We start from the raw sequence: 57,671 nt of genomic DNA on the forward strand, positions 1-57,671 counted from the left end.
AAGTAAAAACCTTATTAGATAAATCGCAATTCTCTATCATAGAGCGGACTACAGCACTTTCTGACTTTTTTTTATTCTCCTGAATTTCTACCTTAATTATTAACTTTGTTTCTTGGCTAAACCAAGATACCACATTTAACATATTCTGGGATTTTTCCTCATAATCAGTCAGAGTGTTTTTTAAACTCTTCCCGTCAATAGCAATCCAATCTTCCTGAGATTTTGGCGAATAATAATTGTTAATTATTGATGTAAGTATTGACTGTATATCTATAATATTTATTCCGAGCATTACTCTTCTTATTGTACTATAAGACGGGAGCGTTTTTGAGGTTATAGACAACATTTCAATCAGCTTTTCCTCTTCAGCTTTGCAAAAAGATGTAATTTGCTTATAACTAACATTTCCTGTTAATAAGGCTAAAATAATAATAGTAAGGACTACCCATAACTCATGCCTTCTTCCTTGAGATTGGCGGAAATCCTTGACTTCTTTGAGTTTTACGATTAAGCTATTTAACATAATTGAAAAATTGAAACATTAGTGATCTCTTTTTGATTTTATCAAGAAAAGATCACTATTCTTTTCTTCTTTACCTCGGAGAATGAAAACCCCCTGCTTAATAAGGGGAGGGTTAGGGAGGGGTCAAAAATATTTGATACATTAATCATGACTTTTCAAACACCCTCCAAGATTAATAATTCCTAATCCTCATGAAGGAGATATTAGCAAAAGCTTACTAGCAAAAATATTAAAACAGGCTCAAATTAGTAGAGATGAATGGGAAGCACTTTAAAAAGTTGTTGCTATTCCATCAATCTGGTAATCTCTCTAAATTCTCCCTCGCAATATTTCCCCAATATTCATCTTTATATTCAATATATATCTCTAAGGCTTTTTGTAAATTTGTTCTAGCTTCTGTATAATCTTCCTGTGCTTCTGCTAGAGTGCCTAAACAGTGGTAAGTTAAGGCTTGAGAATAGCGATCGCCAAATTCGATTTTGATAGCTAAAGCTTTTTGATAAAAGTCCCGTGCTTGGTCATATTCTCGCATTTCTTCGGCTACTCTTCCCAAATTGTGGTAGGTTCTAGCTTGAGAATATCTATCCCCAAATTCGATACAGATAGATAAAGCTTGTTGATAAAAGTCCAGTGCTTGGGCATATTCTCGCATTTCTTGGGCTACCATTCCCAAATTGTGGTAAGTTGAGGCTTGAGAATATCTATCCCCAAATTCGATAAAGATAGATAAAGCTTGTTGATAAAAGTCCCGTGCTTGGGCATATTCCCGCATTTCTTGGACTACTATTCCCAAATTGTGGTAAGTTGAGGCTTGAGAATATCTATCCCCAAATTCGATTTTGATAGCTAAAGCTTGTTGATAAAAGTCCAGTGCTTGGGCATATTCCCGCATTTGTTGGACTACTATTCCCAAATTGTGGTAGGTTCTACCTTGATGATCATGATCATCTAACTCTTGATCAATTTCTAAACACTGTTGATAATATATTCTAGCTTCTAAAAATTGCCGTAAATTCAAATAAGCATTACCTAATTTAAACAAAGCATAACTTTCACCATTACGGTTATTTAATTTCCGCGCAATATCTAAACCCTGTTGATAATAATCAATCGCTGTTTCAAACTTCCTTTCCTCAGCAAAAGCATCACCAATTTTATTCAAAACCTGAAGTTGAAAATTAACATCTGCTAATTTTTCCGCAATTTGTAAAGCTTCTGCTAAATATTCCCTCGCTGTTTTCGGTTGATGTTGACTAATATAAGCTGTTCCCAACTCCAATAAAATATTGCTATACCTGCGTAAATTACCATCATTCGTTTGCTCACCAGTAGGCTTATATTCCATCAATAAACTTTGTAAAATCTCAATTCTTTCTTGCTTTTCCTGTGGTTCTACTCTATCAATTTCTATATTAGATTCTAAAGTTTGAGTAATCGCATTTTCTCTAGTTTTTTCTAAAGTTTTAAATCTAAATACACCAGAACGCCAAGCCCAAAAATCAGGGGCAAATTTAGCTAAACGGTTAATAGCGTAATCTGGTAAAATAAATAATATAGGATAAGGAACGGTTTTTTTATAAGCGTCCCTGACAAAATTCAAATCTTGTAAAAGGGGTGGATATTCACCAAACACACCAATAGATTTTTCTAAACCTTGAATAATTAATACTAACTTTTTATTTGCTTCTTGCTCAATTTTTGCTAATTCCTGAATAATAGCATCACGTAAAAAGCGCAAATTAGGATCAGCAAATTTGAGAATTACAAATTGAATTTCCTCACATGGGGAATTTGTTTTTAATGCCTCAATTAATAACTCTCCATGAGGAGGGAAATTAATCTCAATAAATCCCAAAGTAAACTTTTCCGAAAAATCTATAAATGTCAATAATTCCGCCAAAATATCTTGATTTAGAGCGATAAATTGCCCCAATTCGGCGTTAAAATCATGTTGTAATTTCTGCCAGTGCTTTTCGGAATAATTCATTTTGCATCACCACTGGGTTAGGATAATTCCATCGGTTATCGCCATTGTATTCTAAAACAGAAGTATTAAACAGCATTAACTGTCCATTATCATCTTTACTGACATCTTTATTCAGATAAACTTGCGCTAACAATTGATAATGGTCATTGGGAATAAACCTTTCAAAACTAAATTGTTGTTGTTTTATAGCATAAATCACATCTTCTGCTAAAATTTTAGGATGCTTCTTCGTGCTTGCTGTGAGACAAGCTGACCTCATCATTTGCATTAGTTGACGCACATGACCACCACTGGCTTGAGCTAATTCTAGCAATTCCTGACGGGAATTAAACACAGCATCAACATCTACTCGTTTTTCAATTAAACTTGCTATGGCATCTAATCCAATTTGATTATAGTTTAAATCACGCCCATTCCGATCAAATTGGTATATATTCACCATTGACACAATGTGAGGATTACCATTAAACTGAGCTAGGGGATTTTTCGGCGAACACAAAACAGAAATAGGAACTGTATAAATAATTGTACAATGCAGTTCTTGTAGTTGGGTTGCGTATTCAAAAAATAAATGATCTGCAACTTGAGGAGGAGTGCGATCTAAGTTATCAAAAATAATTAAGAAGCCTTTATAGTTTGGATATTTTTTTCTTAATTTATTAGAAGCGTCATCTAACAATAGGTTGATATCTGCCTTGAGTCGAGAAATATCTTTTTCTAAAGTTTGGCGAATTGTCGTTTTTTGTGTATAAGAACCTTTGATTTGTGCCAATAACTTGACCATTAATTTTGCAATAAATGGCGCACCACCTTCTAAACTGGCTTCTGCTTCTACACTGACAGATTTTTCTACACTTTCTTCATTTTCTTTGATAATTTCCTTAAACCAATTCTCAAAACTATTTAATAATTTTTTATCAAACTTTAACCCTAATTTTCGCAAAGTAAATTCAACTTGTTTAATGACAATTAAATATAAATCTGTATAGTTAGCATCATTAATATCTGTTTCTTCATTTACTTCTAAATAAATTACATGATAGTTTTGTTCCCATTGACTTTGAATCTTTTTTAATTCTGTACTTTTGCCTGAACCTTGATGTCCAGTAAATAAAATAGTGGTATAATCTCCAGATTCTTGAAAGTCTAAAATTGTGCTTACACCCTCAACGGCTGAAGATTTACGTACTGCTGATAAATCAACATAGTATTGTTCTATTTGTTCACCGTCTAATGGTCCTAAAGTGCAAGCATTATAAGCAGATTTTAGAGTATTAGCACGTGGAAAGTTAGATTGATTCATAGATAAAGTAATATATTTAGGAATCTCAAGGAGTCAAGTTTAATTTTAGTTGATTCCTTGCCATTTTCGTGATCCTGATTAAGAAAAAGAAAGTTACACCACTTAAAGTAATAACTACCTAACCACAATTATAGCGGGCAGGATGCCCGCACCACAAGATTTAGCCACGTCAGGATTGTAGAATTTAGCTGGGTAACAGCTTATTTACTTTGATTTGGCTTCTAGATTTTCCAAACGGCTTTTCAATTCCTGATTTTGCTGTTTGATTTGATCTAGTTCCTCACGTAATTGCTTCAGGGTTTTGTCTGTGCCAATATTCTTTTGTACTTTGGCTATTTCTTCTTCAGCGTAGCGACGGACGCGCCCATCTGCGGTTTGATTCGCTAAAGATTGCAAAATTGCGATCGCTTTTGGGGTTTCCATTTGTCCCAAAGCTGTTAAAACTGCTACCTGAGTTAAAAAGAATGTTTCCCTGGCGATTTCCGATAATCGATCTAAAATCCTGTCTATATTAGCAGGAGTTTGGCCAGTGGAAATTTTCCCGACAGCGCGAATTGCGGAGAGCCGTAAGGGTTGTGGTACACCTATTTTTGTGTATTCTAGTATTAAATTTAAAGCTGCTTCCGAGGCTTTAAATTCAGCTAAACCAGCTATAGCTCCACTACGAACTACTTCATTCCAACCCGCTCTTTCCTCTAATACAGATTTTAGCAGTTTAATTACTTTATCTTCATGGGGTTTATCTTCTAAATGCGCCGCTGCTATAGCCCCAACAGTTCTACAAGCGGCAGCTTCTACATAATAGCTTTCATCCCCATTCTGGACAAAACCCTTTACAGCCTTATAGCTATTATGAGTTTTTATTTGTGATAAAGCACTAATCACGGCTCGACGCACAAAAGGACTAGGATCATTTAAGCCAACTACCAAACCATCAAAGGCTTGATCTAATTGAATTTCTGCTAATTGTTTAGCAGCTTCAACACGCACACCCCAGAATGGATCATTTTTCAAAGCAGAGGATAGGGCTTGAGTTGCTTCCAATCCGCCTTTTTTCGCTAAAGCTTCTGCTGCATAAATGCGAGAAATGGGGTGGGGATCAAATTCTAACTGAGCTTTCAATTCAGAAATCGGGTATTCTAAAGTAACGGTTTTTAAGTAATTATTCCCCACATCAAAACTAATAAAATCGGGTTTTTCTGTTAAAGGAAAGTAAAAACTTTGTTCTTTGTCATGTACCCGCACGGTAAAAGTTGTTAGCTGTGGATTTTCCTTATATCCAAAACCAATGGGAATTTTGAGATTAAATAAATCCTTACTTTCGGCTTTAGCTTGGGTTTGGGTGACTGTCACCTTCGCCAAATTTGCATCACTATCCCAAGAATAAGCTAGTTTAAAGTCAGGATGACCACCACGAAAGACATATTGATCAAAAAGGAAAGCCAAATTCCTTCCAGTGGCTTTTTCAATGGCTCTTAATAAATCTATAGTTTCCACAGTGCGGTGAGCATTGTCCTGGACAAAAGTTTGGATAGCTGGCCAAAATAACTCATCTCCCAATTCTGCCCGAATCATGTGATAAACACAAGATCCTTTTTCATAAATATGGCGGTCATAAAGTTCGATCGCTTCTCGGTAAACATGAGTTACCATTGGCCTACGGTAGCGACTGCTATCCTCATTAAGATAACTTCGCGCTTCCGATAAGCGGTAATATGCGGCTTCTTGAGAACCATATTCCTGTTCTGTCCACATTACCTCAGAATAAGAAGCCATACCTTCCTTAATCCAAGCGTGAGACCAATGTTTAATGACTACCAAATCTCCAAACCATTGGTGTGCGAGTTCGTGAACGACTAAAGTTTCAGTATTGCGGTTGTCTAATATAGCTCGTTCGTCTAGTAAGCATCTGTCAGTTAATAGAGTGGTGGAAGTATTTTCCATTCCTCCAAAAATAAAGTCATCTACACAAACTTGAGCATATTTGGGGAAAGGGTAAGGATAACCATACTTTTCGCTTAAAAACTCAATCATTTGGGGAGTTTTACCCATGCTGCGTCGAGCGTCTACAACTCGTCCCTTTTCGACGTAATAGGTAACTGGTTTATTATGCCACTCATCCCGGATTTCCGCAAAGTCACCAACAGCTAAAGTCATTAAGTAAGTAGGATGAACTTGTTGTTGTGACCAATGGTAGCTGTTATGTTTTCCTTCTTCTACCGTGTCAATTAGTTCCCCGTTGGAGATAGCAACCAAGGGTTTAGGAACACAAACGCGAATTTCCGAAGTTGATAACTGTCCTGGGTAGTCGAAACAAGGAAACCAGTAGCGAGAGTCTTCGTCTTCTCCTTGAGTCCAGACTTGGGTGGGTTTGTCGGGGTAGTGTTTGTCTGGTTGAATAAAGTAAATTCCCCGCTGGGGTTTTTCAGCACAGTAATTAATCGCAATTAACAGACGAAAACCGATTTTTGTGGGTTGTGATAGGTAAATACAGAGCTTTTCCCCATCATATTCAAAATTTTGCTCAACTTCATCTACTTGTACCGATTTAATCTGGAGATTGACAGCATCCAAAGTTAATCTATCAATACCATTACGGACTGGTAATAAGCGGATACTACAAGTTCCGTAGCATCTTTGGTTGGGGATATCCAAACTTAGATCCAAAAAAATATGTTCTACCTGTCCGGGTCGGTCAGGGTTATAGTGTGGTTTTGCTCCTGGTAACTCAAACCGTTTGTGTCCGGTTTTTTCGATATCAAAATGAAACTGCGACATTGATTATTACTAGCCTTATAGTCCTGAACCGTCTAGAGGAATGTGAGTTGTTGCTAAAGCAATAAGATATCATTTGCGGATTCAATTCTAACCATAGAGGAGTATTATTTAAAGCTAATTGCAATTTATTGGTGAGCATAAACTCCAGATTTTATCAGTAAATACAGTTAAATTAACGGAAATTAGGGATAAAAAATGGTCAAAGCTGGAACAACCATAAGTTAAAGTTTTTCTACCACTTGATTGTAAACTGTGTTTATAATCGGAGTGTATTTAACTCTTTTATACTCAATATCCCATATCTGCTGATATTCACTCAACCGACAAAAATCTGAAAATATATTTGATTTCCATCTGTTCTGGATTAGAGGAATCTCCACCCACCGATTAGTATTTCATATCATCTGTCACCAATTTCACTAAAATCAGGATAGTTCACCAATGTCTGACAAGAAATCATCGTTTTTAATTCCTGTAATTGGTACTGCTGTAATCTTAGCAGGGGGTATAGCAGCTTATATATATCTAAAGGGTAATACAGATAGCTCTATTCCTTTAGGCAGTGCTAAATTAGTACCCAAAACCGCATTAATGGCAACTTATATTGACACTAATCCTGAATCGTGGCATAAGTTGCAGCAATTTGGTACACCTGAAGCACAGAAATTAGTGACAAAAGGGTTACAGGATTTTAACCAACAAATATTGAATGATAGTAATATCTCTTACGAAGCAGATATCAAACCTTGGGTTGGTGGAGTAATGATTGCGGTACTACCACCAGATGAGAAAAAGACACCCTCTACTAACTTAGGCTTACCCGAACCAAATATTTTATTAGTAGTAGGTATTAAGGACAAAATAGCTGCGCTGAAGTTTGCTAATAAGTTAAAAGTAGCACAAAACATCACAGCTAAGGAATCAGACTATAAAGGTGAAAAAATTATCGAAAGCAAAGGTCAAGGTCAATCACAATATATAACCGTTTTGAATAACAACCACTTGCTGTTAACAGCAAATAAACAAACTGTAGAAAAAGCTATTGATACCTATAAAGGTGAACCTTCCTTTGCAAACAAAGAAGGTGCATCCGATCTTCTCAGTAAAGGTGTAGATGTTAAAAATAGTCTGGCTCAAATTTATGTCCCCGATTATGCCAACATGGTACAAAAATTAAATTCCCAGTCTAAACAATTACCGCCCCAAGCTCTGACACAAATTAAGCAAGTGAAATCATTAGTAGCAGGTGTGGGAGTAGATGATGCAGGACTGAGATTAAAAACAACTGTGAATTTAGATCCCCAACTGAATAAATTTGAATATCAAACTACTTCAGCAAAAATTGTGGGACAATTTCCTAGTGAAACCTTTGCTTTAGTTAGTGGAAAAGGTATTAGTAAAACTTGGCAAACTTTTGTGCAACAATCTCAAGATTATCCTGAATTAAATCAAGTAATTCACCAAGCTCGGACACAACTAAAAACCACACAAATTGATTTAGATAAAGATATTTTTGGGTGGATGAATGGAGAATTTGGCTTAGGTGCTGTAAAATCTAATCAAGGTTTATTAGCTCGTGTCGGTTTTGGAGGTGCATTAGTCTTAGATACAAGCGATCGCAAAACTGCTGAAGCCACCCTCACTAAACTTGATAATCTTGCTAAACAACAATCTCTCAATATTGCCCAAAAAAATATTGGTGGTAAAAACATTACAGAATGGCAAATTCCCCTACAAGGCGCTCTTGTTTCCCATGGTTGGTTAGATAATGATACCGTATTTATAGCTCTTGGCGAACCCATTGCAGAAACCCTAGCAAATCGTCAAGGTACAGCACTTGATCAGAGTGATACCTTCAAAACTGTCACAGGTTCTTTGCAAACACCCAATGGCGGTTATTTCTATTTAGATATGGACAAAACCACCGACATAATTAAGCATTTATCCGCCCAAAGTCAACTCCTAACTCCAGATACTACTGCTATCTTAACTTCTATTCGTGGCGTTGGTGTGACTGTGAATAGCCCTAGTAAATCAATCACTCAAATGGAGATGTTATTTTCTCTCAAACCTGGTAAAGGGAAGTAAAAATACCTTTTAAAAGGATCACAAAGGACAAATAAGCCTGAAAAACCTAACTCCCCACTCCCTGACACAGGGAAGGGAGATTTTAAAGTCCGGCTTCACTGGTCAGAGGATTGGCAGAAACTACCATTATTGGCAAGAGTTAGATTATGAACTCATTTGAACGGATAACTATTGAAGGATATCGTCGCTTGTTTAATGTACAAGTTGATATGCGTGATCGTCCTCTGACAGTCATGATTGGTGCTAATGGTGTGGGTAAAACTTCTTTGTTAGAAATTTTTTCACTTTTAGCAGCATCAGCAAATGCTCAATTAGCAAACAAAATTTCTGAATTGGGTGGACTAGCTGATATTGTTACCCGTGATAGAGCAAATAGTATAGCTATTTCTTTATCCATGAGCGTACCTGGGTATGCACCACTTGATTACCAACTGGAAGTTGCACTAAAAGGTTTGACCTATGAAATTGCACTAGAAACACTAACTCAACAAAATAACCGTCATGCTTTAGAGCCATTTAAACACATTGATTCTCGTGGGCTGGATGTAAAATATTTTAATACAGAAGATAGAGCATTATTACGTCCAAATTGGGATCATAATCCCTTGGAAACTTCTCTTGCTCAAGTTCCCAAAATGTATCAAGAACCTGAGAATCTACGTAAAAGATTAGCATCATGTACATTTTACGGTGCATTGAATGTTGCTCCTAAAAGTCCAGTTCGTTTACCACAATCAATGCGTCCAGCCACATTACCTGGTGCTAATGGAGAAGATTTAGTTTCCTGTCTTTATTATTTACGAGAAACTGACCCAGAACGATTTGAAATTATTGAAGATACTCTAACTGCTGCTTTTCCAGATTTTGAAAGATTGGGTTTTCCTCCCGTAGCAGCGGGAACTATCACAATGACATGGAAAGATAAGAATTTTTCTAAACCTATTTATATGCACCAATTATCAGAGGGAACTTTGCGGTTTATTTGGTTAATAACATTATTGCAAAGTCCAGGTTTAACTGCTGTTACTCTTATAGATGAACCAGAAGTTAGTTTACACCCAGAATTATTAAGATTACTGGCTGATATGATGCGGGAAGCATCACAAAAAACTCAGCTAATTGTGGCCACTCATTCCGATAGATTAATTAGATTTTTGAACCCTGAAGAAGTGTTAGTTTGTGATGCTGAAGATGGTCTAACTACTATGAGATGGGGTGATAGTTTTAATTTAGAACATTGGCTAGAAGAATATAGTTTAGATCAAGTTTGGGCAATGAATTTAATGGGAGGTCGTCCATGAAAATAGCAATTTTAGTTGAGGGTGCAACGGAAACAGCATTTAAGCAAGTTTTATTAGGTTTTCTCATATTACGGTTACAAAAAATACCCAAACTCAAGTTTATTCCCCATGATGGACGCATTCCCAAAGGAGATAAACTCAAGCGTATTGTAGAAAACTTGTTGGTTAAAGATGATTTTGATGCGGTAATTGCTTTAACTGATGTTTATACAGGAACTAATGATTTTCAAGATGGGGCAGATGCTAAAGCAAAAATGAGAGAATGGGTAGGGAATAATCCTAATTTTTATCCTCATGTAGCCCAGTATGATTTTGAAGCTTGGTTATTACCTTATTGGTCAAGAATTAAGGATTTAGCAAAATCTAACAAGTCATCACCAGCAGGTTTACCAGAAAAGGTAAATCATGGAAATCCACCATCTTATAGAATTAAAGAAATATTTGAAACAGGTAAATGCAAACGCAGTTACAATAAAATTCGTGATGCTGCGAGAATTTTAAAAGGGCAAGATTTGATGGTTTCCATTAATCAATGTCCTGAATTAAAGGCGTTTATTAATACTATTCTTGAGTTATGTAAGGTTGATTTAATTCCATAAATCAGAAAATAATATTATTAAATAAACAAGACCAACAAGTTTTTATTGAACCATGACTTAACCCACATCAACCCAATTTAAAATTAAGAAATGCTGCTAAAATCTATCAGTAATTTTATTCTGATTAAATCAACATTCCCGCAATTCCAGCAGTAATAAAACCTGCCAATAATCCGCCAATCATTGTTTTTACACCCATACGTGCTAAATCTTTTTGACGGTTTGGTGCGATTCCTGTCATCCCACCAATGGTAATTCCTATTGAGCCAATATTAGCAAAATTACATAAGGCATAAGTAGCAATAATTATTGAACGTTGAGAAATTTCCTGTTTTTTAATCAGTTCTCCCAAATCCAAATAGGCGATAAATTCATTTAAAATCGTCTTTTTACCTAATAATACCCCAACTTGTCCACAGTCAGCCCAAGTTATCCCCATTAACCAGGCTACAGGAAACATAATAAAAGACAACATCCATTCTAGTGATAATTGCGGATAACCAGATAATTGTCCCAACCAACCTAAACCAGCATTAATAGCGGCCAATAGACTTAAAAAAGCAATAATTATTACTCCCACATTCACCGCTAATTTTATGCCGTCAATTGCTCCAGAAGTCGCTGCGTCAATCACATTAACATAATTACTTTTGATATCTATATTAACTTTTCCAGTAGTGTCCGAAACTTCTGTTTCTGGATACATAATTTTTGATACTATCATAGAAACAGGAGAAGTCATAAAAAAAGCTGCAATTAAATGTTCTGGGGGAATGCCAAAAGATAAATAAGCACCTAGTACCCCACCAGCAATAGTAGCAAAACCACCAGTCATAACGGCGTGCAATTCGGATTGAGTCATATTTGCTACATAAGGTTTAACCATAAGTGCCGCTTCTGTAGGTCCTAAAAAAATATTTCCCGCACAAGACAAAGATTCAGAACCCGATGTTTTCATGGTTTTCATCATTACCCATGCTAAACTGTTAACAACTCTTTGCAAAATACCATAGTGGTAAAGAACACTAATAAATGATGAGAAAAAGATGATTGTTGGCAGAATTTGAAAAGCAAAAAAATGATCTTTGAAATTTTCACCAAAGACAAATTTTGCCCCAACATCAGAAAAAGCTAAAAAATTAGCAACCATATTTCCTAAAGATTTAAATAAATTCAAACCCCAAGGAGTTTTGAGAATTACTAAAGCTAAAACAAATTCTAATCCTAACCCCCAAACAACTGTCCGCCAACGCACAGCATTACGGTTAACAGAAAGGGCATAGGATATGGCAATAAAAATGCAGATTCCCAGGGCTGAAATAACACGCTCCATATTCGGTATTTTAATATTTTCGTGGACAAAATGTGGACAAGATTCAGATTGTTTACCAACGGTAGGAGAACCTAATTTAGTTTCTATATTTAAACCTTTTGCACCTCCTAAAAATGCCATTTCTATAGCTTGACGAGGTGTAATTTAGTTTTGATAATCTGGTTCTGTAATATTATACAAAATCGTACCAAAAATGCGAAGCGTTTCCTAGTCTAATGAGGTACAAAATTATCTGTGTTCATCTGTGTTTATCTGAGTTTAATTCTAATAGGACTTACGCACAAGTCACGGAATAATGAACCACGTTCGCGGAGCGTCCCGTCAGGGATAGGAACGAAGAGAACGAAGAAAAGAGGGTTTGAGAGATATTTTGCGTAAGTCCTGTCTAACTTCTTGTACATCACTTGCCTTGTAATTGCTTTGATGTGTGTATAAATATTTATACATGAATCATCTACATATATTTATGGTAAAGAATAAATATAGTATACGTATACTATATTTATAGCTGTAGCCACTTCAATTTATTAAAATACTTAACATTAATTTACATTCATTTATTAGGAATTTTTTTATTAGTTGTGCTAGGCTGAACAACAGCAATTATTGCTAATAATTCTTAAATAGGAGAAGAGCTTTCTAGGAAATTAATTTTTAACTAGCCTTCTCCATTAGGTTTTTCACCCTACTGATCTTTGCCGTTTCAGCTAGGGTGTTAGGTTTTGCGGCATAGAGTTGTAAACTTAATTGATTATTTATATCAATTAAGTTATGGCTATTTGGCTTAAATTTACTGAATGTAATTCTCATTAATAGCAAACAAAAGGAGCTAATTAACGCTATGAGTTTTAATTTGAACTTAAACCCTGTAAGTGACTATGGCTTAATGCCAAATACCAATGAGTTGATGTTTTACGGTAATGGTAATGATTTAATTACTAGTTTCAGTAATACTCAAGCAACAATTTATGCTGGAGAAGGGAACAATATCATTAATAGTGCAGCAGGTAACGATATCATCTATGCTGGAGCGGGTCAAGACTTCATCAACGCCGGCAATGGTAATAACACCATTTTTACTGGTGGAGGTGTTAACAATGTTCTTACTGGTAATGGTAATGATACCATTTATGCTAGTGATAATAATGATATCATTTATACAGGTAATGGTAATGATATCATTTATACAGGTAATGGTAAGAACATTATTAATGCAGGTACGGGCAATGATCGGATTGTCCTGGGCAGTGGTCAAGATAAAATCATTCTTGAAGGTGGTAACGGCTCTGTCACGGTGTTTGGGTTTAATATCAACAGCGATAAGGTGAGTTTGGGAGAAAGCTTACTGGGCAAGTCATTACAATTTGTTACTCAAGGTTCAGATACCTTAGTCAAAACTGGTACTGATCTACTGGCGACTCTTAAGGGTGTAGCGACGAGTTCCCAAGCCTTGTTAGATAAAAGACCTCTCTATAGGTATAATGTTACTGATTTGGGTTCTTTAAGTACAAATACTAACGGTACAGTGGTAGCCGCCTCCATTAACGACTTTGGGCAAATTGCTGGGCGATATGATACTGGTGCAACGTTTATCAACCAGAACGCCACAACAAATGTTACTCAAACAAATAATGTCCGCCAAGGATTCATTTGGGAAAATGGCTCTCAAACTGCCTTGACTAATACAGGTATAAAAAACGGACAGTCTGATTTTGGTGCTGCTAATGGCGCAACTGTCACTTTGCTGACAACCAATGTTAATACAATTGGCAATTCTGGAATCATTTTGGGAACGGCAGACGAAGTGCGTCAACCCATACCTAAAGCAACAGATCGAGCATTAGTTTGGCAAAAGAATGGTAATAATTACAACTTAACTATCAATGACTTTGGTGGTCTTGAAAGTTACTTATTCGATGCGAACAACTTAAACCAGGTTGTGGGGCGTAATATCCTGTCCTCAGGTCAGGATAAAGCTATTTACTCAGAAAATGGACTGATCCAAGAACTGACAACTTTAGGAGGTGATGGTGGTACTGCACGCGGTATTAATAATAAGGGGCAGATAGTTGGCTACGTAGACAGCGATGGCACTCTCAATGATCAGTTTGTGAATACGGCCGTGATTTGGCAAAAAAATACTAGTGGTACTTATACAATGCAAAACCTGGGAACTTTTGGCGCAGAAAAAGCCACTTTACGGGATATCAATGATGCGGGTCATATCATTGGCTCAACCAGTAATGGTTCGGGAGCAACTGCAACGAGTGACGCATTTTTACTGAGAGACGGAAATTTCACAGACCTGGGTAGCCTTGGTGGTAACACTGGTTCAGCTAACGGAATCAATGAATTTGGACAAGTGATTGGAGCTTCCCAACTAGCTTCAGGTATAAACCATGCTTATGTTTGGAATGGCGGCGTGATGAGCGATTTGAATAATTTAATCACTACACCATTAACCTATAACGGTGCAACTGTCACCCTGAATAATGCTGTTAGCATTAATAATTTTGGGGATATTGTTGCAACTGGTACTTATACTTATACTAATAGTACGGGGCAAGCTCAAACGGGAACTCGTTCCTATTTACTGAAGGCGACTTGGTAAAGGATAGGTCATAATTGATTCAGTGAGGTCATAAAATACCTCACTGACCACTTCCTGAAACTTGTGATATTTTTATATTTAGGGCTTGCTGATAGCCTGCGTGGCGTAGCCATAAAAGTTGTCTGTGAGAGCAGGGAACAGGGAACAGGGAACAGGGAACAGTTTTAACTGCTGGATATCCTCAGTTTTCCAAATCCGACAAAGAAAAATGCACCTATTTTAAGACACCATTAGCCAAAACCTGGCACTTTTTTGTGGTAAAAATCCGTAAAACGCTTACTAATAAATGGTTTGAGCTTTATTCAGCCAGCCCTATTTATAATTTTTTTCTGTAGGTTTACCCGCCAGACGCAAGATATGAGTTAACCTAATTTGCTATAAATTAAACAACAATAAGAACTGGCATTTATGAATCTACCCCTGCGGAAACTAGGATTTTTACCAAATGCTTGGCAAGTAAATCAAACATTTGCAGATATTACCCGTCCCGAAAAGACCCCACAACCAGTTATTTTAGCAACAGAAACTAAAACTCTGCGCTGCGATTTATCCAAAGCTGCTATTATTGTCATTGATATGCAGAACGATTTTTGTCATCGTGATGGTTGGTTAGCACACATTGGTGTAGATGTCAGCCCTGCCCGGAAACCGATTGCACCTCTGCAACAATTATTACCACAAATTCGGGCTGCTGGTGTACCTGTAATTTGGTTAAATTGGGGAAATCGTCACGATTTATTGAATATCAGCGCCGGGTTACTGCACGTATACAACCCCACGGGGGAGGGTGTAGGATTAGGTGATGCTTTGCCCAGCAATGGTGCTAAGGTACTAATGAAGGGAAGTTGGTCTGCTGCGGTGGTGGCCGAATTGGAACAACTACCAGAAGATATCCAGGTTGATAAATATCGCATGAGTGGATTTTGGGATACTCCTTTAGATAGTATTTTACGAAATTTGGGTATAACTACAATATTGTTTGCTGGTGTAAATGCTGATCAATGTGTTTTATCAACTTTGTCTGATGCCAATTTTTTAGGATATGACTGTATTTTAGTTAAAGATTGTACTGCAACAACTTCACCGGAATATTGTTGGTTAGCAACTTTATATAATGTTCAACAATGTTTCGGTTTTGTCACTGATTCTTCGGCAATTTTGACAGCAATTAATAATTAATTCAACTGAGTGTAAAACACCAATTACCAATTACCAATTAAGAATATGTACACTACTCGTTGTGTAATTCCAGTCATTAAATCTCCTCAAGATTATCAAGCATATCGTATTAGTCCCCATGACTCTAACCGATTAGCAATTATCTTTGATTCCACAAGCGCTAATACTTCTTTAACTTGTTGTGTGGAAATTTTTGACGTGGGTGGAAAAACACCACCAAACCGTCATGAATGGGCGGTAGAAATGTTTTTTATTCTCAAAGGAGAAGGAATTGTAATTTGTGATGGTAAAAAGGTAAATATCAAGGCTGGGGATAGTTTGTTAGTTCCACCTACAGGGACTCATTTGATTAGAAATACTGGTAAAAATCGTCTTTACGCATTAACAATTATGGTTCCTAATGAGAATTTTTCAGAACTAATTCGCAGTGGGATTCCTGTAGAATTAGATGCTGAAGATATGACTGTTTTAGGAAGATTGGATTCTTTCAAATTTTTCTAGTATTTTTATAGTTTTGGGCGATTTGAGGGTGTAACAACAAAGGTTTTTGCTGATGTTTTGTTACACTCTCAAGTTTAATTTTTTAGATGAGAAGGACTACCCGCAATTGCTAAAATATAAGCCATCTGACAAAAACTTCTTGATTTAATTAATTTTTAACTAATCTACAGTTGCTACTGTTGTTTCTCTAAGTTGTTCTTGAAGCTGTTGAGGAAATTCCCGGTTAGCAACAATTTCACCGAAAGGACTTAATAATTGTGGTTCTACTGTTGGCAAATTATCTAAAGGTAATCGCGGGAAAAGCAATTCTGCTACTCGATAAGCTTCCTCTAAATGGGGATAACCGGAAAAGATAAAAGTATCAATTCCTAAATCTACATATTCCTGCATTCTTCTAGCAACAGTATCGGGATCACCTACTAATGCAGTTCCCGCACCACCCCGAACTAAACCAATTCCTGCCCATAAATTCGGGCTAATTTCTAATGCCTCCCGGCTACCATTATGTAATTCCTTCATGCGGTTTTGTCCAACTGAATCCATGCGCGAATAAGCTTGTTGGGATTTCTTAATAGCCTCATCATCTACATAACGAATCAAATCATTAGCCGCATCCCACGCTTGACTCTCAGTTTCTCTAACAATCACATGAAGACGAATCCCAAAGCTTAATGTTCTTCCTTGTGCTTCTGCTAAACGTTTTACAGAGGCAATTTTTTCTGCTACCTGTTGAGGTGGTTCACCCCAAGTTAAATAAACATCAACGTGCTTGGCAGCAATTACTTGAGCAATCGGAGAAGAACCACCAAACCACAAAGGTGGATAAGGTTTCTGGACATTAGGAAATAGGATTTTTCCATCTTTAATATTGAGATAATCACCTTCAAAGTTAGAAATTTCACCCCCAGCAATTTCTCGCCAAACTGTTAAAAATTCATCGGTTAATTGATAGCGATCATCATGATTAAGATGCAAACCATCACCAGCTAATTCAACAGGATCACCACCGGTCACGACATTAATTAATAATCGTCCGCCAGAAATTCTATCAAAAGTTGCTGCCATTCTTGCCGCTACTCCTGGTGACATCAAACCCGGACGGATTGCTACTAAAAATCGCATTTTTTTGGTGTACGTTACCAAAGTAGAAGCTAAAATCCAGGCATCTTCACAAGAACGACCTGTGGGTAATAAAGCCCCTGCAAACCCTAATTGATCAACCCCTTGGGCAATTTGTCGCCAATAATCAAAGTTAACTGACCTTCCACCTATAGCAGTACCTAGATAACGTCCATCACCATGTGTGGGAATAAACCAAAGAACTTGCATAATTCTTATTTAAGGGTAAAATTTTTAACCAAATTTTTCAAACAAAGATTACACTAAATCTATCGGAAAACCGTATTATTTAGGCAACACTTTAGAGCATTACACAAATGATTGGAAAAAAGCAATACTTTCACAAAAAATACTGTAACTCTATCGAGTATGAATAGATTAACCCTTCAAATAACTGGGATTCCATTGCAACCAATAATTTTCCAAAGCTCTAGCTACAACATCAGCTAACTTACCAAACATAGCATAGATTACAATGCTCAAAACCACAACATCAGTTTGCATAAATTCTCTTGCATTTGTTGCCATATAACCAATTCCAGAATCCGCAGCAATTGTTTCTGCCACAATCAGTGTTAACCACATAATCCCTAAAGAGAACCGCACACCCACTAAAATCGAAGACATTGCTCCTGGAAGAATAATTCGCCAGAATAAACCCCAAGTATTTAAACCGTAAATTTTACCCATTTCAATCAATCCGTGATCAACACTGCGAATCCCATGAAAAGTGTTTAAATAAATCGGAAACATTACACCCAAAGATACTAAAAATAATCTCGCTTCATCACCAATACCAAACCATAAAATTACCAGAGGAATTAATGCTAGGTTAGGAATATTTCGCAACATTTGCAGTGATGTATCTAGTAACTTTTCAGCAATGGGAGAAACACCATTAAGTAGACCTAAACTAAAACCAATACTTCCCCCAACTAAAAACCCAGATATTGCCCTGATGGCACTAATACCAATATTTCTGAAAAGTTCACCTGTCTGAGTTAATTTAACAGCAGCACTAACAACTGCTAAAGGTGCTGGTAATATTCTAATGGGAATAACCCCAACAGAAGACAAGAATTGCCAGAATATAATTATTGTTATGGGTACAAGCCAAGGTATGAATGATTGAAAATAGGGATTTTTGATAAACTTCAAATGGAACTTATTTTTTCTCATTGTATACTTTGATGAAAAATCAGGAGATGAAAAACCAGAAGAAGAAAGTTTCATAATGATTAACTGGTGATCAGGATGATTAGGGGCAAAGTTTAGCCGCCGAGGTAAGAATCAGAATAACTACAGGCTATTTCTTACTAATTCTTTGGGGTGTAATAGCTGCATACTGTTGAGAACTTAAAACCGACTCTTTAATGGCAACTTGTTTAGGAATAACTCCTTCCTTATAAAACAAATCCGCAATACGTTGTTGTTCAGCAACAAGAGATGAGTTAATTGGACGTAACCGGAAGGTACGTCTACGAACTACCACAGTTAAAAGTGCGGGATCAAGTTTTAGTTCAGGGGCAAGAATTTTCACAACTTCGTCAGGATTAGATTCTGCCCATTCTCCTAATTTATCTACCTCTTCTAAAACTATCCGCACAACTTCTGGATTTTCCACAGCAAAACTCCGTCTAGCCATATAAAATCCGCCTTGAGTAGCAATTCTGGAGGCATTTCTCAAAATACGAGCATTAGCAGTTTTTTGGACTACAGCAATAAAGGGGTCCCAAGCTACCCAAGCATCAATTTTCTTTTGAATAAAAGCATCACGGGCTTCTGCTGGAGTTAAACTAACTGCTTGAATATCACTATATTTCAAACCTGCTTCAGCCAAAGCCCTTAGTAGTAAATAATGTGATGCCGATCCTTTTTGGAAAACAACTTTTTTACCTTTAAGATCCTTAACAGTCTTAATAGGAGAATCTTTCTGGACAACAATAGCACTACCTTCACCACTACTAGGTTTACGTCCAGCAATATAAGCTAATTGAGCGCCAGCAGCTTGAGCAAAAATTGGTGGAGTTTCCCCCACAGAACCAATATCAACTTTGTTAGCATTCATGGCTTCCATTAGTTGTGGACCAGCAGGAAATGGAGACCATTCTACTTTGACACCTAAAGGCTCAAGACGCTTATCTACCACTCCTTTGATTTTGACAATATCTCCAGAAGTTTGATAAGCAAGTCTGACTACTTTTGTTTTAATTCCTGCTTTATTAGTTGTATTTTGGGCTTCAACTATATTAGTAGTAATGGGAGTAGAAATCAAAATCAAAGCCAGTGCTGATGTTGAATATTGAACTAATTTCTGTAAAACTGTGCGTCGTGGTAAGTTAAACTTCATGATTATGTCTCTTCACTAAATTTGAGTTCAAAATGTCTTACTACAAGACCTAAAATGGGCGACTACCCGCTAAACTAATTCGTTTTAAAACTCGACGTTGATGAGGATCAAAAGCTTGACGATAATGTAAGGTAGACTGATTATCCCAGTAAACAATATCCCCCACAGACCATTTATGTTGATAATAAAATTGAGGCTGATGCAGATGATTTCTTAACTGTTCAATTAACTCTTTACCCTCTTGGGGTTCTAAACCAACAACTTCAACCTCTGTAGCGTAGTCTAAATATAAAATCTTCTTGCCACTTTCTGGATGTGTTCTCACCAATGGATGAGGAAATACTGGACTAATCAGAGGAATAGTCTTATCTTCACGGTATTTTCTACGAGGTTCTCCTGGTTTATTTAAAAATGGGTTATAGGTAATTAACTGCAAGTTTGCAATTCGTTGTTTGGTGAATTTATCTAAACTTTCATAAGCTAAATTGAGATTTAACCAAGAAGTATCCCCACCAGCAGATGGTACTTCTAAAGCATAAAGTAGAGAACCGCTAGAAGGATAGGGAGTCCACTTATGATCAGAATGAAAAGATAATTCTCCCGTACCTGTGTAACCACCATCAACATTAGAAACAGGAATTATAACTGGTGTAACTCCTGGTTGAGAAGCCAAAACAGGAACATCATCTGGTGGGACAAATAATGAACCAAAGTTAAAACTAAAGTTTAAAAATTGCTCATCACTAAGATTTTGATTTTTGAAGATGAGAATATGATAATCTCTGAGAGCTTGTTTTAATTGCAAAATAACTTCAGGTATCACTTTCTGACTAGCATCTAGTCCAGTAATAACTGCTCCTAATGGAGCATCAAGAGGAGTAATTTGGAAGTTGGTTAAAGTAAGTGTGGGCATAGTTAAAAATCAAATCCGTTCCGGTTCAATAGTTTTTTAAAAATTAAAACTAATTTAAGTTTTATGCTCTTTTTTGTTAACGAAGCTACTTTTTAGTAAGCACCTCTTTGGGAGTAATTGCAGCATACTGTTGAGGGGTTAAAAATCCGTCTCTAACATTTACTTTTCTAGGTATAAGCCCTAAACTATACCATTTATCTGCAACTTGTTGTTGTTTCTTGATAACTTTTTCATTGATTGGTACTAATGCAAAATCATATTTGTTGTGCATTTTTTCTAGAGTTGGTGCATCAAGCTGAGTTGCACTAGTTAGTAACTGAGCAATTTGTTTGGGATGGTTTTTAGACCAGACTTGTGCTTTTTGTAATTCCTCTAGAAAAATTTTAATTACTTGAGGATTTTCTTGATAGAATTTGCGATTTGTAGAATAAAAGTTGTTAGTATCTCTTAGGCCATTACCACCATCTAATAGAACGCGACCCACTTTATTTTGTACATTTCTGGTGACAAATGGCTCCCAAATAAACCAAGCATCTACTTTACCTTGGCTAAAAGCAGCGTTAGCATCTGGAGGTGCTAAAAAAACTGAAGTTACATCAGTGAGTTTTAAGCGTTCTCTTTCTGCGGCTCTAACTGTAAGATAATGTCCGATAGATGCTTTTTGAAAGGCGATTTTTTTGCCTTTCAAATCCTTGAAACGTTTAGCTGGTGAATTGGGAGGAACTAAAAGTGAAACTGCTCTACCATCAGAGGAGTTAGCTGCTAAATATACAAGAGGAACTCCGGCCGCTTGAGAAAAAACTGGAGGTGATTCGGCTGTAGATGCAATATCAAGCCCACCTGCATTTAAAGCCTCTAATTGTTGGGGTCCAGCTGCAAATTCAGGCCATTCAACTTTATAGCCTAAAGCTCCTAGTCTTTTTTCTAAAGTACCTTGTTTTTCTAAAACGGCAAGGGCTGTAAGTTGTTTGGAACGAACTATTCTGACTACCTTTTTGCCTGAATTATTAGCAATCAGCTTACTACCTGTGTTAGTAGATGAAATTGCTTGCTGATGAATGGTATTTTGGGGTGTATTCCAAGTAAATACTGTGGCAGATAAGACTAAGCTGGAGCTAAAAGCGGAGAAAACAGAACGACGACTGATTCGTTGGTTTTTCCATGATTTCAATTTACTTTCCCAATTCAGCATTGTTAAATTTCTCTTCGGAATATTTTCTAGTTTTGTTAAATACTTAAGAAAGTGAGGTAGGAAAAATAATCTACCTCAACAGGGTGTGAAAAAATCTCAAATAACTGACAGCAAAGCTTGTTCACTCATGTAGAGAATATCAGTTATCAACCAGATACCAAGATTGTTTAAATCCTAAGATTAGGAAAGAGAAGTTGAGAAAAAAATGGGCATAGTGGAGCAGCCTGTAAGAATCGCTATTTAAGATAACATAATTACTTTTCTCAATTTTCATTTTCAACTAATGATCGACAATCATCTGTATCACCTACTCATTCTAAATAACCTCAGCAGGCGCATAGAGATTTCTGGGTATAAAATTCGTTGTTGATGATAGGATAAACGAGATGATAGGAATGGCTGACTAATTGCATACCTATCTGTACAGATTCGGCTTTTTTTGCACTTTCTATGCCGATAGTCATAATTCTTGCTCCAAATAGTTTCTAGTAATGGCATTTATGCAGATAGAGAACTCAACAAATAAGAAGATGAGGGACCAGATAAAAATTCTGTTGAGGGTGATTCTTGTTTACCCATTACTCTATCTAGGATTCCTTCTACAGTCTTGGCAAACTTTGCATCTCCTCTAGCCCGTGGACGTGGGAGATCAATTTCCACATTCATACTAATTTGACCATTTTCAATCAAAATTACTCTGTCTGCTAATACGACTGCCTCTTCTACGTCATGGGTAATTAACAATGCTGTAAATCCTTGCTCCTGCCACAAACTTTCTAGTAATTGCTGCATTTCAATCCTAGTCAGGGCATCTAATGCCCCCAAAGGTTCATCTAGTAGTAATAAGGAAGGTTTACTAGCCAAGGCTCTGGCTAAAGCTACCCGTTGCCGTTGTCCACCGGAAAGAACCGAAGGCCATTCATAAGCGCGGTCTTCTAATCCTACTGCACGCAGCACCTGTAAAGCCGTTTGCTTGGCATAAACTTTGGAATTAGCACCTATTAAACCTAACTCTACATTTGCTAAAACTCGTTGCCAAGGTAACAAACGGGCATCTTGAAACATCATGCGGACTGCTGGATTAATAGGTTTATCACTATATGTGCCGTTTAACAAAACATTACCATCACTAGGAGCATCCAGCCCAGCTACTAGACGCAACATTGTACTTTTACCACAGCCACTACGACCAACAATAGCCACAAATTCTCCCGGCTGAATTTCCAAATTAATTCCTTTCAAAACAGTTTTATTTCCGAAAGACTTATGTAGCCTTTCTAGAGTTAATTGCATTCCTTTTACTTTATTAGTCATGATCAAAATCTCTTCCTTTGGTTCACTGGTTATTGGAGTACATCTGTCAAATAAAAATAAGCAATGCTTGTGTAACATTTCTCTTAGCCGAAATATTGAGAAAATCAATATCAATATATTGATGATCCGGCTTAGAAAAATTTATAAGATGCACAGAAACCGCTCTCTTTTATTACCTTGAGTGTCTGTAAACAAAAAGCTCTAGTAAACAAGCATCTGGCATTACTACCAATATGCTTGTTGTGCCAATCTGTGTTTTGTGGGTATAATCAACCGTAAGTCGGTAGGAATACCGTAGCTTCATTCTAGTGTTGCACAAATAAATAAAAATTGCAAGCATTTCTGAGAATAAATTTGTCAAATTTTGTCAAATTTATTTATAGAAAAATCCCCACTTATGTATGAGGATTTATTCTATAAAATTATTCTTTAGAATTCTTTAACAAGTTTTGGAGATTTATATGCCTGTTACAAAAGTTAATTATCGTAATTGAAAACCCAAGTTATTCAGAATTTCCTTTAACCTGTGCCGACCAGATAAAGATTCAGCCGATGCTACTCTTTTACTAGAATGTTCTGACCAATCACCAGGAACGTTGATATGTTGTGAATTGTAAAAGTTCGTCATGACTTGGTTATATTCTGATATTCCTTGCTCCTGTTCTGTCAGGTTATATGTTTCCCTGTGCAATACTACAGACTGAGGTAGGCGTGGTTTAATTGCTACCTTAACAACTGGATCTGCATAACCTACACACAAACCAAAAATACCAATTACATGAGGTGGTAAATTCAAGATTTCGGCTACTTCTTCTGGTTTATTTCGCAATGCACCGATATACACCGTTCCTAAGCCCAGAGATTCTGCTGCTATCACCGCATTTTGTGCTGCTAAGGCGGCATCTATGGCCGCCATCAAAAACATTTCCAAATAATTTAAACCTTCATGAGGTAGTCCGCGACTTTCAGCGATGTGAGTTAGTCGGGCTAAGTCTGCTAACCATACTAAAAACAAAGGACTTTGGCGAATATGTGCTTGATTATTAGTAAGTTTTGATAACTCTTCTTTGCGATTTGCATCTTCAACGGCTACTACACTCCACGTTTGCAGATTGGAGGAAGTAGAAGCAGATTGAGCCGCCGCGATTAAAACTTCTAAGGTTCCTGGAGGTAAAACATCAGGTAAATAAGCACGAATTGAACGATGGGATAACAAAGTTTCTAAGGTGTCACTCCAGGGAATATCCCGATTAAGGTTACCGTTACCATAACGATGATTAAGTAATTCAGTTGCGTTAGTCATTCGATTTTAGATTTTAGATTTTAGATTTTGGATTGACCACACTAATAGATTTGTGGGACTGTTATCAAGGAATTGTTGGTAATAATTCATAATTCGATTTTAGATTTTAGATTTTGGATTTTGGATTTTGGATTGACCACACTAATAGATTTGTGGGACTGTTATCAAAGAATTGTTGGTAATAATTCATAATTCGATTTTAGATTTTAGATTTTAGATTTTGGATTGACCACACTAATAGATTTGTGGGACTGTTATCAAAGAATTGTTGGTAATAATTCATAATTCGATTTTAGATTTTAGATTTTGGATTTTGGATTGACCACACTAATAGATTTGTGGGACTGTTATCAAAGAATTGTTGGTAATAATTCATAATTCGTAGTTCGTAATTTTTATTGTCATTTATTGACAGGATTAAGGAATTTATTTGAATACAAAATATTGTAAATCCTTCAATCCTGTAAATCCTGATTCAAAAGCTTTAAAATCTGAAAGTGGTACGTAGCCAACCCACCACACTACCAGGATTGGTAGCATCGGAATTTGGTGCTGTCACCCAAATAAATCCGGGTGTAACTTCAATATTGTCTGTAAGTTTATATTGGTACCATCCTTCAATATGCAGAGAAGTATCTTTATCGGCTTTACCCTTACCTGCTCCTAAATCTACATTACTACTGAGTCCTTTAAGTGTTGGTGCCTGACCTACAAAAATAGCCCCTAAGCTACCTTTTTTTCCTAAATCGGGAAATGTTATTCCCGTCCCCCAGTTCCAAACTTGACCATCTCCTTGTCTTAAATAACGATGGGCGGAATAACCTACAAAACTATTGATTGCTAACTTGGGATTAAGTTTATATAATGCCCCAATTCCATAAAGATTTCCCACAGTTCCTTGATCAACAATGCCGTTAGTTGCGTTGGCTGGGTTGGTGGAAATGGTACTATTTGCCAGGTTACTCCCTGCCGCTGGACCAAAGTTTGTTCCACCTTGACCTAATGTACCCGCTGGGCTGTAGGTGTTAGCGTAACTCAAACCGACCCGGAAATTCTTTTTGGGGCTAAAGTATGTTATCTGTCCAAATGCTACATATCTGCCTGTAAATAAGCCATTTCTAGGTTCAGGATTATTACCATTAGGTGCGCTATATGATAAACCTAATTGCCACTGCTTACTCAGGTCGTGGAGGATGGCGACTCCTGGACCTGTATCTCCATAGTTATAGACCATATTCCGCCGGGAAAATCGCGTAATCCCATTACTAGCAGATCCTTCAAATGGATTTGTCGGACCACTTAAACCAATCTCATTTGCGCCATCAGATTGGGCAAAAATGTTCAACTGGGTCTTTTTTCCAACTGGAAAACGATAACGAATACCACCCAGAACAATTTGATTGGGACCAAAACTAGGACTGGCATTATCGGCAGTTCTCCCGTCAAATGTTCCCAAAATCCCCCCAGTGGGATTGTTTGTGCTAAGTCCTGTTCCAGTTCCTCTAGGATTAGGTACTCCACCTAATGAGTTAATATTTCCACCTGATAATGTTAACCGTAGTTGATCTTTACCAGTAAAACTGGTGTTTAATACTAAGCGAGCCTGGTCTTGAAATGTAATGGTGCGGGGTGCAGGTTTCTTGGTGACAACGTTATTACCAGCTAGGACTCCTCCCAGTACAAACTGAACTTGACCTTGGAGCTTAGTTGTGGTTGAAAATTGATTAGCTTCTAATTCTGTTGTTCGTGCTTCTATTGAGTCTAATCTCCCACGTAATACAGTAAGTTCGGCATTAAATTCTTCATTTAGTCGCTGTATGGTTTCCAAATCTGTTTTTACAACTAAATTAGACGTGGTTGAGGCAATAAGTTTATTGACTTGATCTAAACAAGCGTTTAATCCTGCTGCAAATTCATAGCGAGTCAAAGCCCGATTACCACGATATTTAGTATCAGAACCGACCAAGCATTTATAACGTTCTATGAGGGATTTTAATGACTCATAAGCCCAGTCAGTGGGTTGGACATCTGAAAGCTGGGATACAGATGTAATTTGCGACTCATCAGATAAAGAGGAAGGGTCTGTTTGGGCAATTATTTGAGTACCGTTATCAGAGTCGGGAATACTTATACTGATGGGTGATAAGGGTGATAAAGTCTCTTTGCCTATTGTCTCATGTTCTTTTCCTATTTCACTGGCCAGAGTTTTTGTACTAGCTGTTAAGACTAACGAGAATACAGACATTGGCAAAGTAAGCAATAAGTTCCAAGCAATTTTTTTCATTTTGATAACCCCACACACACAAAGAATTTGATTTAGCAAAAAATCACAGAGAAAAGAACCGAACTCCCCAGGGAGAACTTTCCTGTAACGGGTCTATTTAGATTGGTTTTGTATTCGTAATGACACGAAAGCCTATAGTAGTAACTAAATTACCTTATTTAGATAAATACGGTAACTTGGTCAATTTACTGTAGTTAATCTTTGATAGATAGCAGCATGGCATAAAAAAATTAAAATTTGAGTATTGCTGGATACATTTTTTATGATTTTAAATTAATTGTTACAAAGGGTTGTATATCTAAATTTTGTATGGTAATATGCACTTTCAGGTATTAACTCCATTAAATCTATAGATTTAATGTAGTTTGAGGCAATAGTCATATTTTTAGTTTTTGTAGCAAAATCAAATGAGGAGAATCATTTAAACATTATGAGATACAACCAACTGGGTGCAAGTGACCTCAAGGTTTCAGAAATTTGCTTGGGAACTATGACCTATGGACATCAAAATAGTACTGAAGAAGCCCATGAGCAACTTGACTATGCTGTTGCCCAAGGGGTCAATTTCCTAGATACTGCGGAAATGTATCCCGTCCCCCCTCGTGGTGAAACTCAAGGAAAAACTGAGGCTTATATTGGTGAATGGTTGAAGAAACAGCAACGAGATCAACTGATAGTTGCTACTAAAATTGCAGGTCCTGGTCGTCCTTTTTCCTGGTTGAGGGGTGGAAATAATAAAGTTGATCGTGATAATATTACACAGGCTGTAGATGATAGTTTGCAGAGATTACAAACTGATTATATAGATTTGTATCAAATTCATTGGCCTGATCGTTATGTTCCTACATTTGGACAGACAAGTTACAATCCGGAATTAGAAAGGGAATCTGTACCTATTGCGGAACAGTTACAGGCCTTTGCTGAGGTGATTAAAGCTGGGAAGATTCGCTATTTGGGTTTAAGTAATGAAACTCCTTGGGGGGTAAGTGAGTTTGTTCGTATTGCTAATGATTTGGGATTACCTAAGGTTCTGACAACTCAAAATGCTTACAATTTACTCAATCGTAATTTTGAATCAGGTTTAGCGGAAGTTTACCGTTATACAGATGTGGGTTTATTGGCTTACAGTCCCCTGGCTTTTGGGTTTTTAACTGGTAAATACATAGAGAATCAACAATTAGAAAATACAAGAATATCTTTGTTTCCTGGTTTTGGACAACGGTATTTAAAACCCAATGTACAAGAAGCGGTTAAGGCTTATGTGGAGCTTGCCAAAAAGTACAATCTTACACCTGCTAAATTAGCGATCGCCTTTGTCAAAAGTCGCTGGTTTGTTAAAAGCACTATTATTGGCGCAACAACTTTGGCACAATTAGAAGAAAATATAGATAGTGTCAATGTGGTTTTGGATCAAGAGATTTTTGCAGAAATAGATGCAATTCATACTCGTTATCCTAATCCAGCGCCTTAACCGAGTTTTGTAAAAAATACAAAGAGGGGGGTTTTAAAAGTTTCCGGCGATTAGAAAGATGCCTCCGGCACGCTTCGCGGACGCTACTACACAAACAAAGTCCACCTGCGTCGACTAACGAAAAATTAAGAGTTTAAAACTCATGTTCGCGTAGCGTTCCGCAGGAATAGATGGGTTTTGTCTGTGTAGCCACGACTTCTAGTCGCCAAAGCTTTTCAAACATCCTCTTAGAAAAAACAATGTTACTACCTGATTCTGTTACTATTACTGATGTAGAAGCAGCACAAAAAAGGCTTTTAGGTATTGCTCATCAAACACCAGTAATTACCTCTAATACTTTCAATGAACTGACTCAAAGCCAAGTATTTTTCAAATGCGAAAACTTTCAACGGACAGGAGCATTTAAGTTTCGTGGTGCTTATAATGCCTTAGTCCAATTATCAGCCAAGCAAAAAATCAAAGGTGTTATTACCTATTCTTCAGGAAATCATGGCCAAGCTATAGCTTTAGCCGGAAAATTACTCAACATTCCCACAATTGTAGTTATGCCTGATGACGCACCTGTAGTCAAACAAACTGCTACTCGCGGTTATGGTGCGGAAGTCATTTTGTATAACCCTGACACAACTAACCGAGAAGCATTCACCCAAAATCTCGCAGCAGAAAGGCAATTAACTTTAATTCCACCTTATGATCATCCTCATGTCATTGCTGGCCAGGGTACAACTGCATTAGAACTAATTCAACAAGTGGGAAAACTAGACTATTTATTAGTATGTTGTGGTGGTGGTGGATTAATTTCCGGTTGTGCCGTTACTACAAAAACACTTTTACCTAATTGTAAAATAATTGGTGTAGAACCGGAATTAGCCGATGATGCTACTCGCTCTTTTTACACCAAAACCCTGCAAACTGTCCATAATCCCCAGACCATTGCTGATGGTGTGCGAACTCCCTGCTTGGGTAAAATCACCTTTCCCCTAGTCTTGCAATACGTAGATGATATGGTGACAGTATCAGAAGCAGGCATAATTCGCACCATGTTCTTTATTTGGGAACGGTTAAAAATCGTTGTCGAACCTACTGGGGTCATAGCCGCAGCTGCATTATTAGAAGGTGTAGTGAAAGTACCAGCAGCGAGAATTGGCGTAATTATCACTGGTGGAAATGTGGACTTAGCACAAGTTAGTCAATTGAAACAGCTTAATCATCTTTTGCATTACTAGCTAGATAGCTAATTATCTAACTACTTGATTTTCTCCAAATTGATGTGTTAATCTGTATTTATCCTTAATCTACTAATTTTCGATAGACTTACAGTATTTTAAGGATGAGTAATTAATAACACTCTCCAGAATCTAAATTTTTAGCAATCGGGAATCTTCTCTTATGCCAAAAGATTGGTTAGAATGGCACGATCTTTACAATACTGAAGCTAAATTACAGCAACGGCTAGAAATCGTGCGGGAATATATTTCCTATAGTTTGGATAACTCCCCAACAGGCGTTATTCGTATAGTTAGTGCTTGCGCTGGTGATGGACGCGATTTATTAGGAATATTAGCAAATCATCCTCGCGCTAAAGACGTATATGCAAGATTGGTAGAAATCAATCCCCACTTAGTTGAACGTGGGCGCGAAAGTATAGAATCCTTAGGTTTAACAAAGCAAATTGAGTTTATTCACGGTGATGCAACAACTGCTGATAATTATGTAGGAGCAGTACCAGCAGATATTGTCATTGTCTGTGGTATTTTTGGCAATTTAGCTGATGAAAATGAACTCAACCGTTTATTAGGAAATCTCAGTTTTCTCAGCAAAAAAGGTGCTTTTGTTCTTTGGACTCGTGGACACTCTCAGGGTATTGCCCATTCAGAAACAGTTCGCAAATACTTCAGTCAATTGGATTTTGAGGAAATTAACTTTAAACTCACAGCGACAGGAGATATGGGAGTAGGCATTCATCGCTACTTGGGTGAAAGTCTACTTACACCTAAAGAAGAACAACTATTTGTATTTTCTGGGATTCCAAATAAGGCGAGGTAAAAATGTCTACTTTAAGCACTACCATATCTAATTGGGAAGAAATATTAGAAACTGCTCGACAAAATACCCCTGCACGTCGAGTCAAAAGACCAGGACAAGCTCCTTCTACTGCCCCCATTCCTAGTAATTTACATAAACTTCCACCAGATAGCAAACCATCGGTATTGTTATATCGTGATAGTAACTCTTGGTGTCCTTTTTGTGAAAGAGTTTGGTTTGCTTTGGAAGAAAAAGAAATTCCCTTTGACACTGAGTTTATTGATCTGAGTAATAAACCTAAATGGTACACAGACCTAGTACCAACAACCCTTGTCCCCGCAGCAAACATTGAAGGAAAATTGGTTTATGAATCTAAAGATATTCTTTTAGAATTGGAAGAACACTTTGGTGAAACGTTGTTACCTGAAAATCCAGAAGAAAATGCTCTTGCTAGACAATGGATTGAAGATGCTGAAACCAATGGTTTTCGAGATATTGCCTACAAATTTTTGAGACAACCCCCAGAAGATGCCAAAGAACTAGCGAATTTACAGGCAGAATTTGAAGCTAAATTAGATGAAATCGAGAAAACTTTAGGTAGATATCCAAAACCCTATTTTTTATCAACATTTAGCTTGGTAGATATTATGTATAGTCCCCATTTAGATAGATTGGCAGCTAACTTACCATTATATAGAGGATATCATATCAAGGGAAATCCTCGTTTTCCTCTCATCAATGTTTGGTTTGCAGCACTTAAAAAGCGTCCTGCTTATAACAGAGTTAAATCAGACAATATTACTAATAATTTACTTTTACGGCGTAGATTTGGCGTAGAACCTATAGGTAATCCCTTACCCCTAGACTTAGCTGATGCTGAATTTATTGAATATCGGGCAGAAGCTGCCGAAAGATTGAGCGATAATCGAGAAGTTGCTATTAGCGATATTCTCAAAAATTCTGGAGTTCAATCTTTAGGTCATAGCTCAATAATCAAAGAAGTTGTTGATTTTCACCTACGATTATTAGCCGATTATCTACTTAATGGTAATAACGAACTATTACCAGGTGGTAAAACTGGAGGGAAAGAAAGTATAGATCCCATTATTGCGGCTGCTGGGGCGATTACACTAGCTTATCTGAGAAATAGGATTTGTGCGCCACGAGATATGAGTGCTGGTGCTGCAACTGCATTGCGAGCCGCAGCAGATAAGGTTTTAGCGTCTATTTATTGATTTGATAACAAGAGGAATCAAAATGACTGATTTAAAAAAGGTGAATGATGATTTGAGTATTGCTGGACAAATTTCATCTGAGGAATTAAAACAATTGGCAATAGCAGGTTTTCAATCAGTTTTAAATTTACGTTCTCCTGATGAAAATGGTTTTTTCCATGATGAAAAGCAAGAAGCACAAATTGTAGGATTGGAATATGCAAATATTCCTTTAAATTCTCAAGTGCCAAATCAAGAATTAACAGCAGAAGCAATTCAATCTGTTGAAAATTTGCCTAAACCAATTTTAATTCACTGTGCTGGTGGTGCAAGAGCGGGAGGAATAGCCTTAATTACTGAAGCAATTAAAGCAAATTTAACTTATGAAGAAATTGCCCAAAAAGCTAAGGAATTAGGCATTAATTTAGAACAGCCACATCTCAAGGGATTTCTATTAGAAAAATTTGCAGCTAGGCAAATTTAAATTTTTCAAATTATTTGGTTTGTAAATTTATCATGAGGTGCAATTTCTATGAGTTTAGAACTAAATCTAGCAGGTAAAACAGCAATTGTTACAGGTGGTAGTGCCGGAATTGGGTTAGCTACCGCCAAAGCTTTGTATAGCGAAGGTGTGAATGTTGTTATTGCTGCTCGCAACCAAGAAAGACTTGAGCAAGCAGTAATTGATATTCAATCTTTAGATAATACAAATGCTAAAGTTATTGGTGTTAGTGCCGACTTAACCGCAGCAGAAGATATTGAGAAAGTTGTTTCTAAAACCTTAGAACAATTTGGAAAAATTGATATCTTGATTAATAATGCTGGTTCAGCCCGTGCTGGGTCTTTTTTAGAACTGAGTGATGAAGCATTTTTAGATGCTTGGAGTTTAAAACTTTTGGGTTACATTCGCTTTGTGAGAGCAGTTGTACCTCATCTGAAAAAACAGGGTGATGGACGCATTGTTAATATTATTGGTGGTGCTGGACGTACACCCCGTCCTAATTTCTTACCAGGAGGAACTACAAATGCTGCATTGTTGAATTTTACACGAGGCATTTCTAAAGAATTAGCCCTAGATAATATTAGAATTAATGCCATTTCTCCTGGTTTAACAGACACAGAAAGAGCGAAAACTTTAGCAGTGCAAAATGCCGAAAGTTTGGGTATTACTGTAGATGAATATAAAGCCCAATCAGTAAAATCAATTCCTTTAGGAAAAATCGTCAAACCTGAAGAGATTGCTGCCTTAGCTTTATTTTTAGTTTCTGATTTAGCTGCTTCTATTACTGGTGCAGAAATTCAAGTTGATGGTGGAACTACACCGGGGGTTTAAGCTATAGCAGATGAAACAATTATCAGGCAAACATTCATTAAAAAAAAGGGGAATTTCCATGACTCAGCAACAATTATTTTCTCAAGATGGGGATGTTGATCAAACCTTATTAGCTGATGTATTAGTAATTGGTGGTGGACCTGCTGGCACTTGGTCAGCGTGGAGTGCGGCCAATGCTGGTGCAAAAGTGGTTTTAGTAGATAAAGGCTATTGTGGTACTAGTGGTTGTGCTGCCGCATCAGGTAACGGTGTGTGGTATGTTCCACCCGAACCGGATAGTCGAGAAGCAGCCATGGCTTCTAGGGAAGCTTTAGGAGGATTTTTATCTAGCCGTGATTGGATGCAACGGGTATTAGATCAAACCTATACGAACGTCAACCAACTAGCTGAATGGGGTTATCCTTTCCCTACAGATGAAGAAGGTAGACCCTATCGGCGCAGTCTTCAAGGTCCAGAATATATGCGCTTGATGCGGCAACAAGTAAAACGGGCAGGGGTGAAAATTTTAGATCACAGTCCCGCTTTACAGTTGTTAGTAGATGCAGAAGGGGCTGTAGCTGGGGCGACAGGAGTTAACCGTCAGACTGGTAAAAAGTGGATTGTGCGATCGCATTCAGTGATCATTGCTACTGGAGGCTGTGCTTTCTTGAGTAAAGCCTTGGGTTGCAATGTGCTAACAGGGGATGGATATCTCATGGCAGCTGAAGCGGGTGCTGATATGTCAGGAATGGAATTTTCTAATGCTTATGGTATCGCACCTGCTTTTTCTTCTGTCACCAAAACCTTATTCTATAATTGGGCAACTTTCACCTACGCAGATGGGACACCTATCCCCGGTGCTGGTTCGCAAAAAGGGCGTTCTGTTATTGCCGAAACTTTGTTAACTCAACCTGTTTACGCCATTATAGACAAAGCATCAGAAGAAATGCGGGTGACAATGCGGTTATCTCAACCCAATTTCTTTTTACCTTTTGATCGTGCAGGTATTGATCCCTTTACTCAACGTTTCCCCGTGACTTTGCGTTTAGAAGGAACTGTACGTGGTACAGGTGGTATTAGAATCATAGATTATACTTGCTCTACTTCCGTCCGTGGACTTTATGCCGCAGGTGATGCAGCTACAAGGGAATTAATCTGTGGTGGTTTTACAGGTGGTGGTAGTCATAACGCAGCTTGGGCGCTATCTTCAGGGTATTGGGCAGGACAGTCTGCGGCTACATACTCCCATCGTTTAGGTGTGCAAGCCAACCAAAGACCAGTTCAATCTGTAGGTGGTGTAGGATTTATTTCTGGTAGTGAGAAGCATATTCACAGTGAAGACATCATTAAAGCTACTCAAGCAGAAGTTTTCCCATACAATCGCAATTATTTCCGTAATGAACAAACTTTAACGGAGTCATTGCAAAGATTACATTCTCTCTGGGATGAAATTCGCAATGGTCAAGTTGCAGATAATAGCAACATTATCCGCACCAGGGAAGCTGCGGGAATGGTAGCGACAGCCAGATGGATGTATAGCAGTGCCTTAGAACGCAAAGAAACACGGGGTATGCACAAACATTTAGATTATCCAGAACAAGATACTAAACAACAACATCATTTAATTAGTGGTGGTTTAGATCAAGTGTGGGTAAAAGCTACACCTATACAGGAAAGAAAAGTAAAAGAACTTGTAACTGTTTAATTGTAGGTTGGGTTGACGCAAGGAAACCCAACATTATCAAAACTTTTGTTGGGTTGCGCTATCGCTTAACCCAACCTACATTAATATTAATTTTGGATCAATTTTGGTTTTTTATTATGATTGAATTAGTTAGTGAATCCCGGTGCATTCAATGTAATCTCTGTGTGAAGGTTTGCCCAACAAATGTTTTTGATCAAGTACCAGATGCACCTCCAACAATTGCTAGACAAAGTGACTGTCAAACTTGTTTTATGTGTGAATTATATTGTCCCGTTGATGCGCTGTATGTTGCACCAGATGTAGAACCATTAACAGGAATAAACGAACAATCATTAACAGAATCTCAACTTTTGGGTAGTTATCGTAAAAATATTGGTTGGGGAAAATCTCTCACAACTACAGCTAAACAAGATTCAACATATCAATTGTTGAATAAGATGAAATAGAACATCAAAAATAATCGGAGTTATCAATTATGAAACTCATTTTACCAGTAGAAATTGCCCATGAAATTGAGGCACATTTACCTGAAAATACTATTGTAGTGCGTGTAGATAGTGAGGGTAATATAAATGGTGATGCCACAGATGCAGAAGTTTATTTTAGTTGGTTTTACCTCAAGCCTACCACTTTACATCGAGTATTAGATGCTGCGCCTTCATTACGTTGGCATCATGCCCCAAATGCCGGTGTAAATCATATTTTGACACCAAAATATTTGGAAAGGGATTTAATTTTAACTAATGGTGCAGGGGTTCATGGTATTCCTATTGCTGAATTTGTGATTACTTATTTATTGGCTTATTCTAAGCGATTACCAAGTTTATATAAACTACAAAATGAGCATAATTGGCAAAGAGGTTTACCAATTCAAGAATTATTCGGCAAAACTTTATTAATTATCGGTGCTGGTGGAATTGGTCAAGAAATTGCGGTTCGTGCTAAAGCATTTGGAATGCGTATTTTTGGTAGTTCTCGTCATCCAGAACCATTACCAAACTTTGATAAAGTAGTCCGTGCAAATGAGTGGAAACAACTACTTTCAGAATCAGAATTTGTGGTAATTGCTGCACCTTTAACGCCGGAAACAAAGGGTTTAATTGATTTAGAAACTTTACGTTTATTTCGCCCTGATTCCTATTTAATTAATATTGCACGGGGGGCAATTGTTGATGAATCAGCACTTACTAAAGCTTTACAGGAAGGCTGGATTGCTGGGGCGGCTTTAGATACAGTATTTACAGAACCACTACCAGCAGAGAGTCCTTTGTGGACATTGCCAAATGTATTTATTACACCTCATTGTTCTGGAAATTCGCCTAGAGTTAAAGAGAGAACCATTGCCCTATTTTTAGAAAACTTCACGCGCTATCGTCAAGGACAACAATTACGCAATGTGGTTGATAAAACTGCTGGTTATTAGGAATTTTTATTCGTCAAAATAGGAAAACCAGATTTTTTTTGATATAATCTACAGTAAGCCTATCGAGTTGCTAGTCTCAGTTTTTATATATTCATTACTCTAAGCAAAAGCTAATTAAAATTTTCCAAAATAGCAGTGTTTCAAAAAAAGAATGACTAAGATTACAAAATTACAGGCTGTATCTTATTTAGCTCCTAATTGTTTTGGATTATATCAGGAGATTACAGCTTATTTAGGTCGTGTTTTACAAGTAGAAATTGCACTACATCAAAGTAAATACGACCCCTTAAAAGACACTCTATTATTTAAAGACCAAATAGACTTGGCTTTTATTTGTGGATTACCACTAATTCGTTATAGTCAAATAGCACCAAATCAATTACAGACATTAGTTGCGCCTGTGATGCAATCATCTCGATATGGTGATTGTCCTGTATACTATGCAGATGTGATTGTTAAGACTGATAGCAATATTCAGAAGTTTGCTGATTTATCAGGGAAAACTTTTTGCTATAACGACTCTGGTTCTAATAGTGGTTATCATTTACTTTGGCGGTGGTTGAGTCAAGAAAAATATCCACCCAATTTCTGGGGAAAATCTCTAGAATCAGGTTCTCATCAACGTTCTATTCGTTGGGTAGTTGAAGGACTGGCTGATTGTGCAGCCATTGATAGTGTTGTATTAGAACAAGAATTACGGGATTTTCCTGAATTATCACACCATTTACGTGTGGTGCAAATAATTGGACCTTCTCCGATGCCACCATTGGTAACAGCGCGGCGTTTAGGTATCTCTTTGATTCAGCAAATGCAATTGGCTCTACTCCAACCAGATGCTCAGTTGCAAGAAATTATGAAACAATTTAGTGTTAAGCGTTTTGATGCAGTGAAGTTAGAAAATTATCTGGTACTTAATCAGTGCTAATAATATAGGGACGGGCAAGACTTGTACTGAGCTTGCCGTAGTATGCCCATCCCACAAAATTCTAAGCACTGATAGGATAAATTCGATGCTGCTTTTGTTCGCACAAGAGAGCATCTTGATAAATTTCTGCAAATAATACTCGCTGTGCATGACTTCCCCCAATCTCATGCAACCGCGATAATACAAATTTGAGTTCGTTAACAGTTGTCTGGAAATCACCTTGAGCATGAGCTACCATGCTTGAGGTTGAATTTGTGCTGGACTTCAATAGCGATCGCTCAAATTGGTTTGAGGAAAATATGAACCTCTACCTTTTATCTTTCTTATCTAATAATCAAGAGCTAGATTCTTCATCAGATGAACCATTTGCCGCTTCATTCCAAGACCACCGTTCAAGGTACTCATCAAGCAATTGACTAATTAATGGCTGGGCATTTTGATAGCCTTCCTCTGTTCTCGAAGAGGGACGGCGGTGATGGGCTATACAGTTACGCATTTTTTCAATTGCACCTATTTTGTTTTTAAGTGCGGCCAAGAAATCAGCATCATAACTATCTTGAACTGGTTTACGAGTAATTTCTGCCTGAAGTTCATCATATCTGATAAAGTTGCGAATATTGTCTAGTAAATCATTAATTTTAGGGTCAGGACGTTGGTTTAAGTTAACGTATTCGCTAAAGAGTAAATGAAAAAATTGATTTTCAAGAGCGTCTTGCATCTCTTTATCGGTTGGCTTGTCTTTTGCGGCTGGCTGTTCCTTCTCGTCTCTTAAAAGTTTATAAGGTTCTACACCTTGGTAGGCGTTTAAATAGATCAGTGTCAGGACTCGTCTTAATTTCATTTCAATCGCAAATATTTCTGCTGACCATTGAGCTAGTTTGAACTGCAATAGAGGATCTTCAAATTTGACTATATGAGAGATTGGGCTGGTTTCTTCAGTTAAGGCTTTGGCAAATTCTTCAACTACTCTTTCGGCTTCTTCGGTTTCTTCAGGTAAGTCTAGGGTAAATCCTAGAATAATCGTTTGTGTTGTGTTGCCGTCTTCATTAGTTGATTGATTTCCGATTCTTTGAGTTTGTAAAATGATCATCTGAGCGACTGTATCAGACTCAAATTCGTCATAGTTATCTTGTAGGGAAAGGGTTAATGTATCTATTAGGATTTGTCTAATATTTGTGTCAGAATTTTGCTGATAAACAATTACAAACTCAAAAATCACAATCAGCTACCTCCTAGTAGTTGTTCTTCAAACCATTGTTTGGCGGCTTGCCATCCTGTTTCTGCTTCGGAGCGTAGGCGTTGGGCTTCGGATTTGCGGCGTTTTACTTCTTGTGAAATTTCTTCTTGAGTTTCGATCTTAGGAATAGGAATTAAAAGATTTGTCACATCATCATTAGTTAGTCTTGGGTGAGTATTTCCTGTCATCATGTGAATAGTTTGAGCAAGTATTAAGCGACTTCTCAAAATAACAGCTAGATAGTTAGGAAGAATCAAGTTTTTATCATAAATTCTTAAAACGTGAAACTCAGGAGAACAACAACCATCCATCTCAGCACAATAAACCTTGTTTAAATAAGGTCTTAATCTAGCAAAGAGAACATCATCAGCTTGGAATGTAAAACAATCTCCTGTAGCCATATCATCAACATTGGTAAGTTCGCCTGTGTTGCTTTGCACATGAGCCAATCCTAAATAATTTTCTGAAGGTTTTTTAATTTTTTCGCGTACAAAATCTACAATACGTTCAAGTTTTTCACAGTTGATTGTTTCCGCAGCAGTAATCATCGCTCGTAAAGCTAATATCCTTTCGGGATGAAAGTAGTCTGAATTTAATCGTCCTTGTGATTTAACATCTTGCAAACTGATTGCAAATACTTTTCGATCATCTTTAACGGGTGGTTCTAGTTCGAGAGTATTTAACAGATAATCATCAAGGCTAGAGAGAAGAGCATCGGCTTCCGCTAATTTTTGTTTTCGCTGCGATCGCGCCTCATCCATAGCAGCAACCAACTCGATTTGTTTGCTTATTTGTAATGGAACTGGAATGATTAAATTTTTGAACTCTTCCTTATTAATGTTTGGCTGTCCAGAAGGTCGTTGAATTGCCATTACCCATCGGCTGTAAATATCTATCTTCGTAAAGTAGTAAACAAATTTTGGAATAACTTTCTGTGTATCAAATCTAAATCGAATACAATAGCCAGCAAAGATAGCTGACTCAGTAATATCTTCATGAATATAAGTTTTGCCAACTGTTGCACCACTACGAGCAAACAACAAATCATCTTTTAACAATTCATGATCCCAGTCAATGGGATCAGCCGTTAGAAACTCATGATTTGATTCAATCCCATCCTCCCCAAAATCCGTGATTCTTATATACCGAGGTTGTTGGTTGCTAATTCGAGAAACTGCGCGAGATGTTGCACCATAGTCAGGTTCTTGAATAACTAATTCTCCTAATTTTTTTAACGGATATTTAAAAGATTCTAAATCTTCACGCAAAGCAAAATATTTTGCGTCTAGTCTATCTTTAAGATCGCCCCGATTCATTGCAAAACAAATATTATTTGAACTATCGGGGCTTAGGCGAAAAAAGGTGAAGGATCTCTTTGAAACTCTCGCCACTGAGCTACTAAACCAGTATCAGAAATAATCTCCCGATAACGCTCACTCCATCCCGCTTCCTTGGGATTAGACGTATTCCACTCAAAATAAACCCGATAGTCAAACAGATCGCAACTATGGCGTTCAATCTTTTCCCGTTCAGGCGTTTCACTCTCAACCGTTACATTAAAAGTCTTCCGTCCCGTTGCGTCATAGCCAATATTTTCCGCCAAAGCCATAAAAATCGGCTGATCATCAGGCACAACCTCACCATCACCTAACTTTCTCAAGAAAACAATACTCGCTTTTACCCCCGCATCATAATAAGCAAAAGCAAACTGAGGCAAACTCACCACCGCCAAAATTTGGAAATGGGAAAGCATCCAATCTCTTACCCCTTGCAAAGAAGAATTTGTTAAAATCCCATCAGGTAAAATAATCGCCGCCCGTCCTTCCTTTGGCTTGAGATACGACCAAACTCGCTCAATAAAAAGAATTTCCGTTTTAATGCTAGTCCTTGCTTTAACCGCTTTTGCACCCCGTTTCGCATTGCGTTCACTTTGGGTAGATTCATCTGGCTCTGTATCCGTTGTCGCCTTATTCAAATAGTGCCGTAAATCAAACTGTTCTAAATAACCATCACCTTTCTCTGTTTGTTTCACAACTGATCCAAAAGGCGGATTAGTCAAAATTAAATCAAATTTATTGGGTATAAGTTCAGGTTTCTCCGCAGTTAGCTTAGTCAAAAAATTAAGAGCATCTTCACGAACAATATTAGTATGACCATCATCATGAATAATCATATTCATCTTCGCAACACGAGATAAACCTTCACTGATTTCAATCCCAAATAGATTATGCTCTGCAAAATCATGCCAATGTTTGTAGTGACTGATTCCCTCACGAGCATTAGTTTTGTGGTTAGGATAACGTCGATTTGCCTCACGCCGAATATGATCAAGGGCATAAAGTAAAAAACCTCCCGAACCACAAGCAGGATCGAGAACTAGATGCTTACGCTCTGGATTCAATAGCTCGATTGAAAACGCAATCAATTCACGGGGAGTAAAATATTGACCAAACTCAGCTTTAAAGAATGCACCCATAAATTCTTCAAAAGCAACTCCCTTGGTATCCAGTTCAGTCCGATCAAGAGATAACGCTTCTAAATGTTCCACCACTTGAGCAAATACAGGTGGATCAATATTGATTTCATCAGTAAAAACCCCTGGCTCTTTGTCTTGCTCGATTTTATATAATCGCTGAATTCTATGAGCTAAATCTTCACTTTTTTCTTCACTTCGACGCTGAAACGAATAAGGCTGTCCGTCTTCAATATCAGGGTTTTTTTCATCACGATATTTGACAAATATTAACTTACAAAATTCACTAAACGCATCTATTGGACTGCGACGACCTCCTTCCCAAAGCGTCTGATGACATTTGCGAATAGCAGAACGTAATTCTTCACGGGGGACAGCTTTTAAATCTTGTCCCTCCTTATTTTTATAAAATCTCCATTCAGGAGGCTTACCAAACCGCTTAGGAATATCCGTTAAATGGTTGCGATCGCGCTCCATTGATGGATACTTTTGCTTATCGTCAAAGCGCAGTAAGCGACGGGTTAAACCTGCGATTGATCCACAAAAAGGCGCACCTAAACTAGCACGATTGCCACAAGCCTGTTCAATGGATTGGGCAAACTCAGCATCACTAATATCCGATCGCTTAATCTCAAAGACAAAATAAGGATCTTTGCATTCCTCATCCTTGTAAATTACTATATCCGCCAGATCATTAGGAGTCCGCCGAGGTACTTTGACCTCAAATTTGATCAATTTAGGATTATATTCATACTTATAAATTAATTCAGCCCAAAATTCAGCCCTAATCTTCTCTTCAGGATCAGACCAACGCTCAGAATGATCGGCAGCAAGGTAATAAATACGTTCTTTTTTACCTTCCCCTTTAATTTCTGCGTGTCCATCGGCGATCGCTTTGTCAAGATAGGTGTCAAGTGACATTTTAGTTTCTCGTTGCTTAATTTTGGTCTAGCTACAGTTTAGCTCTCAATCATGCCTATTTTAGCAAAGGTCAGCTTAATTTTTACATTTTTAAAATTCTTAAAAATCCTGTAAATCCTTAAATCCTGGATATCCTGATTCAGACAAAAATCTGCCCTCAATCATATTCTGCCACTAACTCCCGTTTCATTAATGCCATAAATATGATGAATCACATTAGGATACTTTTCCCTAGCCTATTCCTTGAAGAGTACCAATGATCATAATATCTATAAAATTTATCTGATTACTAACAGTTAAAAAAGTCAGTAATGAAGATAAAAATATAGAAACTATTTGAGTAGTTAATAGAACATATCTTAAATTCCATCTATCTAATAATACTCCCACTAATGGTGTAATAACTAAACCCATAGCTTGATTGCTAAAACCAGCTACACCAACTAACATAGGTGAATTTGTTAATTGATAAACCAGCCATACTAAGGCGATTTGTGTCATCCAAGAGCCAAAAAAAGATACGCTTTCTCCAATCAAAAAACCAAATAAATTGGGTGATTTAATTGGCGAAGAAACTTCCAAAACAGCAAGTATTTTGTTGCTTTTTTTCAATGATGTTCTATTTTTTTTTAACATTAATATTACCTATTTTTCGGTATGATCATGATACAGCCTCACAAAGTTAAAATCTGCTGTAATTACCGATCTTGTTGAGTTGGACGAATTAATATCTCATTGACCGAAAAGACGGGACACAAGCCCCGTCCTTCTAGGACGGCTTTTCTTGATTCTTGATATACTCTTTCAATATTTCTAGTGGCGCACCACCAACTGAAATAGCAAAATAACTGGGACTCCATAAAGATTCTTCGTGGGGTTTTTTATATCCGGCTTGTCCATACCTGCGGCTAGACACGCCTTTTAAAGCATTTACTATTTGAGAAACAGATAATTTAGGAGGATATTCAATCAGTGTATGGACGTGATTCCCTTCACCGTTAAATTCAAGCACTTTAAAATTCATTTTTTCGGACACCTCACGAAATGTTTTTTCAATCAAATCAAGGCTTTCACCAGTAAACACAGCCCGACGATATTTCGTAACACAGACCAAATGAATCTTTAAGTCTGTAACGCTGTGTCTTTCTCTTCTAAGGGGACTTGCCATTTTGTGCAGACCAATATATAATTAATTTACAGCCCAATTATAGCATTAACGATGAAAGCCAGATATCAATTCCGTTTCTACCCGACAGACCAACAGCAAAAGCTTTTAGCTCAGTTGTTTGGTTGCGTTCGTGTCGTTTGGAATGATGCTCTGGCTATTTGCAAGCAAGTAGAGAAATTGCCAAGCAACAACGACTTACAAAAATTAGTTATTACTCAAGCGAAAAAAACTATTGAGCGGCAATGGTTGTCCGAGGTTTCTAATATTCCTTTGCAACAATCAGTTGCAGATTTAGGGATAGCATATAAAAACTTTTTCGATTCTCTTAAAGGTAAACGAAAAGGTAAAAAAGTTGGTACTCCTAGATTTAAAAAGAAGACAAATCAACAATCAGCACGATTTAGAATTGGTGGGTTTTCAATCAAAGGGGATGAGGTTTATCTAGCCAAGATTGGTAACGTTAGCCCGATTTGGTCAAGAAATTTACCCTCTGCTCCTAGCTCTGTAACAGTAATCAAGGATTGTGCTAACCGTTATTTTCTCAGTTTTGTAGTAGAAGTTGAACCCGTAAATATTGATGCTAAAAACCAAAGTATCGGTATTGATTTGGGGATAAAAACTTTTGCTGTCATGAGTAATGGAGAAAAAGCCCAAAGCCCTGATTACTCAAAATTAGACAGGAAGATTCGTAAACTCCAGAAAAAACTAGCAAGGCAACCCAAAGACTCACAACGAAGAAATAAAACCCGAATTAAAATTGCGAAACTGCATAATCGAATCACCGATACCCGGAAAGACTTTTTGCATAAACTATCCACCAAAATAATTAGCGAAAACCAAGTTATTGTTTTGGAAGACCTTCATGTATCGGGTATGGTTAAAAATCGTAAACTTGCCAGGTCAATTAGTCTTCAGGGATGGAGAGAGTTTCGGACTTTATGTGAAGCTAAATCGCAAAAATTCAACAGGGATTTTCGTGTTATTAGTAGATGGGAAGCGACTAGCCAAATTTGCTCTGAATGTGGCTACAAATGGGGGAAACTTGATTTAAAAATTCGGTCGGTTAAGTGCCTAAATTGTGGGACTGAACACGACCGAGATGAAAACGCCGCAAAAAATATAAATAAAGTCGGGATAGGGCATTGCCACGACTCTAAACGGGCGCAGAGACAGAGTAAGACTACCTCGGTAGCATCAGTCGGTGAAGCGTCAAGAATCACCTCGCCTTCAGGCAGGTGAGTATGTCAAATTAACGTGCTGTGGCTGGCTAACAGCATAAACTATTGCTGCTGCTATATCTTGACTTTGTAATGGTGTAATTGCTTTCCGTCTGGCTTCAATTTCCTGCTTTGCGACTACATCGGTAATATGCTGATCAATTTCTGTTTCTACTAACCCAGGCTCGATGATAGTAACGCGGATATTATCTTGATATACTTCCTGTCTCAAGGCTTCCGAAAAGGCATTTACCCCCCATTTGGTTACATTATAACCAGCCATACCCGCGCGAGCAATACGGCCAGCTACAGAGGAAATGTTAACGATATGTCCCGATTTTTGCGCTTTAAAGATAGGTAATGCTATGTGAGTTGTGTACATTAAGGCTAAAACATTGATATCAATCATTTTTCGCCAGTTTGAGGGATCTGCATTTTCAATCCTCCCCGGAAAAGATATACCCGCATTGTTGACTAAAATATCTATGTGTCCAAATTCTGTATGAGCTTTTTGTATCACGTTTTTAGCTTGAGCTTCATCGGTAATATCTGAAACAATAGATAAGGCTTGTCCACCATGATCTATAATCTGTTTTGCTACAGCTTCTAAACGCTCTACCCTTCTGGCCGCAATTACTATCTTTGCTCCTTCTGCTGCTAGGGCGATCGCTGTTGCTTCCCCAATTCCCGAAGAAGCTCCGGTAATAATAGCGACTTTACCTTCTAATTTACTTACCATAGTAAACCCATTAATTATGATTAACTGATTCTAGGAGGATGTTTACAACGTCTAAACTACTACCAACTTGGGTAGTTAAAAACCGCGTCTACAGGGACTAAACCCACGCGGGTGGGTTTAGAAGACTCTTAAAACATCTATCAAGTACGGTTTTTTGGTCAAAATACCGTAGATTGAAATTAAGTATCTCACAAATAACTAGAAAAAGCAAGAAAAGTAGACTGCAATGCCGCTGCAATTTGTATAAATATTTCACTTGTCGTTGAACTAGAATCAGCAAGGGTAAGAGGTTGACCAGTATCACCACCATTACAGATCCGAGGATCGAGGGGAATTTTGCCTAAAAGTGGTGCTTGCAGTTCATGCGACAATTTCTCACCTCCTCCAGTCCCGAAAATGGGAGTTTTTTCGCCATTTACGGTGATAAAGTAGCTCATATTCTCGATAATACCCAGAACAGGAACACCCACTTGGCGGAACATATAGATACTACGACGCACATCAGCAACAGCCACTTCTTGAGGTGTTGTTACCAATATTACACCACAAATCGGGCTTTCTTGTATAATTGTGATTTGGGCATCACCAGTACCAGGAGGTAAGTCTATTAATAGATAATCCAGTTCTCCCCAATGAACATCATGTATAAATTGAGTAATAATTTTGTGTAACACTGGTCCACGCCATGCTAAGGGATGATCCGGCGCTGCCAATAATCCCACTGACATAACTTTGATACCTAAAGATTCTAAGGGTAAAAATTTCTGACCATTAGCAGTATCAATAACTGTAACTTCAGATTTTCCCAGTCCCAACATCTGAGGAACATTTGGTCCATAGACATCAGCATCTAATAACCCGACCTTTGCTCCTGTTAATCTCAAGGCTGCTGCTAAATTAACTGCGACCGTGGATTTACCAACTCCTCCTTTACCGCTAGATATAGCTAAAGTTGTTTTCACCTTGGGAATTGTACAAATTTGGATATAAGTTTTTTTGCACCAGGTCAGTGAGGATAAAACGGATTTTATCTCTGCTTCCAAGTATTTTTGAAGAGAACCTATATACAGGCGCAGATAAACATACTGATCAACTATCCGTAGATTTCGTACCATTCCTAAACTAACAATGTCATTTTTTAGGGTGGGTTCAACTACCTGTTTAAGAAGTTGGATAACTTCTTGTTGTAAAAGATTGGGATCATCTATTTGTATCATCTATTTGTACTTCCTTTTTTCTCAGCATCTCACGGCAATAAAGTATAAAAAAATCAAAATGAAATGTTTACTGACCAAATAATTGCTTTTTTCAAAGAAAAGCTTGCATTTCAATTTCCTCTATGTAATATTATAAAGTACGGTATTTCGATTGACATACTGTAGTCTTATCATAAATTGACATCAAGTCTGAATATTCTATTCACCCTAATAACTCAGAGTAATGTTGACTAAATTACCTCTATTGCGACGATTAGAAGCTAAAATCACCTTTTTCAGAAAATATCGTCAGCAGAAGATTCGCACTTTTTCTTTACTATTTACAGTTGGATTAGGTTCAACATTAGCTGTTTTTGTTTTTTCTCCTAACGTTACCAATAATGGCGAGACAATTCAGAAAGCTAATGCAAATACAATCGCTCAAAATAATAGTAGCAAGAGAGTAATTCGTATTGGCTATCAAAAAGCAGCAACTATCCTATACGCACTCAAAGCAAAAGGAGAATTAGAAAAAGCCTTAAAAGCCTCTGGTAGTTCTGTCACCTGGACTGAATTTCCTGCTGGTCCGCCGATGTTAGAAGCTTTAAATGTTGGCAGTATTGACTTTGGTTACACAGGAGAAGCACCTCCTATATTTGCTCAAGCCGCAGGTACACCATTTGTTTATGTTGCTTATGATCCTTATGGACCTAAAGCGGAAGCAATTCTTGTCCATAAAGACTCACCAATTAAAAATGTAGCTGATCTCAAAGGTAAAAAAGTGGCTTTTGCGAAAGGAGCAAATGTTAATTATTTGGTAGTCAAAGCACTGGAAAAAGCCGGATTAAAATACACTGATATTAAGCCAACTTTCCTCGCACCTGCTGATGGCCGTGCTGCTTTTGAAGGGAAAAATGTTGATGCTTGGGCGGTTTGGGATCCTTATTTAGCTGCTGCTCAAAAAGCCACAGGCGCACGTACTCTTACAGATGCCACCGGACTAGCTCCCAATCGAGGTTATTACTTGGCTGCTAAATCCTTTGTAGAAAAGAATCCAGCCGCTTTAAAGACAGTTTTGGCTGGGGTAACTAAAGTCAGTGATTGGGCAAAGAAGAATCCTCCTAAAGTAGCAAAGTTACTTTCTCCTGTATTGGGTATAGATGCGGCTGTATTAGAGGTAGCAGAAAAAAGACGCAAGTATGGCATTTTTCCATTAACAAATGATGTAATTGCCAAACAACAAGAAATTGCTGATACTTTCTATAAAATAAACTTGATTCCTAAACAAATCAAGGTTAAGGAGATAGTTTGGCAAGGCAAGAAGTAATTTGGTAATTGGTAATTGGTAATGTAGAAATTACTAATTATCAATTATTTTTTCAAATCTGTTTTTACTCTTTGGTGCGTTCTTTGCTCCTTTGCGTGAAAAAAAATACATTTTAAATTATTGAAAGAGTTGTATATGACAACAAACATCAAGACACAATGGCTAAAAACCGATATTTTAGTAATTGGTGGTGGTACTGCGGGGACAATGGCAGGGATTAAAGCTAAACAAGCTAATCCCGATGCTGAGGTATTAATTTTAGAAAAAGCGAATATTCGCCGCAGTGGAGCGATCGCTATGGGTATGGATGGAGTAAATACAGCCGTCATTCCTGGCAATTCTACCCCAGAACAATACGTCCGCGAAGTCACCATTGCTAACGATGGTATTCTGCACCAAAAAGCCGTTTATCAAACAGGTAAATTAGGGTTTGAAACAATTCAAGAACTAGAAAGATGGGGTGTTAAATTCCAAAAAGATCCCCAAGGGAATTATGACGTTAAACAAGTGCATCGGGTAGGTAAATATGTCTTACCCATGCCAGAAGGTAAAGACTTAAAAACCATTCTTACCCGCCAAGTTAAACGTCATCAAGTGAAAGTAACTAACCGCGTTATGGCAACTAGAATATTAGTAAAAAATGGTAGAGCCATTGGTGCAATTGGGTTTGATGTACGGAGTGGTGATTTTGTAGTTATTCAAGCCAAAGCCGTCATACTTTCTACAGGTGCTTGTGGACGTTTGGGTTTACCTGCATCTGGCTATCTTTATGGAACTTATGAAAACCCCACAAATGCCGGAGATGGTTATTCAATGGCTTATCATGCAGGAGCAGAATTAAGTAACATTGAATGTTTCCAAATCAACCCATTAATTAAAGATTATAACGGTCCTGCTTGTGCCTATGTTGCAGGTCCCTATGGAGCATATACCGCCAACTCAGAAGGAAACCGCTTTATTAATTGTGATTATTGGAGTGGACAAATGATGCTAGAAATCTGGAAAGAATTAAACTCTGGTAAAGGACCTATTCAAATGAAAATGACTCATTTGGATGAGGATACAATTTCTGAAATAGAGTCTGTTTTATGGGCAAATGAACGACCAAGTAGAGAACGTTTTCATGAAGGTAGAGGTGAAAATTACCGTACTCATGGCGTAGAAATGAATATCTCAGAAATTGGATTATGTAGTGGACATAGTGCTTCTGGTGTGTGGGTAAATGAAAAAGCAGAAACCACAGTACCTGGACTCTATGCAGCTGGAGATATGGCCAGTGTTCCTCATAATTATATGATTGGTGCATTTGTCTTTGGTCGGTTAGCAGGAGAAAACGCCATTGAGTATATTAAATCTTTAGGACATTTAGAACCTGATACTGATTTTTTGGCAGCCGAAAAGTCCAGAATTTACGCGCCATTAAATCAACCAAATGGTATTCCCCATACTCAAGTTGAATATAAATTACGCCGATTGGTAAATGATTACCTGCAACCACCAAAATCTGGTAATAAAATGGAAATTGGGTTAAATAACTTTGTACGTTATCATGAAATATTAGCCCAAATGGGAGCGCGTGATCCTCATGAATTAATGCGATGTATGGAAGTACATTTTATTCGTGATTGTGCAGAAATGGCGGCACGAGCATCTTTATATCGTCGAGAAAGTCGTTGGGGTTTATATCATTATCGCTTAGATTTTCCAAATAAGAATGACGAAGAGTGGTTTTGTCATGTGAATTTGAAAAAGAATGAAGTGGGAGAAATGCTTTTATTTAAGCGTCAGATTGAGCCTTATCTTGTGGAGGTGGATTTACATAAAGAAGTCTATGATGTTGCAGCTAGATAAATAGAAAGAGTATAGGAATGCGTCTCATACACCATACCGTACAGGCAACTTGGAGTTTTAATTGTTATAAAGTTATGTTCCTGAGCAATAGTAAATGCAAAGAAGCACATTTATTTAACTAGGACTTACGCGCAGGTCACTGAAAAACGAACCACAGAGGCACAGAGTTCACAGAGAAATGAGGTTTTGAGAGATATTTTGCGTAAGTCCTGTTAACGAAAGAGTTGGGTTTAGAAAGGATAACAAAATCGCTTTTGTTGCCACATCCCCCATTTAATAGGTCTCGAAAAATTGTTAAAAGAAAAGAGAAGATGCAGCAGTTAACCCTTTAATTATCGCTTTCTAAGACTTAGAATAGAAAACAAATGTCTGTAACTCAATACTCACTGGGGCATCTGGTGGGCTGGTTGGGTCATCAAACCCCGTATAGGCTGCAAATCTAGCTTTTCCATCCTCTGTGGAGTCAAAACACTTGATTATATGTATAACTAATTATTAGATAAACTAATCAATGATTTTTTGAATTTATGGGGTAATTCAGCAAAATAAATTTATGTGATAATGAATACAAAATATTCACAATAATAATCAATATAGTTGTAAAAATATTTTGCAGTTTATTTTCTGACAATCTTTTTTAGCCATATCAAAGTATTTAGCATCAGTATCAAAAATGATAAATAAATTACATTTAATATAATTTTTAGGCAATATTTACTGGCATAAAAAGCATATTATTTACATTTTTTTAAATAAAAATTTCTTATAATACGGTAAATTGATAAATTTACTGTACAATGATTTTTAGTTACGATCGCTTCCTCTGGTATGTTGGCATAGACACATCCCAAAGAAAGTTGACAAGTGCGAAGACAGACTTATAAATAAAATTCTGGAGAACTCACGTGAGTAATAAGCACATTGAAGTCAAACAGGTAGCTGGTTTTATTGGTGCTGAAATCAGTGGTGTAGACCTTTCTGCTCCTTTACATGATGAAGCAGTCAAAGAAATTCGTGAAGCACTATTGAAGTGGAAAGTAATTTTCTTTCGTGGTCAGAACATTGATCATGCAGCCCAAATTGCCTTCACTGCTCGGTTTGGGGAAGTAACCTATGCTCACCCCCACGAAGATGAGCCAATTGAAGGCTTCTCGCAAATTCTGCCCATTGACCGCAGCCGCTATGAACGCCGTAATGGTTTGCGCCGTTCCAGCTATGAAAGCCGTTGGCACACCGATGTAACAGCAGCTATCAATCCACCTGCGGCTTCAATATTGCGTGCAGTAAATGTTCCCAGTTTCGGTGGTGATACCCAATGGACAAATTTGGTCGCAGCCTACGAAGGTTTATCAGCCCCTCTACGTGCATTAGCAGATACATTAAAGGCAGAACATCGTTTTAATGCTCGGTTAAACATACCCAGCAACAGCAAGCTTGCCCAACGCATTGCTGCCAATCCCATAGTTTCAATTCACCCAGTAGTCAGGGTTCATCCAGAAACAGGTGAACGCGCATTGTACGTGAATCCAGGCTTTACTTCCCATATTCTGGATGTATCAAGACAAGAAAGCGACCTGTTACTGGAGTTGTTCTTTAATCAGATCACTAAACCTGCTTACACCACCCGCTTCCGATGGAATAACGGTGATATAGCATTCTGGGATAACCGTGCGACAGCGCATTTAGCTCCCCAGGATTTGGATCATATAGAGGTAGAGCGTGTACTCTATCGCACCACCATCACAGGAGATATTCCCGTTGGGGTAAATGGTTTCCGTTCCCAAGTTGTTGAGGGTGAGGTGTTTAATAGCGAATTACCAACCGTCTTGAAGCAAGGATTAGAAAAATTGCCAGCAGAACCAGTGCTTTCCTAAGCTAAATTGAATTGGATTAATCTCTCACCAACCCCTCTTTGACGCAGAGAGGGGCTTAAATATCAATCAAAAATTAATGATATTGAAATGGTTTAAAGATGCTAAAAGAAATAACACGCCGTGAATTTATGACTACAGCTGCTCTGACAACTGGGTTTGCCGTAGCAGTGCAACCTGTTTTGGCCAAAGTGATTTCTACAGATACTCAAGGATTAATTGCGGGAGTGGTGAAAATTCCCGTCAAAGATGGGGAAATTCCAGCTTACAGAGCGCAGCCTGATCAGGGTGAAAATTTTCCGATTGTGTTGGTAATTCAGGAAATATTTGGGGTACATGAACATATACAGGATGTTGTTCGTCGCTTTGCTAAATTAGGCTATTTAGCGATCGCCCCTGAACTATTTATCCGTCAAGGTGATGTGTCAAAATTAAGCAACATTGACGAAATTCGCGCCATTGCATCCAAAGTTCCCGACTCTCAAGTATTATCAGATTTAGATGCTACCGTTGATTGGGGGGTAAAATCAGCAAAAGGTAACGCTGATAAATTAGCAATTACAGGTTTTTGCTGGGGAGGTCGAATCACTTGGTTATATTCTGCACATAATTCTCAAGTAAAAGCAGGAGTAGCTTGGTACGGAAGATTAGTAGGCAATGCTACCGAACTACAGCCCAAACACCCTGTTGATATTGCTGCTGAACTCAAAGTCCCCGTGTTGGGACTCTATGGAGGTAAAGATACAGGTATTCCACTAGATACAATAGAACAAATACGGGAAAAACTCAAATTTAGCAGCAGTAAATCGGAGATAATTGTTTATCCTGATGCACCTCACGCCTTTTTTGCCGATTATCGTCCTTCCTACCGCGAAAAAGAAGCCAAAGATGGTTGGCAACGTCTCCAGAAATGGTTTAAACAGTATGGAGTATGAGTAAAAATCTTTGTAGAGCCGAGAATCCCCACCCATGGAACGTCTCTACATCTAAACTACATCTGAAATTTATACTGCTTATCAACTTACCTAAATACTACCTGTGTCAGAAAATTATCGTTTTGAAACCCTACAAGTCCATGCTGGACAAGAACCCGCACCTGGTACTAATGCCCGCGCTGTACCAATTTATCAAACCACTTCCTACGTTTTTGATGATGCTGAACATGGAGCGCGGTTATTTGCTCTCCAGGAATTTGGTAACATTTATACCCGGATCATGAATCCGACAACGGATGTTTTTGAAAAAAGAATTGCGGCTTTAGAAGGGGGTGTAGCAGCTTTAGCTACTGCAAGCGGTCAAGCAGCGCAATTTTTAGCAATAAGTACGATCGCTCAAGCAGGAGATAATATTGTTTCTACCAGTTTCCTCTATGGGGGAACTTATAACCAGTTCAAAGTTTCACTACCACGATTAGGGATAAATGTCAAATTTGTGGAAGGAGATAATCCAGAAAATTTCCGTCAAGCAATTGATGAAAAAACCAAAGCCCTGTACGTTGAAACCATTGGTAATCCGCAATTCAACATTCCAGATTTTGCCGCTTTAGCTCACATTGCCCATGAAAATGGTATTCCTTTAATTGTAGATAATACCTTTGGTGCTGGTGGTTATTTAGCTAGACCAATAGAACATGGTGCTGATATTGTTGTTGAATCTGCCACTAAATGGATAGGTGGTCATGGTACATCTATTGGCGGCGTAATAGTTGATTCTGGTAAATTTGATTGGGGTAATGGCAAATTTCCCCTCTTTACCGAACCTTCCCCCGGTTATCATGGATTGAATTTTCAAGAAGTATTTGGGAAAGGTAGTCAATTTGGTAATATTGCTTTTATTATTCGCGCCAGAGTCGAAGGATTACGGGATTTAGGAGCAGCATTAAGTCCATTTAATGCTTTTCTATTACTGCAAGGATTAGAAACCCTTTCCCTGCGTGTAGAACGTCATATCAACAATGCTTTAGAATTAGCTCGGTGGTTAGAACAACAAGAGCAGGTAGCATGGGTTAATTATCCAGGACTTCCTAATCATCCATATCATGAACGCGCCAAAAAATATCTCCGACATGGCTTTGGAGGAGTTCTTAATTTTGGCATTAAAGGTGGATTAGAAGCAGGTAAAGCCTTTATTAGCAATGTGAAATTAGCCAGTCATTTAGCAAATGTTGGTGATGCAAAAACCCTTGTTATTCATCCTGCTTCTACAACTCATCAACAGCTAAGTGATAGTGAACAAATTTCGGCTGGTGTAACACCTGATTTAGTGCGGGTATCTGTGGGAATTGAACATATTGATGATATTAAGGAGGATTTTGAACAGGCATTTAAGAAGGTGACAGGTGACAGAGAATAATTACCAATTACCAATTCAATACTGTTCGGTTAAGGATTTTTGTTATTTCGTTGTTTTGGGCTTAACCGAAAAGTATTGATTACCAATTACCAATCACCTTTTTTATGAAATACCTAGACTTCATTTCGCCAAAAACCGAATTTTACCAATTGTCAGCACCATTTTCATTAGAATCTGGTGAAGTATTAATTGGTGTTCAGGTTGCTTATCGTACCTGGGGAAAATTAAACGCAACCGGCGATAATGGAGTCTTGATTTGTCATGCTTTAACTGGTTCTGCTGATGCTGATGATTGGTGGGGAGATTTGTTTGGTGTTGGGAAATCCTTTGATCCTGATCAGGATTTTATCGTGTGTAGCAACATTTTAGGAAGTTGTTACGGTACAACTGGACCTACTTCTATTAACCCAAATACAAGAAAAGTCTATGGTGCATCTTTTCCCAGAATTACAATTCGGGATATGGTTAACCTCCAAGCTGCACTATTAGAATACCTGGAAGTTAAATCTCTACAGTTAGTAATTGGCGGTTCATTGGGTGGAATGCAAGTTTTAGAATGGGCTTTATTATATCCAGAAAAGGTGAGAGCAATTTCACCAATGGCTACACCTGGAAGACATTCAGCATGGTCTATTGGCTTGAGTGAAGCCCAAAGACAGGCAATTTATACAGATCCAAATTGGCAAAATGGGAACTATACAAGTGATGCACCTCCGAATCAAGGACTAGCAGTAGCGAGGATGATGGCAATGATTACCTATCGTTATTGGGAGAGTTTTACAAATCGTTTTGGTAGACAGCAGAATGAATCTAATCAGTTTGCCATATCCAGTTATTTACAATATCAAGGTCAAAAACTAATAGAACGTTTTGATGCTAATACTTATATTACATTAACTCATGCAATGGATAGTCATGATGTTAGTTGGAATAGGAAAGATTATCAATCAGTTTTGCGAAGTATCAAACAACCGACTTTAGTTGTAGCGATTGATTCTGATGTTCTTTATCCTCCAGTAGAACAACAAGAATTAACAGATTTAATTCCTAATTCTCAATTGAGGATTCTTAAATCAACTCACGGACATGATGCGTTTTTAATTGATATGGAAGCATTGAATAAAATGGTGGTTTCTTTTAGAGAAGAATTGGAATCTTTTGTTTAATTTTTAATAAACTCAGGGAGTTACAAAATTATGGCTTTAATTAATCAAAGAGTAGATGTCCCAGTAATTGTGGATGAATCTAAATGTTTAGAAAAATGTGTTGCTTGTATTGAAGTTTGTCCTCTGGATGTATTAGCAAAAAATCCAGAGACGGGAAAAGCCTATATGAAATATGATGAATGTTGGTTCTGTCTACCCTGTGAAAAAGAATGTCCAACAAATGCAATTACAGTACAAATTCCTTTCTTATTGCGGTAGAGGTACAGAAATGTTTACAGATACAGATTCAGAATTAAATCAATGGTTGGAAATGTTGCGATCAGTTAACGAGGGCGATCGCCTAGTTGCGGTAAAATCTCTACAGCATCTCGGAGAAGACGCAGCAGTGGACGCTTTAATTATCGCACTGGAAGACGAAAGCATCGCAGTCCAAAAAATTGCCGCATCCGCACTTTGGGAACTTGCTAATCCTCTTGCTGTACCCGCTTTATTAAAAACTCTCGCTTCCCCAGATATAGAAGTTCGCACTGAAGCATTATCAGCATTAGGTGAACTTGTCAACACAGAACATTTATTGCTTTTATTGGATGTACTAAATCAAGAAAATATCAATCTCCAAGTTAACATCTTAATCTTATTAAGGAAGATACATGATGTTCAATCTTTACCTGCGGTGTTATCTTTTTTTGATTCCAAATATCCAGAACTACGAGAAGCTGCTATTACAACTTTGCGCTATTTAAACCAAGTACAAATCTGTCCACCAGCTTTATCTTTAATTAATGATTCTGATAATAATGTCCGTCGTGCAACAGCTTTAACTTTAGGACATTTAGCAGATCAAGAAATTGTAGAATTATTAACTAAATCACTGATTTTTGATCCAGATTGGCAAGTACGACGTAATGCAGCTAAATCCTTAGCAATTCAAGCTAATTCAGACGCAATTCCGGCGTTAAAAATTGCCCTAAAAGATGAACATTGGCAAGTGCGAAAATTCACACTTCAAGTATTACAAAAAACGCCAGATCAAAATTTATTACCTGATTTAATCAAAGCACTAACAGACGAATATTCTGATGTCAGAAAAGAAGCAGCCATAGCACTTGGTAACTTAGAAAATGCTGATGCTTTAAATGCACTCCAACAAGCACTAGATGATCCTGATCGAGATGTTTCTATTTACGCGGAAAGAGCAATTAAAAAGATTCATTTGACTATTTAAAGATGTACAAATTTGCCCCTGCTTGGGAACAAGAAACAATAGTTTTTGGTGCTTCTCAACCTGGATATACTGATAATCAGGTATATGATTGGATTGAGTTTATGAAATTACAAAATATCAGACAAGTTTGCTGTTTACTTAGTGAAAAACAACTAGCTAATTATGCCCATCTTTTAGATACATATTGGCAAGAATTTGGTAATGACAAAATTTGTTGGACACCAATTGAAGATTTTCATTTATGTGATTTAGAAACACTCATAGACAAAATTCTACCTTTTTTGATCACAGCAAATCAACAAAATGAAAAAGTAGTTGTGCATTGTGCTGGTGGAATTGGCCGGACTGGACATATATTAGCGGCTTGGTTAGTTACTGTGCGGGGATTTTCTAATCAAGATGCAATTTCTGCTGTTATAAGAACAGGAAGAAATCCTTATGAAGCTGTAATGTTACGTGAAAATCCATTACAAGTTGCAGGAGAATTAAATGTGCTACTGAATAATTGTCGTCTAGCATTCTTAACTAATTGAAGAATATTGCTGAATTTGTCTGAAAAATCAGCAATTTATCAACACTTTACCATTGATTAAATAGGTGAATATCAAAATCATTATAAAATTGCAAACGAGCAGTTCCCACAACTAAATTATTTGTCTTTTCACCAGAAGAAATAACATGAACTTGAAATAGATAAATACCTTCACTGACGGGATTATAAAAAGGTTTTAAGGCAATAGTAATTGTTTGATTTGCAGAAATTGGTTTATCAAAAGTAGCAATGATAGTTTGTGGTTGAGTTGAACTCTTGGCTAAGGTAATACCTAGCTTTTCTTTTTGTCCACTTGATTCTACAAAAGCAAAACTGTTTTTCTGATTAAATTCAATATTTTGTACACCTTCTATTTGTGTTAAAACAACCTGTTGCAGTTGCCAATTAGCCAGAGATTCTGGTAATTTGATTGTAAAATAATAAGTTGCATCCCAAGAACCTGTTTGATTGTAACTGGTTTTCGCAGTTAACAACGGTTTTGATGGTATCCCGTAGGTAGTAGGTACAGATAGCAAAAAGATTCCTGTACTAATAGCTAGAGTTTTACAAAGAGTTTTAAAGCTGTTCATATTTTTAGGATTTGATATTTTAAATGGGTTTTTCTATTGCATTATACCCTTTCAATTTAGCAAGTGAAAGTCACTAATAATTACACATATTAGTTAATTTTAATTGTCCTAATTCCTATCTGATTAGGTGGATTAAATGAGAGGTTATATTGCAATACTGATCAGTTAACTAAATATAGCTTGAGTTTCTTTCGTCAAGCCAACCTACAGAGCGATAAAATAATTATATCAAGAGAGATGTAAATAAGTTGGAGACAGTGCAAATGGAAAATCCGTTTCCTGGGATGAATCCGTATTTAGAACAACCTGAATTGTGGCATCAGGTACATAACCGTTTGATTGTCGCTATAGCTGATGATTTAACTCCTCAAATTGCCCCTAAATACAGAGTTTCTATTGAGGAGCGAGTTTACACAAGTGTAGATGATATTTTTCTAGTGGGAATTGCTGATGTAGCTGTTGCCAAAAGAAATAATAATGCAGAAACTGGGACAACTTTAAGTACTACAAAACTGGTAGAACCTAGTAAAGTTAAAGTTCCCATGTATGAGGAGGTAATTGAGCGATTTTTAGAAGTAAAAGCCACACAAAGCCGGGAAGTAGTGACTGTAATTGAAATACTTTCTCCGAAAAATAAACGGTCTAAGGAAGGTAGAACAGTTTACGAAACCAAGCGACAGAAAATTTTAGCATCTGCAACTAATTTAGTGGAAATTGATTTATTGAGATTAGGTGAATCCTTGCCAATTTTAGGAGCAAATAAAAGCGATTATCACATTTTAGTTAGCCGTAGTCATCAGCGACCAGATGCAGACCTTTACAGTTTTGATTTACAAGATCCTATTCCTGTTTTTCCTGTTCCTTTGCGTTCGGGAGAAGATGAACCTGTGATTGATTTACAGAGGTTACTTAATGAAATCTATGAACGCGCTAGATTTGATTTAGCAATTGATTATTCACAAATTCTAAAACCTGCTTTATCCTCTGAACAGGAAACTTGGGTAAGGGAGATTTTAGATAATATTTAGACAGTGGAATTATAGGTAGGATTTT

At 37.5% G+C, this 57,671-nt stretch carries 50 protein-coding genes and 2 pseudogenes (1 of these 52 running past the window's edge); 27 read left to right on the plus strand and 25 right to left on the minus strand.

What is annotated here, in order from left to right:
- The 4 genes from H6G25_RS11615 to H6G25_RS11630 all read right to left on the minus strand — a co-directional run.
- Positions 1-523: ISAs1 family transposase (locus H6G25_RS11615; protein ID WP_190392618.1), on the minus strand; the 523-nt coding region annotated here is incomplete at its 3' end.
- A 292-nt stretch (positions 524-815) separates the two neighbouring features.
- Positions 816-2,510, minus strand: a complete 1,695-nt coding sequence (locus H6G25_RS11620) for a tetratricopeptide repeat protein (protein ID WP_190392619.1) — start codon at positions 2,508-2,510, stop codon at positions 816-818.
- Positions 2,470-3,813, minus strand: coding sequence for a P-loop NTPase fold protein (locus tag H6G25_RS11625; protein WP_190392620.1), 1,344 nt, complete (start codon positions 3,811-3,813; stop codon positions 2,470-2,472). Before H6G25_RS11625 ends, H6G25_RS11620 begins: the two co-directional genes overlap by 41 nt.
- A 204-nt stretch (positions 3,814-4,017) precedes the next feature.
- Positions 4,018-6,591, minus strand: coding sequence for a M1 family metallopeptidase (locus H6G25_RS11630; protein WP_190392621.1), 2,574 nt, complete (start codon positions 6,589-6,591; stop codon positions 4,018-4,020).
- A 441-nt stretch (positions 6,592-7,032) separates the two neighbouring features.
- On the opposite strand from H6G25_RS11630, the gene H6G25_RS11635 reads away from it, so the two are divergent.
- The 3 genes from H6G25_RS11635 to H6G25_RS11645 all read left to right on the plus strand — a co-directional run bounded on the left by H6G25_RS11635 (position 7,033) and on the right by H6G25_RS11645 (position 10,579).
- The gene (locus H6G25_RS11635) at positions 7,033-8,679 is read left to right on the plus strand and encodes a DUF3352 domain-containing protein (RefSeq protein WP_190392622.1); all 1,647 of its coding nucleotides are present in this window, start codon (positions 7,033-7,035) and stop codon (positions 8,677-8,679) included.
- Positions 8,680-8,825: 146 nt separating this feature from the next.
- On the plus strand, positions 8,826-9,980 hold the full coding sequence (locus H6G25_RS11640; protein ID WP_190392623.1) for an AAA family ATPase: 1,155 nt from the start codon (positions 8,826-8,828) through the stop codon (positions 9,978-9,980).
- Positions 9,977-10,579, plus strand: a complete 603-nt coding sequence (locus tag H6G25_RS11645) for a DUF4276 family protein (protein WP_137906245.1) — start codon at positions 9,977-9,979, stop codon at positions 10,577-10,579. Before H6G25_RS11640 ends, H6G25_RS11645 begins: the two co-directional genes overlap by 4 nt.
- A gap of 124 nt (positions 10,580-10,703) precedes the next feature.
- Here H6G25_RS11645 and H6G25_RS11650 read toward each other — a convergent pair whose 3' ends face one another.
- Both H6G25_RS11650 and H6G25_RS21180 read right to left on the minus strand, forming a co-directional pair.
- A complete protein-coding gene (locus H6G25_RS11650; RefSeq protein WP_190392708.1) occupies positions 10,704-11,912 on the minus strand; it encodes a NupC/NupG family nucleoside CNT transporter in 1,209 nt (402 codons plus the stop codon).
- A gap of 42 nt (positions 11,913-11,954) precedes the next feature.
- Positions 11,955-12,101: pseudogene (locus H6G25_RS21180) on the minus strand (amidohydrolase); the annotation flags it as partial.
- Positions 12,102-12,753: 652 nt separating this feature from the next.
- Between H6G25_RS21180 and H6G25_RS11655 the strand changes: the two are divergent.
- The 3 genes from H6G25_RS11655 (at position 12,754) to H6G25_RS11665 (ending at position 16,203) form a co-directional block, all read left to right on the plus strand.
- Positions 12,754-14,523: a hypothetical protein gene (locus H6G25_RS11655; RefSeq protein WP_190392624.1), complete on the plus strand. Its 1,770-nt coding sequence runs from the start codon at positions 12,754-12,756 to the stop codon at positions 14,521-14,523.
- A gap of 408 nt (positions 14,524-14,931) precedes the next feature.
- Positions 14,932-15,702, plus strand: a complete 771-nt coding sequence (locus H6G25_RS11660; RefSeq protein WP_190392625.1) for an isochorismatase family cysteine hydrolase — start codon at positions 14,932-14,934, stop codon at positions 15,700-15,702.
- A 45-nt stretch (positions 15,703-15,747) separates the two neighbouring features.
- Positions 15,748-16,203 carry a cupin domain-containing protein gene (locus tag H6G25_RS11665; RefSeq protein ID WP_190392626.1) on the plus strand — a complete coding sequence of 152 codons (456 nt, stop codon included), beginning with the start codon at positions 15,748-15,750 and terminating at the stop codon, positions 16,201-16,203.
- Positions 16,204-16,362: 159 nt separating this feature from the next.
- On the opposite strand, the gene ssuD is transcribed toward H6G25_RS11665, so the two are convergent.
- The 8 genes from ssuD to H6G25_RS11705 form a co-directional block, all read right to left on the minus strand.
- Positions 16,363-17,532: an FMNH2-dependent alkanesulfonate monooxygenase gene (gene ssuD / locus H6G25_RS11670; RefSeq protein WP_190392627.1), complete on the minus strand. Its 1,170-nt coding sequence runs from the start codon at positions 17,530-17,532 to the stop codon at positions 16,363-16,365.
- A gap of 168 nt (positions 17,533-17,700) precedes the next feature.
- Complete coding sequence (gene ssuC / locus H6G25_RS11675) at positions 17,701-18,501, minus strand: aliphatic sulfonate ABC transporter permease SsuC (protein ID WP_190392709.1); 801 nt, start codon at positions 18,499-18,501, stop codon at positions 17,701-17,703.
- A gap of 127 nt (positions 18,502-18,628) precedes the next feature.
- Positions 18,629-19,672, minus strand: coding sequence for a sulfonate ABC transporter substrate-binding protein (locus tag H6G25_RS11680; protein WP_190392628.1), 1,044 nt, complete (start codon positions 19,670-19,672; stop codon positions 18,629-18,631).
- Between the two features lie 49 nt (positions 19,673-19,721).
- On the minus strand, positions 19,722-20,585 hold the full coding sequence (locus H6G25_RS11685) for a TauD/TfdA family dioxygenase (protein WP_190392629.1): 864 nt from the start codon (positions 20,583-20,585) through the stop codon (positions 19,722-19,724).
- A gap of 85 nt (positions 20,586-20,670) precedes the next feature.
- Complete coding sequence (locus H6G25_RS11690; protein WP_190392630.1) at positions 20,671-21,777, minus strand: aliphatic sulfonate ABC transporter substrate-binding protein; 1,107 nt, start codon at positions 21,775-21,777, stop codon at positions 20,671-20,673.
- Between the two features lie 498 nt (positions 21,778-22,275).
- Complete coding sequence (locus H6G25_RS11695; protein WP_190392631.1) at positions 22,276-23,091, minus strand: ATP-binding cassette domain-containing protein; 816 nt, start codon at positions 23,089-23,091, stop codon at positions 22,276-22,278.
- A gap of 481 nt (positions 23,092-23,572) precedes the next feature.
- Entirely contained in the window at positions 23,573-24,394 is an 822-nt protein-coding gene (locus tag H6G25_RS11700; RefSeq protein WP_190392632.1) for an NADPH-dependent oxidoreductase, read from the minus strand.
- A gap of 484 nt (positions 24,395-24,878) precedes the next feature.
- On the minus strand, positions 24,879-26,678 hold the full coding sequence (locus H6G25_RS11705) for an iron uptake porin (RefSeq protein ID WP_190392633.1): 1,800 nt from the start codon (positions 26,676-26,678) through the stop codon (positions 24,879-24,881).
- 430 nt (positions 26,679-27,108) lie between these two features.
- Here H6G25_RS11705 and H6G25_RS11710 point away from each other — a divergent pair, with 430 nt between their 5' ends.
- The 10 genes from H6G25_RS11710 to H6G25_RS11755 all read left to right on the plus strand — a co-directional run bounded on the left by H6G25_RS11710 (position 27,109) and on the right by H6G25_RS11755 (position 36,753).
- A complete protein-coding gene (locus H6G25_RS11710; RefSeq protein WP_190392634.1) occupies positions 27,109-28,149 on the plus strand; it encodes an NADP(H)-dependent aldo-keto reductase in 1,041 nt (346 codons plus the stop codon).
- A gap of 239 nt (positions 28,150-28,388) precedes the next feature.
- Positions 28,389-29,375 (plus strand): threo-3-hydroxy-L-aspartate ammonia-lyase, encoded by a 987-nt coding sequence (locus H6G25_RS11715; RefSeq protein ID WP_190392710.1) that lies wholly within the window; start codon positions 28,389-28,391, stop codon positions 29,373-29,375.
- Positions 29,376-29,538: 163 nt separating this feature from the next.
- Positions 29,539-30,195, plus strand: coding sequence for a class I SAM-dependent methyltransferase family protein (locus tag H6G25_RS11720; RefSeq protein WP_190392635.1), 657 nt, complete (start codon positions 29,539-29,541; stop codon positions 30,193-30,195).
- Positions 30,196-30,197: 2 nt separating this feature from the next.
- Positions 30,198-31,409: a glutathione S-transferase family protein gene (locus H6G25_RS11725; protein WP_190392636.1), complete on the plus strand. Its 1,212-nt coding sequence runs from the start codon at positions 30,198-30,200 to the stop codon at positions 31,407-31,409.
- Positions 31,410-31,431: 22 nt separating this feature from the next.
- Positions 31,432-31,872, plus strand: a complete 441-nt coding sequence (locus H6G25_RS11730) for a sulfur transferase domain-containing protein (protein WP_190392637.1) — start codon at positions 31,432-31,434, stop codon at positions 31,870-31,872.
- 48 nt (positions 31,873-31,920) lie between these two features.
- Positions 31,921-32,721, plus strand: a complete 801-nt coding sequence (locus H6G25_RS11735) for an SDR family oxidoreductase (RefSeq protein ID WP_190392638.1) — start codon at positions 31,921-31,923, stop codon at positions 32,719-32,721.
- A gap of 58 nt (positions 32,722-32,779) precedes the next feature.
- Positions 32,780-34,405 carry an FAD-binding protein gene (locus tag H6G25_RS11740; RefSeq protein ID WP_190392639.1) on the plus strand — a complete coding sequence of 542 codons (1,626 nt, stop codon included), beginning with the start codon at positions 32,780-32,782 and terminating at the stop codon, positions 34,403-34,405.
- A 116-nt stretch (positions 34,406-34,521) separates the two neighbouring features.
- Positions 34,522-34,851: a 4Fe-4S binding protein gene (locus tag H6G25_RS11745; protein WP_190392640.1), complete on the plus strand. Its 330-nt coding sequence runs from the start codon at positions 34,522-34,524 to the stop codon at positions 34,849-34,851.
- A gap of 29 nt (positions 34,852-34,880) precedes the next feature.
- The gene (locus H6G25_RS11750; protein ID WP_190392641.1) at positions 34,881-35,828 is read left to right on the plus strand and encodes a D-2-hydroxyacid dehydrogenase; all 948 of its coding nucleotides are present in this window, start codon (positions 34,881-34,883) and stop codon (positions 35,826-35,828) included.
- A 151-nt stretch (positions 35,829-35,979) separates the two neighbouring features.
- Positions 35,980-36,753, plus strand: coding sequence for a PhnD/SsuA/transferrin family substrate-binding protein (locus H6G25_RS11755; protein WP_190392642.1), 774 nt, complete (start codon positions 35,980-35,982; stop codon positions 36,751-36,753).
- Between the two features lie 61 nt (positions 36,754-36,814).
- Here H6G25_RS11755 and H6G25_RS11760 read toward each other — a convergent pair whose 3' ends face one another.
- From H6G25_RS11760 to tnpA, 6 genes are all read right to left on the minus strand, one after another.
- Positions 36,815-37,021 carry a hypothetical protein gene (locus tag H6G25_RS11760; protein WP_190392643.1) on the minus strand — a complete coding sequence of 69 codons (207 nt, stop codon included), beginning with the start codon at positions 37,019-37,021 and terminating at the stop codon, positions 36,815-36,817.
- Between the two features lie 66 nt (positions 37,022-37,087).
- Positions 37,088-37,972 (minus strand): hypothetical protein, encoded by an 885-nt coding sequence (locus H6G25_RS11765; RefSeq protein WP_190392644.1) that lies wholly within the window; start codon positions 37,970-37,972, stop codon positions 37,088-37,090.
- A gap of 2 nt (positions 37,973-37,974) precedes the next feature.
- Positions 37,975-39,306: a restriction endonuclease subunit S gene (locus H6G25_RS11770; RefSeq protein WP_190392645.1), complete on the minus strand. Its 1,332-nt coding sequence runs from the start codon at positions 39,304-39,306 to the stop codon at positions 37,975-37,977.
- Between the two features lie 32 nt (positions 39,307-39,338).
- On the minus strand, positions 39,339-41,384 hold the full coding sequence (locus H6G25_RS11775) for an N-6 DNA methylase (protein WP_190392646.1): 2,046 nt from the start codon (positions 41,382-41,384) through the stop codon (positions 39,339-39,341).
- Positions 41,385-41,615: 231 nt separating this feature from the next.
- Positions 41,616-41,996 (minus strand): MFS transporter, encoded by a 381-nt coding sequence (locus tag H6G25_RS11780; RefSeq protein WP_242034942.1) that lies wholly within the window; start codon positions 41,994-41,996, stop codon positions 41,616-41,618.
- Positions 41,997-42,153: 157 nt separating this feature from the next.
- Positions 42,154-42,552, minus strand: coding sequence for an IS200/IS605 family transposase (tnpA, locus tag H6G25_RS11785; RefSeq protein ID WP_028090809.1), 399 nt, complete (start codon positions 42,550-42,552; stop codon positions 42,154-42,156).
- Between the two features lie 51 nt (positions 42,553-42,603).
- Between tnpA and H6G25_RS11790 the strand changes: the two genes are divergently transcribed.
- Complete coding sequence (locus tag H6G25_RS11790) at positions 42,604-43,791, plus strand: RNA-guided endonuclease TnpB family protein (RefSeq protein WP_190392647.1); 1,188 nt, start codon at positions 42,604-42,606, stop codon at positions 43,789-43,791.
- Here H6G25_RS11790 and H6G25_RS11795 read toward each other — a convergent pair.
- Positions 43,780-44,508 carry an SDR family NAD(P)-dependent oxidoreductase gene (locus H6G25_RS11795; RefSeq protein WP_190392648.1) on the minus strand — a complete coding sequence of 243 codons (729 nt, stop codon included), beginning with the start codon at positions 44,506-44,508 and terminating at the stop codon, positions 43,780-43,782. The two genes, H6G25_RS11790 and H6G25_RS11795, sit on opposite strands and share 12 nt — an antisense overlap.
- 188 nt (positions 44,509-44,696) lie before the next feature.
- Positions 44,697-45,725 carry an Mrp/NBP35 family ATP-binding protein gene (locus H6G25_RS11800; protein ID WP_190392649.1) on the minus strand — a complete coding sequence of 343 codons (1,029 nt, stop codon included), beginning with the start codon at positions 45,723-45,725 and terminating at the stop codon, positions 44,697-44,699.
- Between the two features lie 223 nt (positions 45,726-45,948).
- On the opposite strand from H6G25_RS11800, the gene H6G25_RS11805 reads away from it, so the two are divergent.
- On the plus strand, positions 45,949-47,031 hold the full coding sequence (locus H6G25_RS11805) for a sulfonate ABC transporter substrate-binding protein (RefSeq protein ID WP_190392650.1): 1,083 nt from the start codon (positions 45,949-45,951) through the stop codon (positions 47,029-47,031).
- A gap of 135 nt (positions 47,032-47,166) precedes the next feature.
- Positions 47,167-48,882, plus strand: coding sequence for a fumarate reductase/succinate dehydrogenase flavoprotein subunit (locus tag H6G25_RS11810; RefSeq protein WP_190392651.1), 1,716 nt, complete (start codon positions 47,167-47,169; stop codon positions 48,880-48,882).
- A gap of 342 nt (positions 48,883-49,224) precedes the next feature.
- Here H6G25_RS11810 and H6G25_RS21185 read toward each other — a convergent pair.
- A pseudogene (locus H6G25_RS21185) lies at positions 49,225-49,359 on the minus strand (methyltransferase); the annotation flags it as partial.
- Between the two features lie 428 nt (positions 49,360-49,787).
- Between H6G25_RS21185 and H6G25_RS11815 the strand changes: the two are divergent.
- The 7 genes from H6G25_RS11815 to H6G25_RS11845 all read left to right on the plus strand — a co-directional run bounded on the left by H6G25_RS11815 (position 49,788) and on the right by H6G25_RS11845 (position 56,029).
- Positions 49,788-50,756 (plus strand): TauD/TfdA family dioxygenase, encoded by a 969-nt coding sequence (locus tag H6G25_RS11815; protein ID WP_190392652.1) that lies wholly within the window; start codon positions 49,788-49,790, stop codon positions 50,754-50,756.
- A gap of 98 nt (positions 50,757-50,854) precedes the next feature.
- Positions 50,855-51,688, plus strand: coding sequence for a dienelactone hydrolase family protein (locus tag H6G25_RS11820; RefSeq protein ID WP_190392653.1), 834 nt, complete (start codon positions 50,855-50,857; stop codon positions 51,686-51,688).
- Positions 51,689-51,791: 103 nt separating this feature from the next.
- On the plus strand, positions 51,792-53,105 hold the full coding sequence (locus H6G25_RS11825) for an aminotransferase class I/II-fold pyridoxal phosphate-dependent enzyme (RefSeq protein ID WP_190392654.1): 1,314 nt from the start codon (positions 51,792-51,794) through the stop codon (positions 53,103-53,105).
- Positions 53,106-53,209: 104 nt separating this feature from the next.
- Positions 53,210-54,271, plus strand: a complete 1,062-nt coding sequence (metX, locus tag H6G25_RS11830; protein WP_190392655.1) for a homoserine O-acetyltransferase — start codon at positions 53,210-53,212, stop codon at positions 54,269-54,271.
- 30 nt (positions 54,272-54,301) lie between these two features.
- Positions 54,302-54,529 (plus strand): ferredoxin family protein, encoded by a 228-nt coding sequence (locus H6G25_RS11835; protein ID WP_027401230.1) that lies wholly within the window; start codon positions 54,302-54,304, stop codon positions 54,527-54,529.
- 10 nt (positions 54,530-54,539) lie between these two features.
- Entirely contained in the window at positions 54,540-55,496 is a 957-nt protein-coding gene (locus tag H6G25_RS11840; protein WP_190392656.1) for a HEAT repeat domain-containing protein, read from the plus strand.
- Positions 55,497-55,498: 2 nt separating this feature from the next.
- Positions 55,499-56,029 carry a dual specificity protein phosphatase family protein gene (locus tag H6G25_RS11845; protein WP_190392657.1) on the plus strand — a complete coding sequence of 177 codons (531 nt, stop codon included), beginning with the start codon at positions 55,499-55,501 and terminating at the stop codon, positions 56,027-56,029.
- Positions 56,030-56,075: 46 nt separating this feature from the next.
- Here H6G25_RS11845 and H6G25_RS11850 read toward each other — a convergent pair whose 3' ends face one another.
- Positions 56,076-56,618: a DUF2808 domain-containing protein gene (locus H6G25_RS11850; RefSeq protein WP_190392658.1), complete on the minus strand. Its 543-nt coding sequence runs from the start codon at positions 56,616-56,618 to the stop codon at positions 56,076-56,078.
- A gap of 263 nt (positions 56,619-56,881) precedes the next feature.
- Between H6G25_RS11850 and H6G25_RS11855 the strand changes: the two genes are divergently transcribed.
- Positions 56,882-57,646, plus strand: coding sequence for a DUF4058 family protein (locus tag H6G25_RS11855; protein WP_190392659.1), 765 nt, complete (start codon positions 56,882-56,884; stop codon positions 57,644-57,646).
- A gap of 23 nt (positions 57,647-57,669) precedes the next feature.
- Here H6G25_RS11855 and H6G25_RS21520 read toward each other — a convergent pair whose 3' ends face one another.
- Positions 57,670-57,671 carry a 2-nt sliver of a hypothetical protein gene (locus H6G25_RS21520; protein WP_277881750.1) on the minus strand. 127 nt of this gene lie beyond the right edge of the window, so just 2 of its 129 coding nucleotides fall inside the window; the start codon falls outside the window, past its right edge; only part of the stop codon is in view: it crosses the right edge, with 2 bases visible at positions 57,670-57,671.

The sequence above is a fragment of the Dolichospermum sp. FACHB-1091 genome (genome assembly GCF_014697585.1).
Lineage (GTDB): Bacteria > Cyanobacteriota > Cyanobacteriia > Cyanobacteriales > Nostocaceae > Dolichospermum.

Coding starts and splice junctions, on each gene's coding strand:
- H6G25_RS11635 (WP_190392622.1), top strand. CDS start 7,033: ATGTCTGACAAGAAATCATCGTTTTTAATTCCTGTAATTGGTACTGCT.
- H6G25_RS11710 (WP_190392634.1), top strand. CDS start 27,109: ATGAGATACAACCAACTGGGTGCAAGTGACCTCAAGGTTTCAGAAATT.
- H6G25_RS11645 (WP_137906245.1), top strand. CDS start 9,977: ATGAAAATAGCAATTTTAGTTGAGGGTGCAACGGAAACAGCATTTAAG.
- H6G25_RS11640 (WP_190392623.1), top strand. CDS start 8,826: ATGAACTCATTTGAACGGATAACTATTGAAGGATATCGTCGCTTGTTT.
- H6G25_RS11620 (WP_190392619.1), bottom strand. CDS start 2,510: ATGAATTATTCCGAAAAGCACTGGCAGAAATTACAACATGATTTTAAC.
- H6G25_RS11795 (WP_190392648.1), bottom strand. CDS start 44,508: ATGGTAAGTAAATTAGAAGGTAAAGTCGCTATTATTACCGGAGCTTCT.
- H6G25_RS11660 (WP_190392625.1), top strand. CDS start 14,932: ATGAATCTACCCCTGCGGAAACTAGGATTTTTACCAAATGCTTGGCAA.
- H6G25_RS11730 (WP_190392637.1), top strand. CDS start 31,432: ATGACTGATTTAAAAAAGGTGAATGATGATTTGAGTATTGCTGGACAA.
- H6G25_RS11835 (WP_027401230.1), top strand. CDS start 54,302: ATGGCTTTAATTAATCAAAGAGTAGATGTCCCAGTAATTGTGGATGAA.
- H6G25_RS11680 (WP_190392628.1), bottom strand. CDS start 19,672: ATGAAGTTTAACTTACCACGACGCACAGTTTTACAGAAATTAGTTCAA.
- metX (WP_190392655.1), top strand. CDS start 53,210: ATGAAATACCTAGACTTCATTTCGCCAAAAACCGAATTTTACCAATTG.
- H6G25_RS11755 (WP_190392642.1), top strand. CDS start 35,980: ATGACTAAGATTACAAAATTACAGGCTGTATCTTATTTAGCTCCTAAT.
- H6G25_RS11690 (WP_190392630.1), bottom strand. CDS start 21,777: ATGCTGAATTGGGAAAGTAAATTGAAATCATGGAAAAACCAACGAATC.
- H6G25_RS11655 (WP_190392624.1), top strand. CDS start 12,754: ATGAGTTTTAATTTGAACTTAAACCCTGTAAGTGACTATGGCTTAATG.
- H6G25_RS11695 (WP_190392631.1), bottom strand. CDS start 23,091: ATGACTAATAAAGTAAAAGGAATGCAATTAACTCTAGAAAGGCTACAT.
- H6G25_RS11800 (WP_190392649.1), bottom strand. CDS start 45,725: ATGATACAAATAGATGATCCCAATCTTTTACAACAAGAAGTTATCCAA.
- H6G25_RS11845 (WP_190392657.1), top strand. CDS start 55,499: ATGTACAAATTTGCCCCTGCTTGGGAACAAGAAACAATAGTTTTTGGT.
- H6G25_RS11775 (WP_190392646.1), bottom strand. CDS start 41,384: ATGTCACTTGACACCTATCTTGACAAAGCGATCGCCGATGGACACGCA.
- H6G25_RS11810 (WP_190392651.1), top strand. CDS start 47,167: ATGACAACAAACATCAAGACACAATGGCTAAAAACCGATATTTTAGTA.
- H6G25_RS11840 (WP_190392656.1), top strand. CDS start 54,540: ATGTTTACAGATACAGATTCAGAATTAAATCAATGGTTGGAAATGTTG.
- H6G25_RS11820 (WP_190392653.1), top strand. CDS start 50,855: ATGCTAAAAGAAATAACACGCCGTGAATTTATGACTACAGCTGCTCTG.
- H6G25_RS11665 (WP_190392626.1), top strand. CDS start 15,748: ATGTACACTACTCGTTGTGTAATTCCAGTCATTAAATCTCCTCAAGAT.
- H6G25_RS11850 (WP_190392658.1), bottom strand. CDS start 56,618: ATGAACAGCTTTAAAACTCTTTGTAAAACTCTAGCTATTAGTACAGGA.
- ssuD (WP_190392627.1), bottom strand. CDS start 17,532: ATGCAAGTTCTTTGGTTTATTCCCACACATGGTGATGGACGTTATCTA.
- tnpA (WP_028090809.1), bottom strand. CDS start 42,552: ATGGCAAGTCCCCTTAGAAGAGAAAGACACAGCGTTACAGACTTAAAG.
- H6G25_RS11705 (WP_190392633.1), bottom strand. CDS start 26,678: ATGAAAAAAATTGCTTGGAACTTATTGCTTACTTTGCCAATGTCTGTA.
- H6G25_RS11630 (WP_190392621.1), bottom strand. CDS start 6,591: ATGTCGCAGTTTCATTTTGATATCGAAAAAACCGGACACAAACGGTTT.
- H6G25_RS11685 (WP_190392629.1), bottom strand. CDS start 20,585: ATGCCCACACTTACTTTAACCAACTTCCAAATTACTCCTCTTGATGCT.
- H6G25_RS11790 (WP_190392647.1), top strand. CDS start 42,604: ATGAAAGCCAGATATCAATTCCGTTTCTACCCGACAGACCAACAGCAA.
- H6G25_RS11735 (WP_190392638.1), top strand. CDS start 31,921: ATGAGTTTAGAACTAAATCTAGCAGGTAAAACAGCAATTGTTACAGGT.
- H6G25_RS11855 (WP_190392659.1), top strand. CDS start 56,882: ATGGAAAATCCGTTTCCTGGGATGAATCCGTATTTAGAACAACCTGAA.
- H6G25_RS11805 (WP_190392650.1), top strand. CDS start 45,949: ATGTTGACTAAATTACCTCTATTGCGACGATTAGAAGCTAAAATCACC.
- H6G25_RS11625 (WP_190392620.1), bottom strand. CDS start 3,813: ATGAATCAATCTAACTTTCCACGTGCTAATACTCTAAAATCTGCTTAT.
- H6G25_RS11700 (WP_190392632.1), bottom strand. CDS start 24,394: ATGACTAACGCAACTGAATTACTTAATCATCGTTATGGTAACGGTAAC.
- H6G25_RS11720 (WP_190392635.1), top strand. CDS start 29,539: ATGCCAAAAGATTGGTTAGAATGGCACGATCTTTACAATACTGAAGCT.
- H6G25_RS11715 (WP_190392710.1), top strand. CDS start 28,389: ATGTTACTACCTGATTCTGTTACTATTACTGATGTAGAAGCAGCACAA.
- ssuC (WP_190392709.1), bottom strand. CDS start 18,501: ATGAGAAAAAATAAGTTCCATTTGAAGTTTATCAAAAATCCCTATTTT.
- H6G25_RS11740 (WP_190392639.1), top strand. CDS start 32,780: ATGACTCAGCAACAATTATTTTCTCAAGATGGGGATGTTGATCAAACC.
- H6G25_RS11725 (WP_190392636.1), top strand. CDS start 30,198: ATGTCTACTTTAAGCACTACCATATCTAATTGGGAAGAAATATTAGAA.
- H6G25_RS11745 (WP_190392640.1), top strand. CDS start 34,522: ATGATTGAATTAGTTAGTGAATCCCGGTGCATTCAATGTAATCTCTGT.
- H6G25_RS11770 (WP_190392645.1), bottom strand. CDS start 39,306: ATGAATCGGGGCGATCTTAAAGATAGACTAGACGCAAAATATTTTGCT.
- H6G25_RS11750 (WP_190392641.1), top strand. CDS start 34,881: ATGAAACTCATTTTACCAGTAGAAATTGCCCATGAAATTGAGGCACAT.
- H6G25_RS11650 (WP_190392708.1), bottom strand. CDS start 11,912: ATGGAGCGTGTTATTTCAGCCCTGGGAATCTGCATTTTTATTGCCATA.